Source organism: Paracidovorax cattleyae (assembly GCF_900104515.1).
Taxonomy (GTDB): Bacteria; Pseudomonadota; Gammaproteobacteria; order Burkholderiales; family Burkholderiaceae_C; genus Paracidovorax; species Paracidovorax cattleyae.
Genome location: NZ_FNJL01000008.1, coordinates 1 through 56,591, shown reverse-complemented (window position 1 = coordinate 56,591; position 56,591 = coordinate 1). Strand labels below are relative to the sequence as shown.

At 70.3% G+C, this 56,591-nt stretch carries 49 protein-coding genes (1 of these 49 running past the window's edge); 27 read left to right on the top strand and 22 right to left on the bottom strand.

Annotation, left to right across the window (positions count from 1 at the left end):
• Both BLR05_RS08110 and sctN read left to right on the top strand, forming a co-directional pair.
• Window positions 1-789: the 3' portion of a FliH/SctL family protein gene (locus BLR05_RS08110; RefSeq protein ID WP_092833563.1), read on the top strand. 39 nt of this gene lie to the left of the window's left edge; 789 of the gene's 828 nt are visible here — the last part of the coding sequence; its start codon lies off the left edge, out of view; it ends in the stop codon at window positions 787-789.
• Entirely contained in the window at window positions 782-2,110 is a 1,329-nt protein-coding gene (gene sctN, locus BLR05_RS08105) for a type III secretion system ATPase SctN (RefSeq protein WP_092833561.1), read from the top strand. Before BLR05_RS08110 ends, sctN begins: the two co-directional genes overlap by 8 nt.
• A 51-nt stretch (window positions 2,111-2,161) precedes the next feature.
• Here sctN and BLR05_RS08100 read toward each other — a convergent pair whose 3' ends face one another.
• The 4 genes from BLR05_RS08100 to BLR05_RS08085 all read right to left on the bottom strand — a co-directional run bounded on the left by BLR05_RS08100 (window position 2,162) and on the right by BLR05_RS08085 (window position 5,391).
• Window positions 2,162-2,518 carry a hypothetical protein gene (locus BLR05_RS08100; protein ID WP_244160065.1) on the bottom strand — a complete coding sequence of 119 codons (357 nt, stop codon included), beginning with the start codon at window positions 2,516-2,518 and terminating at the stop codon, window positions 2,162-2,164.
• Window positions 2,519-2,688: 170 nt separating this feature from the next.
• Complete coding sequence (locus tag BLR05_RS08095; protein ID WP_244160064.1) at window positions 2,689-4,092, bottom strand: hypothetical protein; 1,404 nt, start codon at window positions 4,090-4,092, stop codon at window positions 2,689-2,691.
• A 316-nt stretch (window positions 4,093-4,408) separates the two neighbouring features.
• A complete protein-coding gene (locus BLR05_RS08090; RefSeq protein ID WP_092833555.1) occupies window positions 4,409-4,906 on the bottom strand; it encodes a hypothetical protein in 498 nt (165 codons plus the stop codon).
• Window positions 4,903-5,391, bottom strand: coding sequence for a hypothetical protein (locus BLR05_RS08085; RefSeq protein ID WP_092833553.1), 489 nt, complete (start codon window positions 5,389-5,391; stop codon window positions 4,903-4,905). The genes BLR05_RS08090 and BLR05_RS08085 overlap by 4 nt, the downstream gene beginning before the upstream one ends.
• 303 nt (window positions 5,392-5,694) lie before the next feature.
• On the opposite strand from BLR05_RS08085, the gene BLR05_RS08080 reads away from it, so the two are divergent.
• Window positions 5,695-7,080 carry a leucine-rich repeat domain-containing protein gene (locus BLR05_RS08080; RefSeq protein WP_092833551.1) on the top strand — a complete coding sequence of 462 codons (1,386 nt, stop codon included), beginning with the start codon at window positions 5,695-5,697 and terminating at the stop codon, window positions 7,078-7,080.
• 134 nt (window positions 7,081-7,214) lie between these two features.
• Here the strand turns inward: BLR05_RS08080 and BLR05_RS08075 are convergent, their stop codons facing one another.
• From BLR05_RS08075 to BLR05_RS08065, 3 genes are all read right to left on the bottom strand, one after another.
• Window positions 7,215-9,242, bottom strand: a complete 2,028-nt coding sequence (locus tag BLR05_RS08075) for a pectate lyase (protein WP_092833549.1) — start codon at window positions 9,240-9,242, stop codon at window positions 7,215-7,217.
• A gap of 446 nt (window positions 9,243-9,688) precedes the next feature.
• The gene (gene sctT / locus BLR05_RS08070) at window positions 9,689-10,606 is read right to left on the bottom strand and encodes a type III secretion system export apparatus subunit SctT (protein ID WP_092833547.1); all 918 of its coding nucleotides are present in this window, start codon (window positions 10,604-10,606) and stop codon (window positions 9,689-9,691) included.
• 4 nt (window positions 10,607-10,610) lie between these two features.
• Window positions 10,611-11,153, bottom strand: coding sequence for a type III secretion protein (locus tag BLR05_RS08065; protein ID WP_092833545.1), 543 nt, complete (start codon window positions 11,151-11,153; stop codon window positions 10,611-10,613).
• 240 nt (window positions 11,154-11,393) lie between these two features.
• On the opposite strand from BLR05_RS08065, the gene sctU reads away from it, so the two are divergent.
• From sctU to BLR05_RS08025, 8 genes are all read left to right on the top strand, one after another.
• Window positions 11,394-12,452 (top strand): type III secretion system export apparatus subunit SctU, encoded by a 1,059-nt coding sequence (sctU, locus tag BLR05_RS08060; RefSeq protein ID WP_092833542.1) that lies wholly within the window; start codon window positions 11,394-11,396, stop codon window positions 12,450-12,452.
• 44 nt (window positions 12,453-12,496) lie between these two features.
• Window positions 12,497-14,560, top strand: a complete 2,064-nt coding sequence (sctV, locus tag BLR05_RS08055; protein WP_092833540.1) for a type III secretion system export apparatus subunit SctV — start codon at window positions 12,497-12,499, stop codon at window positions 14,558-14,560.
• A gap of 311 nt (window positions 14,561-14,871) precedes the next feature.
• Window positions 14,872-15,444 carry a type III secretion HpaP family protein gene (locus tag BLR05_RS08050; RefSeq protein WP_208605989.1) on the top strand — a complete coding sequence of 191 codons (573 nt, stop codon included), beginning with the start codon at window positions 14,872-14,874 and terminating at the stop codon, window positions 15,442-15,444.
• A complete protein-coding gene (sctQ, locus tag BLR05_RS08045; protein ID WP_092833536.1) occupies window positions 15,441-16,577 on the top strand; it encodes a type III secretion system cytoplasmic ring protein SctQ in 1,137 nt (378 codons plus the stop codon). Before BLR05_RS08050 ends, sctQ begins: the two co-directional genes overlap by 4 nt.
• Window positions 16,574-17,236 carry a type III secretion system export apparatus subunit SctR gene (sctR, locus tag BLR05_RS08040; RefSeq protein ID WP_092833534.1) on the top strand — a complete coding sequence of 221 codons (663 nt, stop codon included), beginning with the start codon at window positions 16,574-16,576 and terminating at the stop codon, window positions 17,234-17,236. The genes sctQ and sctR overlap by 4 nt, the downstream gene beginning before the upstream one ends.
• Before the next feature lie 16 nt (window positions 17,237-17,252).
• The gene (gene sctS, locus BLR05_RS08035) at window positions 17,253-17,516 is read left to right on the top strand and encodes a type III secretion system export apparatus subunit SctS (protein WP_092833532.1); all 264 of its coding nucleotides are present in this window, start codon (window positions 17,253-17,255) and stop codon (window positions 17,514-17,516) included.
• Window positions 17,513-18,487, top strand: a complete 975-nt coding sequence (locus tag BLR05_RS08030; RefSeq protein WP_092833530.1) for a hypothetical protein — start codon at window positions 17,513-17,515, stop codon at window positions 18,485-18,487. The genes sctS and BLR05_RS08030 overlap by 4 nt, the downstream gene beginning before the upstream one ends.
• Window positions 18,484-18,939 (top strand): type III secretion system chaperone family protein, encoded by a 456-nt coding sequence (locus BLR05_RS08025; protein WP_092833528.1) that lies wholly within the window; start codon window positions 18,484-18,486, stop codon window positions 18,937-18,939. Before BLR05_RS08030 ends, BLR05_RS08025 begins: the two co-directional genes overlap by 4 nt.
• Before the next feature lie 26 nt (window positions 18,940-18,965).
• On the opposite strand, the gene BLR05_RS08020 is transcribed toward BLR05_RS08025, so the two are convergent.
• Complete coding sequence (locus tag BLR05_RS08020; RefSeq protein WP_230681190.1) at window positions 18,966-19,682, bottom strand: winged helix-turn-helix transcriptional regulator; 717 nt, start codon at window positions 19,680-19,682, stop codon at window positions 18,966-18,968.
• 583 nt (window positions 19,683-20,265) lie between these two features.
• On the opposite strand from BLR05_RS08020, the gene BLR05_RS08015 reads away from it, so the two are divergent.
• Entirely contained in the window at window positions 20,266-21,672 is a 1,407-nt protein-coding gene (locus tag BLR05_RS08015) for a helix-turn-helix transcriptional regulator (protein ID WP_225979072.1), read from the top strand.
• Between the two features lie 45 nt (window positions 21,673-21,717).
• Here BLR05_RS08015 and BLR05_RS08010 read toward each other — a convergent pair whose 3' ends face one another.
• Together BLR05_RS08010 and trpE are read right to left on the bottom strand one after the other, a co-directional pair.
• Window positions 21,718-22,071, bottom strand: coding sequence for a chorismate mutase (locus tag BLR05_RS08010; RefSeq protein ID WP_092833526.1), 354 nt, complete (start codon window positions 22,069-22,071; stop codon window positions 21,718-21,720).
• Window positions 22,068-23,567: an anthranilate synthase component I gene (gene trpE / locus BLR05_RS08005; RefSeq protein ID WP_092833524.1), complete on the bottom strand. Its 1,500-nt coding sequence runs from the start codon at window positions 23,565-23,567 to the stop codon at window positions 22,068-22,070. Before trpE ends, BLR05_RS08010 begins: the two co-directional genes overlap by 4 nt.
• Before the next feature lie 321 nt (window positions 23,568-23,888).
• Between trpE and BLR05_RS08000 the strand changes: the two genes are divergently transcribed.
• The gene (locus BLR05_RS08000; RefSeq protein ID WP_092833522.1) at window positions 23,889-24,488 is read left to right on the top strand and encodes a chalcone isomerase family protein; all 600 of its coding nucleotides are present in this window, start codon (window positions 23,889-23,891) and stop codon (window positions 24,486-24,488) included.
• A 30-nt stretch (window positions 24,489-24,518) separates the two neighbouring features.
• On the opposite strand, the gene gph is transcribed toward BLR05_RS08000, so the two are convergent.
• A complete protein-coding gene (gene gph / locus BLR05_RS07995; RefSeq protein ID WP_092833796.1) occupies window positions 24,519-25,226 on the bottom strand; it encodes a phosphoglycolate phosphatase in 708 nt (235 codons plus the stop codon).
• 255 nt (window positions 25,227-25,481) lie between these two features.
• Between gph and BLR05_RS07990 the strand changes: the two genes are divergently transcribed.
• A complete protein-coding gene (locus tag BLR05_RS07990) occupies window positions 25,482-25,991 on the top strand; it encodes a hypothetical protein (protein ID WP_092833520.1) in 510 nt (169 codons plus the stop codon).
• A 71-nt stretch (window positions 25,992-26,062) separates the two neighbouring features.
• Here BLR05_RS07990 and rpe read toward each other — a convergent pair whose 3' ends face one another.
• Window positions 26,063-26,743, bottom strand: a complete 681-nt coding sequence (gene rpe / locus BLR05_RS07985) for a ribulose-phosphate 3-epimerase (protein WP_092833518.1) — start codon at window positions 26,741-26,743, stop codon at window positions 26,063-26,065.
• A 122-nt stretch (window positions 26,744-26,865) separates the two neighbouring features.
• Between rpe and apaG the strand changes: the two genes are divergently transcribed.
• The 4 genes from apaG (at window position 26,866) to BLR05_RS07965 (ending at window position 31,792) form a co-directional block, all read left to right on the top strand.
• The gene (gene apaG / locus BLR05_RS07980; RefSeq protein ID WP_092833516.1) at window positions 26,866-27,276 is read left to right on the top strand and encodes a Co2+/Mg2+ efflux protein ApaG; all 411 of its coding nucleotides are present in this window, start codon (window positions 26,866-26,868) and stop codon (window positions 27,274-27,276) included.
• Window positions 27,273-29,267, top strand: coding sequence for a site-specific recombinase (locus BLR05_RS07975; RefSeq protein WP_092833514.1), 1,995 nt, complete (start codon window positions 27,273-27,275; stop codon window positions 29,265-29,267). The genes apaG and BLR05_RS07975 overlap by 4 nt, the downstream gene beginning before the upstream one ends.
• Before the next feature lie 144 nt (window positions 29,268-29,411).
• Window positions 29,412-30,671 (top strand): cation:proton antiporter, encoded by a 1,260-nt coding sequence (locus BLR05_RS07970; protein ID WP_092833512.1) that lies wholly within the window; start codon window positions 29,412-29,414, stop codon window positions 30,669-30,671.
• On the top strand, window positions 30,668-31,792 hold the full coding sequence (locus tag BLR05_RS07965; RefSeq protein ID WP_092833510.1) for a YbdK family carboxylate-amine ligase: 1,125 nt from the start codon (window positions 30,668-30,670) through the stop codon (window positions 31,790-31,792). Before BLR05_RS07970 ends, BLR05_RS07965 begins: the two co-directional genes overlap by 4 nt.
• A 44-nt stretch (window positions 31,793-31,836) precedes the next feature.
• Here the strand turns inward: BLR05_RS07965 and BLR05_RS07960 are convergent, their stop codons facing one another.
• Both BLR05_RS07960 and xopK read right to left on the bottom strand, forming a co-directional pair.
• Window positions 31,837-32,880, bottom strand: coding sequence for an OmpA family protein (locus BLR05_RS07960; protein WP_225979070.1), 1,044 nt, complete (start codon window positions 32,878-32,880; stop codon window positions 31,837-31,839).
• Between the two features lie 92 nt (window positions 32,881-32,972).
• Window positions 32,973-35,510 (bottom strand): type III secretion system effector XopK, encoded by a 2,538-nt coding sequence (xopK, locus tag BLR05_RS07955; protein WP_225979068.1) that lies wholly within the window; start codon window positions 35,508-35,510, stop codon window positions 32,973-32,975.
• 203 nt (window positions 35,511-35,713) lie between these two features.
• Here xopK and thiL point away from each other — a divergent pair, with 203 nt between their 5' ends.
• The 5 genes from thiL (at window position 35,714) to BLR05_RS07930 (ending at window position 41,604) form a co-directional block, all read left to right on the top strand.
• A complete protein-coding gene (thiL, locus tag BLR05_RS07950) occupies window positions 35,714-36,694 on the top strand; it encodes a thiamine-phosphate kinase (protein ID WP_092833508.1) in 981 nt (326 codons plus the stop codon).
• Window positions 36,695-36,801: 107 nt separating this feature from the next.
• Complete coding sequence (locus tag BLR05_RS07945) at window positions 36,802-38,523, top strand: DUF4139 domain-containing protein (protein WP_244160063.1); 1,722 nt, start codon at window positions 36,802-36,804, stop codon at window positions 38,521-38,523.
• Window positions 38,520-39,065, top strand: a complete 546-nt coding sequence (locus BLR05_RS07940) for a phosphatidylglycerophosphatase A family protein (RefSeq protein ID WP_092833504.1) — start codon at window positions 38,520-38,522, stop codon at window positions 39,063-39,065. Before BLR05_RS07945 ends, BLR05_RS07940 begins: the two co-directional genes overlap by 4 nt.
• Window positions 39,059-39,532 (top strand): CinA family protein, encoded by a 474-nt coding sequence (locus tag BLR05_RS07935; protein ID WP_092833502.1) that lies wholly within the window; start codon window positions 39,059-39,061, stop codon window positions 39,530-39,532. Before BLR05_RS07940 ends, BLR05_RS07935 begins: the two co-directional genes overlap by 7 nt.
• A 275-nt stretch (window positions 39,533-39,807) precedes the next feature.
• Entirely contained in the window at window positions 39,808-41,604 is a 1,797-nt protein-coding gene (locus BLR05_RS07930; protein ID WP_092833500.1) for a methyl-accepting chemotaxis protein, read from the top strand.
• A gap of 3 nt (window positions 41,605-41,607) precedes the next feature.
• Here the strand turns inward: BLR05_RS07930 and BLR05_RS07925 are convergent, their stop codons facing one another.
• Window positions 41,608-43,122 carry a SulP family inorganic anion transporter gene (locus BLR05_RS07925; RefSeq protein ID WP_092833498.1) on the bottom strand — a complete coding sequence of 505 codons (1,515 nt, stop codon included), beginning with the start codon at window positions 43,120-43,122 and terminating at the stop codon, window positions 41,608-41,610.
• A complete protein-coding gene (locus BLR05_RS07920) occupies window positions 43,074-43,916 on the bottom strand; it encodes a YecA/YgfB family protein (RefSeq protein WP_092833496.1) in 843 nt (280 codons plus the stop codon). The genes BLR05_RS07925 and BLR05_RS07920 overlap by 49 nt, the downstream gene beginning before the upstream one ends.
• Before the next feature lie 198 nt (window positions 43,917-44,114).
• Between BLR05_RS07920 and BLR05_RS07915 the strand changes: the two genes are divergently transcribed.
• Window positions 44,115-44,984, top strand: a complete 870-nt coding sequence (locus tag BLR05_RS07915) for a BUD32 family EKC/KEOPS complex subunit (protein WP_092833494.1) — start codon at window positions 44,115-44,117, stop codon at window positions 44,982-44,984.
• A 10-nt stretch (window positions 44,985-44,994) separates the two neighbouring features.
• On the opposite strand, the gene BLR05_RS07910 is transcribed toward BLR05_RS07915, so the two are convergent.
• The 4 genes from BLR05_RS07910 to BLR05_RS07895 form a co-directional block, all read right to left on the bottom strand.
• Entirely contained in the window at window positions 44,995-46,419 is a 1,425-nt protein-coding gene (locus BLR05_RS07910) for an MFS transporter (RefSeq protein ID WP_092833492.1), read from the bottom strand.
• 82 nt (window positions 46,420-46,501) lie between these two features.
• On the bottom strand, window positions 46,502-48,388 hold the full coding sequence (locus tag BLR05_RS07905; RefSeq protein ID WP_092833790.1) for a bifunctional sugar phosphate isomerase/epimerase/4-hydroxyphenylpyruvate dioxygenase family protein: 1,887 nt from the start codon (window positions 48,386-48,388) through the stop codon (window positions 46,502-46,504).
• A 250-nt stretch (window positions 48,389-48,638) separates the two neighbouring features.
• On the bottom strand, window positions 48,639-49,472 hold the full coding sequence (locus BLR05_RS07900) for a shikimate dehydrogenase family protein (protein ID WP_092833490.1): 834 nt from the start codon (window positions 49,470-49,472) through the stop codon (window positions 48,639-48,641).
• A gap of 95 nt (window positions 49,473-49,567) precedes the next feature.
• Window positions 49,568-50,491 carry a shikimate dehydrogenase family protein gene (locus BLR05_RS07895; RefSeq protein ID WP_092833488.1) on the bottom strand — a complete coding sequence of 308 codons (924 nt, stop codon included), beginning with the start codon at window positions 50,489-50,491 and terminating at the stop codon, window positions 49,568-49,570.
• A gap of 196 nt (window positions 50,492-50,687) precedes the next feature.
• On the opposite strand from BLR05_RS07895, the gene BLR05_RS07890 reads away from it, so the two are divergent.
• Both BLR05_RS07890 and BLR05_RS07885 read left to right on the top strand, forming a co-directional pair.
• Window positions 50,688-51,473 carry an IclR family transcriptional regulator domain-containing protein gene (locus BLR05_RS07890; protein ID WP_092833486.1) on the top strand — a complete coding sequence of 262 codons (786 nt, stop codon included), beginning with the start codon at window positions 50,688-50,690 and terminating at the stop codon, window positions 51,471-51,473.
• 163 nt (window positions 51,474-51,636) lie between these two features.
• Window positions 51,637-53,568: an ABC transporter ATP-binding protein/permease gene (locus BLR05_RS07885; RefSeq protein WP_092833484.1), complete on the top strand. Its 1,932-nt coding sequence runs from the start codon at window positions 51,637-51,639 to the stop codon at window positions 53,566-53,568.
• Between the two features lie 19 nt (window positions 53,569-53,587).
• Here the strand turns inward: BLR05_RS07885 and BLR05_RS07880 are convergent, their stop codons facing one another.
• Both BLR05_RS07880 and BLR05_RS07875 read right to left on the bottom strand, forming a co-directional pair.
• Window positions 53,588-54,070 (bottom strand): putative toxin-antitoxin system toxin component, PIN family, encoded by a 483-nt coding sequence (locus BLR05_RS07880; RefSeq protein WP_092833481.1) that lies wholly within the window; start codon window positions 54,068-54,070, stop codon window positions 53,588-53,590.
• Entirely contained in the window at window positions 54,060-55,364 is a 1,305-nt protein-coding gene (locus tag BLR05_RS07875; protein ID WP_092833479.1) for a THUMP domain-containing class I SAM-dependent RNA methyltransferase, read from the bottom strand. The genes BLR05_RS07880 and BLR05_RS07875 overlap by 11 nt, the downstream gene beginning before the upstream one ends.
• 155 nt (window positions 55,365-55,519) lie before the next feature.
• Here BLR05_RS07875 and BLR05_RS07870 point away from each other — a divergent pair.
• On the top strand, window positions 55,520-56,591 hold a 1,072-nt coding region (locus tag BLR05_RS07870), incomplete at its 3' end, for a HAMP domain-containing protein (RefSeq protein ID WP_143015874.1).

The following is a 56,591-nucleotide window of genomic DNA, read 5'->3' as shown; positions in this document are numbered from 1 at the left end:
GCGCCGGCGGGCATTCTCCGGGCCTGCGAGTTCGACACCGCCACCACCGCCGTGTCCGTGCTGGAAGGAGCGCGCGAAGAAGGCGACCGCCTCGTCGCCCAGGCACGGCAGGATGCCGCCGACCTGCTGGAGGCAGCGGCCGAACAGGCGCAGGCGCGGCGCAACGCCGCGGCTGCGGACGCCGAGGCGCTGCTCGTACAGGCGCGCGACGACGCCCGGCGCCTCGTGGAGCAGGCCACCGCCGAGGCCTCCGAGGCCGCCGCCCGCCGCTGGCACGCGGAGTTCGCCGCACTGCAGGCCTCGCACGCAGCCGCCATGGGCGGCATGGAACAGCGCCTGGCGGCCGTCGTCGCCATGGCGGTGGAACGCATGGTGCTTGCGGAGCCGAGGCAGGCCCTGCTGCAACGGGCCGTGCTGACCCTGCGCGACACCCTGGGCGATGCCCGCACAGCGCGCCTGCGCGTCCATCCGGACGATGCGGACGCGGCGCGCGCTGCGCTGTCGGCGATCGGCGACGATCCCGACGCACCGCGCGTGCAGGTGGAAGCCGACGCCGGCCTCGCGCCCGGCAGCAGTGTTTTCGATGCCGACATCGGCCGCCTGGACACCAGCCTGCAGGTGCAGTTGGCGGGCCTGCGCAGCGCGCTGGAGCGCGCCGTCCGCGTGGCCGCAGAGGAGCCGGTCACCGTGGCCTATGCGAGCCGGCTGGGCGGGGACGACGGCCAACACGACGACAACGACGACTGCCAGGACGAAGACCGCCTGGCCCGGGAGGACGACGATGCATGACGTGAACGGAAGCTCGCGGATCGCCCGCTGGATGGAGCGCGAGATCGCGGCCGCCCCGCTGGTGCGCCGCAGCGGCAAGGTGGCGGAAGTGATCGGCACGCTCATGCGCGTGAACGGCCTGGATGCCAAGCTGGGCGAGCTGTGCCACGTACTGGACGAGCGCGGCGAACTGCTGCAGGCAGCCGAGGTGGTGGGCTTCGCCAATGGCCAGAGCATTCTCTCGCCCTTCGGCTCCATCCTCGGCGTGCGCGGCGGATCGGCCGTGGTGGGCCTGGGCGAAGTGCTCTCTGTGCCCGTCGGCCCCCGCCTGCTGGGCCGGGTGATCGACAGCCTGGGCCAGCCCATCGACGGCAAGGGACCTCTGGACTGCAGCGAGACGCGCCCCGTGTTCGCCCTGCCACCGACTCCCATGGAGCGCGAGATGATCGAGCACCCCCTGCCCACGGGCGTGAAGGCCATCGACGGGCTCATCACCCTGGGCGAGGGGCAGCGCATGGGCATCTTCGCGCCCGCCGGCGTGGGCAAGAGTACGCTGATGGGCATGCTCGCGCGCGGCACGCAGTGCGATGTCAGCGTGATCGCGCTGATTGGTGAGCGCGGCCGCGAAGTGCGCGAGTTCGTCGAGTTCATCCTCGGCGAGAAGGGCATGGCGCGCTCGGTGGTGGTTTGCGCCACCTCGGACCGATCCTCCAGCGAGCGGGCCAAGGCGGCCCACGTGGCCACCGCCGTGGCGGAGTACTACCGCGACCAGGGCCTGAAGGTGCTGCTGATGATGGACTCGCTCACCCGCTTCGCGCGGGCCCAGCGCGAGATCGGGCTGGCCGCGGGCGAACCGCCCGCGCGCCGGGGCTTTCCGCCCTCGGTGTTCGCCGAGATCCCGCGGTTGCTGGAGCGCGCCGGCATGGGCGCGCGCGGCTCCATCACGGCGCTCTACACCGTGCTCTACGAGGATGAAAGCGGCAACGACCCCATCTCGGAGGAAGTGCGAGGCATCCTCGACGGCCACATGATCCTCTCGCGCAAGATCGCGGCACGCAACCAGTATCCGGCCATCGACGTGCTGGGCAGCCTGTCGCGGGTGATGTCGCAGATCGTGCCGCGGGAGCACCAGCAGGCAGGCGGGCGCTTCCGCCAGCTCATGGCCAAGTACGAGGAGATCGAGCCGCTGGTGCAGATGGGCGAATACAAGCCCGGCAACGATCCGCTGGCCGACGAAGCCATGGACAGGCACGAGGAGATCCGCGCCTTCCTCAACCAGTCCACATCCGACCTCTGGGATTTCGGGCGATCCGTCGCCACGCTCTCGGACATCTCCGGCTGACAGGCCCACCCGGCCGCACACGGCCGGGGAAATCTCCCCGAAGGAAGCAGTTCAGGCGAAGAAGGTGGACGGCGCATGCGCGCCCGCCTCCACGCTGGAGGCCTGCGCACCCGGCCCGCCGTCGCCGGCGGCATCGGGCCGCAGCAGGAACGCGACCACCTCGTCGGTACGTTCGAGGAGCAGCGCGCGCAGCGCGGACTCCTCCAGGGCCAGGCGCAACGCCTTCCAGTTGGCGCGCAGCGGTGCCGTCCTCAGCGCCCGGCCCCCGCCGCCGAGAAACTCCACCACCTGGCGCAGGCGGCCAGGGGGCATGGCATCCAGCTCGCAGAACTGGAAGCGTTCCAGCAACTGGCGAGCGGGCGAAGCCGGCGCGCTGTCGCCGGGGTCGTGCGGGGATTCGGCCGCCATGGAAGCGCGTGCTGGCGCGGGCACCGCCGCCAGTGCCCGCGCCCCCCGAAGGGGCAGCCGCGCCCCGGCGGCCGGCACCGCGGTGGCGCGGAGCCTGCGGCTCCACCCGCCGCGGACACGGGCCGTGGGAGCTTTCGTCGGGGCGGGCATGGGACGGCCTGGCGCGAGGATCAGACGTTCTCCGCGCCCTGGGGAGCGGCGCGGCGATGGTCTTCTGCGGCACGCACGGCACCGTCGGCCTGCCAGGTGGCGGCGATGCTCTTGTAGTTGACCCCGGCCCAGGCCCCCAGCGCACCGTTGGTGAGCAGGGCGCTGGTCGCAGGCGGCATGTCCTTGGTCAGGAAGCCCACCAGTTCCCCGACCGAGATGGAACTGTCGATGATCGCGATCCGCGCCGCCACATGGTCCTGAAGGCGTCCGAAATCGTTGCTCTTGATGTGCGGAGCGAGCAACTGCTTCGCGCCCGCCTGCTGCGCCTCCTGCTCCGTCACGGAGAACCAGTCCGAGGCCTCCAGCACCGTGTTGATGGCGGCCTTCACGCCGATCATCTTGGCCGTGGCGCCCAGGACAGCGGGCAGGGACAAGCCCTCGACCGGCACGCCGCGCAGCACGTCGCGCACGTTCGACGTCGTCACTCCGGCCGGCAGGCCCAGGGGCGGCAAGGCGCTCCAGGCATAGGCGGCCGCCAGGTTGGCTCCGCCGTAGAAGAGCGATGCCCCGACCAAGTGGCTGCCGCTGACGCCGTGGCTTTCCTTGTCCAGCTTGATCATTCCGAATTTGGACTGGATGCCGTCGCGCATCAGCGAATAGGCAATCACCTTGGCCTCACTCGCGATGCTGGCGACCGCGAATGAGTTGTCGCCGTGCGCCGTGCCATAGGCCGCGAAGCCCACGTTCACCATGACCGAGGCCATCTGAAGGGAGACGACGCGGTCAGAATAATGCCGCTGCTCCTTGCGCAACTGCTCCTTTTCTTTCGGCGTCTTGCCCGCCCACTGTTCCGGACTGAGTGCATGGAAGCCGCGCGCCGCCTCGTCGGGATTGCGTTTCTCGCGCACCTGGCGCAGTGCCTGCAGCGACATGTTGACGACGCCCATGCCGATCTCGATGCCCAGCAGCGCTCCGGCCGGCGCATGGCGCAATCCGGCGATCAGCGCTTCCGCGGCCACTTCGCGCACCGCGGTGGTCATCCCCACGGCGATGCCCTGGTGCGTCAGGTGGCCCAGGGCCACCTTCGGAAGCCGGAAGGCCTGGCTGCCCAGGCTCCACGCCGCGGAGACGCCGGCGCGGGCCACGGAGACAGGGGCCAGCGCAGTGCGCCCCATCGCCTCGCCGCCGCTCTGGACGGCATGGCCGACGGCGGTCGCCCGGTGGCGCAGCGCAGTGGTCGCCATCTGCCGCCAGCTCTGCTGGGGCGGCATCGCGGCGCCGTCCTCGTTGCCGTCGCACCGGAAGGACTGCAGATTGCTTGCGGCAGTGCGGAAGGATTCACCAGGGCCGCCAGATCCGTCCGCGTCACGGTCCACCTGCAGGGCGGAATGGGTGAAGTCGATGTGGGACAACTCGTACGGCAAGGCGTCGGAGTAGTGGGATACATCCGTCCGGAACGAAGGATGGTCCGATCGCAGATCGTTGCGCTCCCACAGGGGCACCATCTCCCGCTGAGACGACATCCCCATCGACGTGCGCGGGGACCGCGATGCGTCCGGGCGGGAACACCCGCTGTCGTGGCGCACCGGCGGCCTACCCTCATTGCCGAGGCGCTGGCTGCCGGGGGCCGCCGGGGGCTGCCCGCCGGAGGCACCGGCACCGGCCTGCGATGTGGAGACCCGATCGGCGGAAACGGGGGTGGTCGAAGACCTGCTGGTCACAGAGCGGGGAACCATGGCATCACTCCTGGCGTTCGCCGGCGCCGCGCGCCGGCCGGGAAATGGAAGGGGAAGGGGAAGCCTCGGAAGGGCTGGGGGCCCGGAAGCCCTGGGAGATGGCGCCCATCTGGCGCACGCCGTTGGCGAGTGCCTGCGCATCGGTCGGGGGCCAGCGGCCCACGAGCACGGGGCCGGCGAGGCCTCGTGCGAACACGACGCCCGCCTTGACGAACAGGTGCATATTGGCGACCAGCGCGGCCTGCGCGCGGTCGGGGTCGGCCAGGTAGTCCGGGCCCAGGTCCACCGAGAGCAGCAGCGTCTCTTCGGCCGCATCGGGCGTCACGGCCACGGTGTGCCGCTCCAGTTCGAAACGGCCGGTGCGCGCGGCCTCCTGTGCCTGCCCGGCACCGGCGCCCAGCACCAGTGCGGCATCGCACACCAGGGCCCGCAGGGCCGGCGAGGCCTCGAATTCCTGCATGGGAGCAGGCGAATGGTTCGACAGATCGAGCGGGGCGTTCATGCGGCCTCCCTGCCCGTCAGGGCGGCCTGCGCCAGCGCCTGGGCACCGGTGGACACGGCCTCGCACAGCGATAGCATGCCGTCGAAATGCGCGGCCAAGATGCGGGCGTCGGCCATTCCGGGTTCCAGGTGCAGCAGCAGCACCGCGTCGCCGCTGTCGTCCATGCTGAAAGCCCACGGGGCCAGCAGGATCGCCTGCCCGTTCGCCACCAGCAGGGCCTCGCTCCACCGGGCGCTCGAGACGCCTTCGGGGCGGGGCACCAGCGCGGAGGCCAGCCAGCGGCCGTCATCGCGCTCCTGCAGCGACGCGATCGCGAGCAGGGTGTCGTTGACCATCACCATGCCCTGCTCGGCGAAAGCGCGCACGGAAGCATCGTCCGCCCCCATGTGCTGCAGGGCGGCTGCCAGGCAGGCGCGGCGCGCGGGGGATAAGGGGATCCGGGGCGGCACATGCGCCTGCGCGGATTCGGTTGTCTTGGTTGCCATACTCCTCCAGATTTCTAAAAGGTCCGCCATGTCCGGGGGACCGCCGGATCAGCGCGCATTCCACGCTGCTGAAGCACACATCGCCCTCGCGACTCGACTGCTTGAGTCCATCCTAGGAAGGCACGGGAATGCCTGCGCGCGGCGCGCGAAGCCGCATGCGTCACCACGAAGCCTCCCCGCCCGCTGCCGAACCGCCGGCCTGCCTCGCCAGGCTGGCGATCCCTTCGTGTCCGCGAAGGCCTGCGCGCCGCGGCCCCGCCTACCCTGGCTTCTTTCGCATCCGCCTTCGCAGGACGACTCACCATGAACGCCTTTTCCCACGCCCTTGCCGGCCCGGACGCCGGACCCGAGGAACACACCGTCCGCGACGTCCGAGGCCTGCTCGGGCTGTGCCGGGACGACATGCGGGACCTGCGCAGGCTCACCCTGCGCGGTGACTTCCGCGACGACGACCTGCGCCTGCTGCCCGCCTCCCTCCAGACCCTGGAGCTGGCCGACTGCACCGCGCTGACGGCGCGCGGCCTGTCATGGCTGCTCGCCCTGCCCCTGGCCACGCTGACCCTGCGGCGCATGGCCCTGGCGCCCGAATCCGCGCACACGCTGGCACGCCATGCCCGCCTGGCGACCCTGGAACTGGACCACGTGCCGCTGGAAGCGGACGGCGCGCGGGCACTGGCAGCTTCGGGCGCGCTCGCCACGTTGCGGCTGGACCATTGCGGCCTCACGCCGGAAGCACTCGCGGCCGTGTCGGCCCTTCCACGGCTTTCGCACCTGCAGGCCCGCGGCAACGGGCTGGGCCCCGAAGCCGCTCCCGCGCTCCTGCGCCTGCGCAACCTGGCGGAGCTGGACCTGGACGGAAACCGCCTGGGGGCCGATGGCGCCGCCGTGATCGCGCGCATGCAGGGGCTGCGGGCCCTGTCGCTGAGCCACAACGCGCTGGGCGACGACGGCGCGCGGGCCCTGGCGGCACTGCCCGGCCTGCAGACGCTTTCGGCCCAGGCCAACCAGATCGGAGCGGCAGGGGCCGAAGCCCTGGCGCATGCTGCCGGATTGCGCTTCCTGGACCTGCACCGCAACCGCCTGGTCGATGCGGGGGTCCGCGCCCTGGCCACGGCCACCCGGTGGCTCCAGCTCGGCCTCTCAGGCAACGGCATCGGCGCGGAAGGGGCGGCCGTCCTGGCGGGCCTGCCCGCGCTCGCCACCCTGTCCATCGCCCACAACCCCCTGGGTGATGCCGGCGCAGGCGCCCTGGCAGCTTCGGCCTCGCTGCGCTTTCTCGATGCGGGGGACTGCCGCATCGGCGATGCCGGTGCCTCGGCGCTCTCGCGCTGCCCCCAGCTCGCGTCGCTGGTGCTCAACAACACCTCGGCGGAGGGCGTACGCATCGGCGAGCGCGGCGCGCTCGCACTGGCTGCCAGCCCGTCCCTGGAGGAGATCGACCTGGAAGGCCATGCCGTGGGATCGGCGGGGGCCCGCGCATTCGCCGCCAATCCGCGGCTGCGCCGGCTCGGGCTGGCGCGCAACCAGGTGGGCAACGCGGGGGCCCACGCGCTCGCCGCCAGCGCCAGCCTGGCCAGCCTGGACCTGTGGGACAACCGCGTCACGGACAAAGCCCTCCACAACCCCTGCGCGCCCTGGCTGCGGCGCCGCGGCACGGCGCCGCGCTGGGTGAGCCGCGCGGCCGGCTGACCGCCGGGGGGCGCCCGGCGCCCCCGCTCCGGACAAGGAAAGGAAAAAAGGCCCTGGCATGCCGCTCGCGCGCATGGCCAGGGCCTCGCCCGGATCCACCGGCAGGCGGCCTGTGCCGCACGCCGGCGTCCGCGTCAGCCGGTGTAGCTCTTGGTTCCGCGGTGCTGCGCCCCTTCGACCTGCGCGGCCTGGGGAGCGATCACGTCATAGGGTGTGTCCGCCACCGTGTTGCCGGCCAGGTGGATCTTCGCCTGCGCGGCATCGGAACGCACCACGGCCTCCTTGCCGTTCGTGAACGACGAACGGGTCACCGAGATATCGATCGGAAAGTCCTTGCCGCCATTGGTCCGCACGGCCTTGCCGAAGGTGTCCGCGGTGAAGTTGTCCAGCTTGAACGAACCACCGGCATTGAGCTGGAAGATCTTGTCGCTGGCATTGAAGGCGGAGCTGTTGGTGACCTCCACATTCCCTGGCCTCTTCATCGTGAAGGCATCCTCCCCGACATCCGCCCACTTGATGCGGTCGAGCTTCGCATCCCCCATGGCATGGATGCCGTCCGCCCCGGACAGCTCCAGGTTGGCGATGGACGAGCCCGATTCCATGCGGATCAGTGGCTTCTGGTCCTCCGCCTGGCCGCCATCGCCCAGGGCGGGCCCAGCCTTGATCCGCGCGCCGTTGAAATCCACCTGCACGCCGGCCGGGATCACACGGGTGGTGTTGTAGATGCCCACGCCATCGGCGCCCACCGCATCGGGCTTGAGCGCCTCCTGCAGTTGTTTGGCCTGCGCGCTGCTCAGGGGCCTGGAGGGATCCGTGGAGCTGATCACCGGAGCGCCACCGTGGCCGGACGGCCCCGCCGCACCGACCGTGCCTTCGACACCCCTGTCGGCGGCACCCGCGCCACCCGCGCTACCGGTGTCCGACTCGGTCGAGGCGGGCTGGGGGGCAGCGGTGCCCGACGGCTGGGGTGCCGGGGTCGGAGCGGGAGCCGGCGCGGCGGCCGGAGCCGGCGCGGCCTGGCCACCCTGCGGTGCCTGGCCACCCTGCGGTGCCTGGCCACCCTGCGGTGCCTGGCCGCCCGGTGCGTCGCCTGCAGCCGGCGATCCATCACCGCCGCCGCCACCCTGGTCATCGCCATCGCTGCCGGGCTTCTTGCCGGTCAGCACTTCGATCAGCTTCAACAGCAACTCGAGAATCTGCTTGAGCTGCTCCTGGCCCTTCTCGCCCTTGAGCATGTTGTCCACGCCGCTGGTGTTGCCCTTCGCGAAGTCGTCGAGCAGTTGCTTGATCTGGTCAGCGGGGCTGCCGGCGCCGTCGGCATCCTGCGCGCCGCCCGCATCCGGCGAGCCGCCACCGGCGGGAGTGCCACCACCGGCACCTTGCGCATCGCCGGCACCGCCAGCGCCCTGGGGACCGCCGGCACCACCGCCCTGGGCGTCGTTGCCCTTGAGACTTATTTCCAGCAGCTGGATGAACTGCTTGATCACTTGCATGAGCTTGTCGAGCGAATCGCCGCCCTTGTCGCCGGCGCCATCCTTGTTCGACAGGTTGTCCAGGCCCTGGGAATCGCCCTTGAGCAGGCGCTCGATCAGCTGCTTGACCAAGTCGCCGACGCTGCCATCAGCACCGTCGGCTCCACCCGCTTCACTGGCATCGCCCGCGCCGCCGGCCTCTTCGGCACTGCCTGCGCCGCTGGCGTCACCGCCCTGGGAGAGCGAGTCCAGGTTCTTCATGAAGTCCTTGGCGAAGTCGTTGAAGCTGCCGTTCTCCTTGCCGTCATCGAGCTTGTCCAGCGTCTTGGCATCCGTGCCCAGGGCACCCGCCAGCTTCTGGGCGAAATCGTTGGCCTTCTGGTCGTTGAGCGACTTGTCCAGCGCTTCGCCCAGGCCCTTGAACAGCTCGGCGAAGCGCTGCAGCGCGCCTTCCGGGCCCGAGCCGCCCCGGCTGCCACCGGAGCCGGAGGTGGAATCGGCACCGCCGGGCGCCTTGTCGCCGTCCTTGTTGCCGAGCTTGTCCTGCAGTGCCTTGAGCACCTGCTCGATGATCAGCATCATGATCTGCTGCAGGGGGTTGTCTGCGCCTCTGCTGTCCGATGCCCCGGACGAATCGCTGGAAAATCCCAGCGAGGAGGTTTGCATCTGCGTCTGGAGAGAAATGGCCATGGATGAACTCCTGTGAAGTGAATCAAAAAAGCGGCGGACGCCGATGCAGCGGTCCGGAAAAGCAATCGCTTCCCGAACCGCCGCAGAGCGATGGCCGGCGTGCCTGCCTCCCGCTTCCCGCCGCGCGCGTTCCGCCGCGCGCACGCAGCGCGCCAACACTCCGAACGAGGAAGGAGCGACGGCGCGCTGCGTGCACGGAAGCCGGAACCCCCACGGCAGGCATCAGGAGATCGCACTGGCACGTTAAGGGCCGGACCCTGCAGTCCGGGGACGCCACGCGAAGGCGGCGCAGCGGATGCGAACCGGCTCGCGGCGGCATGCGCGCGGCGGGCGGCAGCGGGCATGGTCGGCGGGAATGCACACGGCGGACGGGGCGGGCGAGGGGATGAGGCGCGGGGCCGGCGCCCCGAAGGACGCACCGGCCGGGAAAAGACGGTGGAGCAGGCTTAGCGGCCCGCGGAGGCGCTCGCGGCCCGGTGAGGTGTCGTGGCGGGCGCGGAGGACGGGGCCGCGCCGGGAGCGCCGGGGGCACCGGAATCCACCGGGTCGCGTGGACCGAAGGCGCGCTCCAGGCGCTGCGCCACCGGCCGCAGGGTGAGCTGCTCGCGCACCTGGTGGAAGAACACCCCCACCAGCAGCACCAGCAGGAGCATGGTCGCAGCGCCCTTGAGGGGCTGCGACAGGCTGCCCGGCTCGAGCTTCTCCGCCGCCTTGCTGAGCAGCCCCATGCCCAGGTCGATCAGCATCAGCGTCATCAGCACCGGCCCCGCGATCTTGAGCACCGTCTGCGCATACCCTGCGACCTCGTCGGGGAAGAACCGCTCCGCCAGCACCGGCCAGCTGGGCATCATTCCGGTGAGCGGCCACCAGTCGTAGCTGTCGAACAGCAGCCCCACGAACACCATCATCCCGCCCAGCATGTAGAAGCCGACGATCGCCAGCTGCATGAGCAGGTTGCCCACCGGCGTGCTCTGCTGCCCGCTGAGCGGATTGGTCTGCTGGATGTTGTTGTAGCCCGCCTGGTTGTCGATCAGCATGCCCACGCCTTCGGCCGCCCAGAACACCACGGACACGGCGAAGCCGATCAGCATGCCGATCAGCGCCTCCTTCACCACCAGGGCGATGAAGACCAGCGGGCTGGCGGAGCCGAGCAGACCGGAGGGCTGGCCCCAGGCCACGAAGGCCCCGAGCAGCAGCACCGTGCCGTTGCGCACGCGCCCCAGCAGCAATTGGTCGTTGGTCGCCGGCAGCACCAGCATGGCCGCATAGAAGCGCGCGCAGCACAGCGCGAGCAATCCCAGCATGCCGTGCAGGTCCCCGCCCAGCCGGGCCAGCGCATATCCATTCTGCAAATACTCTTCCATCGCGTCAGGCCTCCACCGCCCTCGATGCCCCGGATCGCGCGCCGGTGCGCCGCCCCTGCCGCGCAGCGGCCAGCATGCGGGCCACCGCGGTTTCCTCGGCCTCCTCGTCCTGCGCGTCTTCCTGCGCGCGCTCGGCGGCCGCAATGGCCTGCTCCAGGCGCTCACGCGTGGCTTCCAGCTGCCGCTGCGCACGGCGCACGGCCGCGTCGCGCAACCGGACCTGCTCGCGGGCCGCATCCACGCGCCCCCGGGCCTGCGCCGTATGGCGTTCGGCCTCCGCGCTCTGGCCCTGCGCCTCGGACACCAGCATCTGCAGGGTGATCGCATCGTTGGCCAGGAAGCAGCTACCCGCCGACGTGGCCGACGCCAGCCGCTCGCGGTGCGCGCGCTCCGCATCGCGGGCATGCGACTCCTCGGCCTGCGCCTGCGCCAATGCCTCCTCTTCGCCCTTCAGCGCCTGGATGCCTTCCTGCAGGGCCGCCTCGGCCTGCTCCGTGCGGCGTGCCTTGAGGCGCACCAGCGTGCGCAGGCCCTTGATCGTGCTCACGAGTTCTCCATCGGCCGATCCACCCCGGCCTGCTGGCCAGCAGCCTGGGGCATGGCAGCCTCCGCAGCGCCCGCCACCCCGAAGGCGCGCACCGGAATGCGAAACCCCGGGGCACCTTCCCCCGCGCGCCGCAGCCGCTTCGCGCGGGGCAGCACCGCTTCGCCCGGTGCGGGGCCACGCCGCCGCCGGGCACCTAGATTGGCGCATGCCGCGCATTCCGCGCCGGATCGATGGCCCACCATGTCGGAAAAAACCGAAGAGCCCACAGCCAAGAAACTCAAGGATGCCCGCAAGAAGGGCCAGACCACCAAGAGCCAGGATCTGGTGGCCGGTGCCGTCCTGGGTGCGGCCCTGCTCGTACTCACGGGTGCGGGCCCCCTGCTCTACGACCGCGTGCGGCGCATCGTCACCACGGCGCTGGAACAGGGCATGCGCGTGCATGGCACGCAGGAGCTGCTGGCGCTGCTGTCCTCCATGGCGCTCGACGGCATGGTGGTGGCCTTCGGCATGGTCATCGTCTCGGTGCTGGTGGCCGTGCTGGCCCTGCTGCCGCAGGTCGGCTTCATGATCACCTTCGAGCCCCTCACGCCCAAGTTCGAGAGCCTGAACCCGGCCGAGGGGCTCAAGAAGATGTTCAACGCCAGGTCGCTCGTCGAATTCGCCAAGTCCGTCTTCAAGGCCTTCCTCTTCGGCGCCGTGCTGTGGCACATCGTGACGGGGCTGATACCCCTGCTCGTGGGCTCCGTCTATCTCACGCCCGAGGCCAGCGGACAGATCGCCTGGAGCGCGCTGCTGCACCTCTTTTCCTTCGCATTCCTCGTGTTCCTGGTGATCGGCCCCCTCGACTTCGGGCTGCAGCACTGGCTCTTCATCCGGGACCAGCGCATGAGCAAGGACGACGTGAAGCGCGAGAACAAGGACAGCGAAGGCGATCCGCACCTCAAGGGCCACCTCAAATCGCTGCGCGAGGAAATGGCGACCTCGCCGCCGCAGGACCGCGTGCCGGGCGCCACGGTGGTCGTCACCAACCCCACCCACTACGCCGTGGCACTGCGCTACGAAGCCGGCGCGACCCCGCTGCCCATCGTCGTGGCCAAGGGCATGGACGAACAGGCAGCCGTCATCCGCGGACTGGCCGCGATGCACCACATCCCGCTCATCGCCAACCCGCCGCTCGCGCGGGCGCTGCACAAGCTGCCGCTCGACCAGCCCATTCCCGAAGAACTGTTCGAGGCCGTCTCCGTCGTGCTGCGCTGGGTGGCCGAACTCGACCGGCTCGGCGGCGGCAGCCCGCGCTGACACCCTGCTTCCCATCCCGTGCCCCGCTCTCCGAGGACCATTCCATGGCCAAACGATTCGACTCCACCCTGGTCAACGACCTGACGATGGCCGGCTTTCTCGTCGGCGTGATCGCGCTGATGATTCTGCCGCTGCCCACGCTGCTGATCGACTCGCTGCTCGCGATCAACCTCAGCATCAGCGTGCTGCTGCTGATGACCACCCTGTTCATACCGGACGCGGTGTCGCTCTCCACCTTCCCCTCGCTGCTGCTGTTCACCACCCTGTTCCGGCTGTCGCTCAACATCGCCTCGACCAAGGCGATCCTGCTGCACGCCGACGCCGGCCACCTGATCGAGAGCTTCGGCCAACTGGTGGTGGGCGGCAACCTGGTGGTGGGCATCGTGGTGTTCCTGGTGATCACCATCGTGCAGTTCATCGTGATCGCCAAGGGCTCGGAGCGTGTCGCCGAAGTCGGTGCGCGCTTCACGCTCGATGCGCTGCCCGGCAAGCAGATGAGCATCGACGCCGACCTGCGCGCCGGCCTGCTCACTGCCGACGAGGCCAAGGCCAAGCGCGCCCGGCTCAGCATGGAAAGCATGCTGCACGGCGGCATGGACGGCGCGATGAAGTTCGTGAAAGGCGACGCCGTCGCGGGCCTCATCATCACGCTGGTCAACATCCTCGCGGGCATCGTGGTGGGCATCATGTACCACAGCATGACCGCCGGGGAGGCGGCCAACCGCTTCGCCGTGCTGTCCATCGGCGATGCCATGGTCTCGCAGATTCCCGCGCTCTTCATCTGTATGGCCGCCGGCATCCTGACCACCCGCGTGGCCGACGAGCACCGCAAGAAGCCCACCTCCCTGGGCGAGGACATGACGGAGCAGCTCACGCGCAATACCCGCTCCATGTACCTTGCGGGCGCCCTCACCATGGGCTTCGCTGCCATCCCGGGCTTTCCCGCCATTCCCTTTTGCCTGCTGGCTGCGGGGCTCGTGGGCGGCGGCCACTGGCTCTCGCGCAGCCGCAAGTCCGCCAGCCCCGGCAGCGCCAAGACCCATTCCAAGCCGATCGCCGCCCTGCTGCGCGAAGGCGGCAAGGGCGAGGGCACCGCCATCCAGCACCGCGCTCCCGAGTTCGCCAAGCCGCTGTCGATCCGTCTGTCCGACCCGCTCGCGCGCCTGCTGAACGCCGAGCGGCTCGACCAGGCCCTGAACAAGGAGCGCGAAGGACTGCAGACACGCCTGGGGCTGCCCTTCCCCGGTGCGGCGATGTGGGTCTGGGACGGGCTCGAGGACCTGCGCTTCGACATCCTCATCAACGACGTGCCCGTGGCCCAGCCCCGGTTGCCCGGCGACATGCTCCTGCTGCTCGATCCGCAGTCCCCACTGGCCGCGCAGGCCCGGCGGCATGGACCGCTGCTGGGCATGGAGGAGTCGCTCTGGGTGCCCCAGGCGGCCATACCGCCCAGCCAGCGCGCGGGGGCCTGCCTGGAAATCGAGCAGGTGATCGCCCGGGAAGTGGTCGAGATGCTCCAGCGCCATGCGCATCTCTTCATGGGCGTGCAGGAAGTGCAGTGGATCATCGAGCGCGCCACGCCGGAATATCCGGGGCTGGTGGCCGAGGTGCAGAAGGTCATGCCGCTGCAGCGCATGGCCGAGGTCCTGCGCCGCCTGCTCGAAGAGCAGGTGCCGATCCGCAACATCCGCAGCATCTTCGAGAGCCTCATCACCTGGGCCCCCAAGGAAAAGGACCTGCTGCTGCTCACCGAATACGTGCGCTCCGACCTGGGCCGCTACCTCGCGCACGAGGCCGGTGGCGGCCAGCGGCACATTTCGGCCATCCTGCTCGCGCCGGAAATCGAACAGGCGATCCGCGGCTGCATCAAGCCCACGCCCGCCGGCAACTACCTCGCCATGTCGCCCGACGACGCGCGCGACATCACCGACCGCATCGCGGCCGTCGCCCGCTCGTCGCCCGCCACCGGCGTGGCGCTGGTCACGTCCATGGACATCCGCCGCTACGTCAAGAAGATGATCGAAGGACGCATCGACTGGCTGCGCGTGTACTCCTTCCAGGAGCTGGGCAGCCTGATCGAGTTGCGGCCCATCGGCCGCGTCGCCTAGCCTGCGCCATGGGCCGAGACCTCTCTCAGCTCCGCCCGGGCCCGTCCGGCAGCCGCAGCCTGGCTCCGGAGGCAGCGTGGCGCGGGCCATCCGCCCTGCCGCATGCGGCCGGCGCCGCCCACCGGTTCCAGCGCCACCTGCTGGGCGACACAGCCGACAGCCTGCCGGAATCTGGCGGCTTCCTGCAGATGCCCGGACGGCATGCGCCCGCAGGCCCGGCCGCGCCAGACGCACCCACCTCGGCCCCGCCACCGCCCCTCCGCGCCTGCAGCCCCGACGAGGGCGGACTGCCGTGGCCCGCCCCGGAAACCATGGCGGAGAGACCGGCCCGGTCCAGCCAGTGGGCGGCAGAAGACGGCCCGGCGGCCAGCCAAGCCGCCGTGCCGGACAGCGCCACTCCGTCCCCCGACACCGCGGACTCCGCGCCGGACGCCCCTGCCGCCCCCTCCGACACCCCGTCCCCACCGCTTCCGGTTCCCGCCCCGGCGCAGCAGCCCCGGCAGGCGCGCCAGGACGGCGACACCTCCCGGCAGCAGCAGGACCCCGGCGCGGAGCATCCCGGCCCCGCTTCGCCGGCAGGCGCCGCGGCAGCCGAGGCCCCCGCCTGGCTGCAGGACACCGTGCAGCGCATCGCATGGCTGTGCGCCCAGGCGGATCCGGCGTTCCAGTCCTGGTCAGTCACAGTGCCGATGGACCCCGCCGTGCTGCCGGAGAGCGAGGTCGCCCTCACCCTTTCGCCTTACGCGATGAGCCTTCGGTTCCGCACCCGGTCCAGCGAATCGGCACGGCTAATCTCCCTGCATCGCGATCCACTGCGTGCGCAGCTCGAGGCATTGGGCCCCGGGCAGTGCGGCATCGACATCGATCTGGAAACACCGCCGTGAACGCACTTGCGCCCCGCTCCGCCATCACCGCCACCGCCGAACTGGCCGACCGCCTGCCGACCGTGGCCGCCGGCGAGGCGCATCTGGCGCGCATCGCCTTCGACCGCCGCTTCGCCCGCTGGGCGGCACGGCTCTGCGGGCAACCGCAAGGGCGCGTGGCGGCCGCCGCGCCCGGCGGCCGCCACGATGCAGTGGCCCTGGATTTCTCGTGCGTTCACGGACACCTGCAAGTCTCCGTGCCGCTGTCGGCCTGGCCGGCGCTGGGGATGGCGGCCCGCCTGACCGATGCCGCCCTGGCACGCGAGGTGGCGGAAACCCTGCTCGCGGCCCCCCTCGCCGCCGCGGCGCCGGTGCTGCCCGGGCTCGCCCTGGCAGGCGTGGCAGTGCGCAGCGCCCATCAGGCGCCCATGGAATGGACCCATGGCAGCCTGCGCATCGGCCTGCACGCCATCGACGGCGCCGTGGCCGCCCGGCTGCGCGCCATCCTGGCCGAATCCTTGCCGGCCGATGGTGCGACCCTGGGCGCGCTGAGGCTGCCGGGCACCGTCCGCCTCGCCACCCGCCGGCTCGAGCCCTCGGACCTCGCCACCCTCGCCCCGGGCGACGTCGTCCTGTGCGGCGCACTCTCCGCGGGCCGGCGGCGCCCTTGCCATCTTTCCTTCGGACTGGGAACCACCATGCACATACCCGCAGAACTCGATCTGGACGACTCCGAACTCGCACTCCACGCCGCGCCGCAAACCGATGCCTTCGCGGATCTGCCGGACGCCGGCGGGGAACCGGACACGGCCTGGGCCACCGCAGAGGCCGCGGACACCGCGCAAGCCTCCGGCAGCGAAGGCGGCCCCGCGGCCACGCCGCTGCCCCTGGCCAACATCGGCGGCATCCTTGTTCCCGTCTCCATCGAGATCGACACCGCGCACATCCGGCTGGACGAACTCGCCGCGCTCGACGCCGGCGCTATCGTGCCGCTCGCCGTCCCCGCCCGGGACGCCGCCGTCCGCCTGGTCTGCCACGGCCAGGTCGTGGGCACGGGCCGCCTGGTCGTCATCGGAGAGAACCTCGGCGTGCGCATCGCGCACGTGGCGGCAGCCGGCGCAGCGGCATCGCCCACGGCAGCGGACGCGCCATGACGCCGATTTCGGGACTCGATCCCATCTCGCTGGCGCTGGCGCTGATGCTGCTGGCGGTGCTGCCGTTCGCCGCCATGATCGTCACTTCCTACACCAAGGTGGTGGTGGTCCTGGGCCTGCTGCGCAACGCGCTCGGCGTGCAGCAGGTCCCGCCCAACATGGTGCTCAACGGCATCGCCATCATCATTTCGGTGTATGTGATGGCGCCGGTCGCCATGGAGGCGTCGGACCGCATGCAGATGCTGCCGCCTTCCGCGCAGAGCTCCAACACCCAGCAGATGCTCGCCGCCGCCTCCGCCGCGCGCGAACCGTTCCGCAAGTTCCTGGACAAGCATGCCGACGCCGCCGAGAAGGCGTTCTTCCTCAAGTCGGCGCAGGCGCTCTGGCCCGAGGAGCGCGCCCGGTCGCTGCAGGCCGACGACCTCGTTGTGCTGGCACCCGCCTTCCTGCTCACCGAGCTCACGGCAGCCTTCCGCATCGGCTTCCTGCTCTACCTGGCCTTCATCATCGTCGAGCTGGTCATCGCCAACGTCCTGCTGGCCATGGGCCTGTCCCAGGTCTCCCCTACCAACGTCGCCATTCCCTTCAAGCTGCTGCTGTTCGTCGTGCTCGACGGATGGTCGCAGGTGATGCACGGACTGGTCATGACCTACCGCTGAACCCGCACGGCTCGCCATGAACCACGACAACATCGTCCAGCTCACCTCCGAGGCACTCATGCTGTGCCTGCTGCTGTCGCTGCCGGCCGTAGCCGTCGCGGCGATCGTCGGCCTGCTCGTGGCGCTGGTGCAGGCCGTCACGTCGCTGCAGGACCAGGCGATCTCGCAGGGCATCAAGCTCATCTGCGTGACGGTCACCGTCGCCGTGAGCGCGCCCTGGGTGGGCAGCACCGTGCTGCAGTTTTCACAGCGGCTTCTCACGGCCGTCTTCACGCCATGATGCAGAACCTGTTCTCGGTATTCCGGCTGAAGCAGCTTCGCACGCGCCAGCTTCAGCAACAGCAGCTGATCAAGCGGGAAAACCTGCGCGAGCAGTTGCACGAAGAGAATGTGCGCGACCGGCAGCGCGCCGTGCTGCAGGGGCGCTATGGCGACTACGTCTTCAAGACACTGGGGCGCCCCCCGCCCCCACCGCCGCCCCGGCACAGCCACCTGCCGGGCCAGGGCAGCGAGCACGCGCCCACCGAGGAGCGCACGCCGCTGGACTTCCTGGCCGACTTCGAACAGGCGAAGGAAACCGGCGAATCCGCGCGCGGCGAGCACAAGGGCCAGGAAGAGGAAAGCAGCCGGGACGTGCACGAGCGCGGCCGGGAAAGCCTCGCCGAGCACCGCCGCGACCTGGAGGAGCAGGAGCAATATTCCCAGGACATCTTCCTGCAGCCCGGCAGCAATACGGCGCAGCAGGACACGCGCGATGGCGAATCCGGCTCCGGCGGGCAGTCCGGAGGCCACCACCAGGGCGGCGACGGCCGGGGCCAAGGCGGCCAGGCGCAGGCGGGCGGCAGCGCGGCGAAGCTGCACATGCAGGCCATGCTGGCGGACCTGGAGGTGGGAATGTCCAGCGACGATCCCGTGGTGCAGGCCGACACGCTGGTGGCCGCGCTCGGCTCGATCGTCTGGGCAGCGCACGGCGCCGGGCACCCGGTGCAGGCCATGCTGCTGGCACGGATCGCCGCGCACCTGCTCCGCCAGAATGGCAACAAACCGCTCACCACGGTCGCCGAGGTCCGCGAGGCGCTGCTGCGTGCCGGCCTGGATGTCGCAGGCAAGCCGTCCGACCGCTTCGCGCTGCTGCCCCTGCAGCTCCTGAACTACAGCAGGCCCCGCACCACCTCGCAGCTCCGGCTCACGACGGAACGGCTGGCCGGCGGTCCGGCATGGCTGCTGCCGCGCATGCCCGAACGACCATGAGCTTCCAGCAGTACGAACAACTCGTCACCGATCTCTGCGGAATCATCGACCTGCCCGATTCCCAGGCCGTGCTGGACCGGGGCTGGGTGGAAGTCGAAGGCTTCGAGGTCCAGCTCGCGCATTACGAGAACGATGTGGGCGCGATGTACCTGAACTTCCATTTCGGAATCGTCACGGCCGGCCGGACGCTGGCCGTCTATCGCCTCCTGCTGGAGGCCAACCTCACGGTCTATGCACAGGACCAGGCGCAAGCCGGAATCAATCCGGACACCGGCGGCATCATCCTCATCGTGCGCGTGCCGATGACGCCTGACATCACGGGCACCTGGCTGGCCGAGACGCTCACGCACTATGCCGAGCACGGCCGCTACTGGGGCGACAACATCCTGACCTCCACCGACGAGGCCTTCCTGGGCATCTGCTCGGGCGACTACCTCTGGATCAAGGTGTGAGCCCGCGGCGCCGCGGCGCAGGCTGCTCAGCTGCCCAGGGGAGGCATGGAATGCATGGCCGGCACGGACACCGGCAGGGACAGGGCCGCCGGCACTGCGGGCCACACACGGGACACCTGCATGCTGGGCGGCTGCGCAACCTGGCCGACGGGCTCCGTGGTGGCCGACATGAGGCGGTAGCCCCGGCCATACGCAGCCTGGACATGCAGGCTGCAGCCGCACTGGCGCAATTTCACGCGCAGCTTGTAGATGTGCTGCTCCAGCGTGCGCTTGTTGGATTCGACGGACCGTCCCCAGACCCGGGCCACGATCGTGGGCGACGAGACCACCTGATTGGGCCGGGAGAACAGCAGCCAGGCGAGTTCGCACTCGCGGTGGGTGAGCTCGACCACCGTGCCGCGGTGGACGAAGCACTGGCGGGCCGGGTCCAGCTCGCAGCCATCCACCGTGATCGACCGCGCGGTTTCCAGAGCGTAGGCCTCGACGTGCCCGCGCAGCCGCGCCTTCAATTCGTCATGCCCGACGCGAGAGAGGTTGATGTAATCCACCGCACCGCATGCCAGGGCCGTGCCGAAGCCCGCCTGCAGCTCCGATCCGGCCACCAGCACGGGCACGTGGGCGGATATGCAACTGCGGATCAGGCCCAGGTCCTCGGCGAGTGTGCCGCCGCAATCTTCGAGGATGACCGCATCGGGCGGGTGCCTGCGGGCCTGCATCCGGAAGGCAGCGATGCTGACCTGCAAGATGGCCTGAATACCTCCCCGATTCAACAAATCCACAAGGAATTGATTCATCGCCGAACGGCGCGACAGCAATGCGACTCGCATGAATTTCCCCATACGCAAACGTTTTCGTTGATCTAGTCACGACCATGACAGCCGTGTGTCCTCCACCGGGACATTCACAATTTTTTGCACTTTCTTGCAAATGTCTGTGCGTGAGTGGCGACAGGCGCAAGCTTAGTTCATTCCACCGGGGGTATGGTCATTTATCGTCTGTAATACGTCGATAGAAATATGCAATTTCATGCAGTAATTTGTATCAGAAGTCCACATGGGGTTGTTTTTTGTTAGTTCTGAAAACTCAGCCCTGTCAAGTCTTGGATTGCATATTTAATTTCCGCCACCAATAACTTTCCTATATCGATCGTGTGCGGGCCGTCCACACCCCGTATGCGCGGAGATGGTGCTCAGTTCGGTCTGGCATGTCCGGAGTGCGCAAATTTGAGGATTTGGAAAACCTAGGTGAGATTTGTCCGTGGCGCGGTTCCTAGCATCGGTCCTCATACAAACCACATGGGGCGCGGCGGGGACCGCGACAATCAACATGCTCCTTTCTCTGCTTTCCCTCTCCTGCCATCGCATCGGCCACGGCGCGCAGGCACTCACCCAAATGCTCCAGAACCTGCAGGTCAAGGACGCTGCGGCGATGGGGCGCCGGCGGCTGGAGCGCGGGCAGTCCCGCGATGCGAGCCCCATGGAGGAAGGCGCCCTGCTCGGGCGCACCCTGCTGCTGATCGGACAGGAGGAACTCGCGAGCGACGTCTTCCACCAGCAGCTCAAGGCCTACGACGCGGTGTCGCGCAGCATGGTGCGCTGGCATTCCGCGCTGGACCAGGCCTGGATGTTCCAGCACCTGCGCAAGCCCGCCCGGGCGGCCGCCTGCTGGGCCCTCGTGGCCAATGACCACGACGCTCCCGCCCCGCTGCGCGTGGAAGCCTGCTGCGGACTCGCGCTGTCGCTGCAGGCCCAGGGCCAGCACGCCTCGGCGCTGGTGGCGGCCCAGCGCGCGCAGGCGCTGTGCGAATCCGGTGAATCCTCCTCCCTGGCGCTCCACGCCTCGGCCATCCGGCTGGAAGTTCTTTCGCGGGTGGAGTTGCTGCACAGCGAAGAGCTGTCGGACCATGCCTTCGCCGAAGCGGCCCAGGAGCTGGGCCGTGAGCGCCTCTCCGGCGAGGCCCTCGCCTCCGAACTGCGCACCCTGGGTTCCTGCCCCGACACGCCCGCTCTGCTGCGCGCCCGCCTCGAATACCTGGCCGGCATGCATGCCGCCCATGCGTCAGGCCGCCAGGAAGCCGTCGCCGCCTTCGGGCGCTGGCTGCGCCAGCACGGCCTCTCGGGCATCGACGCGGAGGCACGCGTCGAGGGCTGCCTCGCCCTGCTGGCCGGCCGCGTCGTCCCCGCGGCCCGCGAAGCGATCATGCCGCTGGCCGGCGGCGAGCGCGAGATCGAACACCACCCCCTGGCGTCGGACATCCAGTACTGCCTCTCGAAGATCCACATGAGCGAGGGCCGCCTCGGGGAATCGCTGCGGCAGTACAAGCGCCATGTGGCGCAGGCCATGCGCGTGGTGCACCACGCTGCCCTGCAGCGGATGGACGCGCCCGCGGGCAACGCCCCGCAGGACACCGTGGGCCTGCGCCTGCCTCCGCGCTATCGCGCTGCCTACCGCTACATCATCGAGAACCTGCACGACCCCAACCTCTCGGTGCGCGAGATCGCCGGCCGGCTCGGGGTCACCGAGCGCGCGCTGCAGCTCGCGTTCCGCAACCACCTGGGCATGACCCCCGCGGAACTGATCCGGCGCGAACGCGTGCGGCGCATCGAAGGGGAGATGGAAGAAGCCAGCGCCACGGGCGGCCGGGTCCACATGCTGGACGTCGCCTCCCGCTGGGGCATCAGCAACCGCTCCACCCTCGCGAACGCCTTCAAGCTGTCGTCGATGCGCCACTGAGCGCCGCACCCCCGGCCCGGGCGCGCAGGCGCGGGGAACGCGCGGTCAGGCCCGCCTGCCGTCCGCCCCATTGCCGGCCTTCTCGCCCGCGGCGGCCATCCGGTCGAACTCGCGGTGCTCGTAGGCGATGTAGGCTTCCATCATGCTGCGGTAGATCGCCTCGATCACGTCGGGCTCTCCCCCCTCGGCCAGCGCGCGCTCGCGCACCCGCCGCACGATGAACTCGATGCGCTCCTCGTCGCGCACCTGCGAGGCCTCGCGCTTGTTGCGCGCCGCCTGGGTCATGTAGCCGCCCCGCTCCACCAGCAGCGGCACGAGGATGTCGTCGAGCGCATCGATGCGCTGGCGCACCTCCGCCATGCTGCTGCAACTGCGGGTCTTCTCGATGGCGCGAGTCATTCCAATCCCTCTTCGACGAGTTCGGCCGCGCGCAGCAGGGCACGGGCCTTGTGCTCGGTTTCTCTCCATTCCAGCTCGGGAACCGAGTCGGCCACCACGCCGGCGGCAGCCTGCACGTAGAGTGTTCCGTCCTTCACGATGCCGGTGCGGATGGCGATGGCCACGTCCATGTCGCCCGCATAGCTGAGGTAGCCGCAGGCGCCGCCGTACAGCCCCCGCTTGGTGGGCTCGAGCCGGTCGATGAGTTCCATCGCATGCACCTTCGGCGCGCCGGTGAGCGTGCCCGCGGGGAAAGTCGCCTTGAGCACGTCCATGCTCGTCATGCCTTCGTTCAACAAGCCTTCCACATTGCTCACGATGTGCATCACGTGGCTGTAGCGCTCCACCACGAAGGCTTCCGTCACCTTCACCGAGCCGGTGCGGGCGATGCGCCCGATGTCATTGCGCGCCAGGTCGATGAGCATCACGTGCTCGGCGCGCTCCTTGGGGTCGTTCACCAGCTCGACCTCGGCCGCCTTGTCCTTCTCGGGCGTGGCGCCGCGCGGGCGCGTGCCGGCCAGCGGACGGATGGTGACCTTCTGGCCCTCGTCCGTGCGCTCCTGGCGCACCAGGATCTCCGGGCTCGCCCCCACCACGTGGCAGTCGCCGAAGTGGTAGTAGTACATGTAGGGCGAGGGGTTGAGCGAGCGCAGCGCGCGGTAAAGCGACAGCGGCGACTCGGTGTAGCGCTTGTGGATGCGCTGGCCCACCTGCACCTGCATGAAATCGCCCGCGGCGATGAGTTCCTTGGCCCGCTCGACGGCCGCCAGGTAGTCGGCCTTGGCGAAGTCGCGCTGGGGCGGGTGGCTCTCCGTCGGCTTGACCAGGGGCGCGGCCACCGAGTACTTGAGCTGGTCCTTCAGCTCGCGCAGGCGCTTCTTGCCGCGCGCGTAGGCCTCGGGCTGCGCCGGGTCGGCATAGACGATCAGGTAGAGCTTGCCCGAGAGGTTGTCGATGACGGCCACCTCCTCGCACTGCAGCAGCAGGATGTCCGGCATGCCCAGCGTATCGGGCGGGCAGCCCGCCTCCAGCTTCTTCTCGATGTAACGCACCGCGTCATAGCCGAAATAGCCCGCCAGGCCGCCGCAGAAGCGCGGCAGGCCGGGCCGCAGCGCCACCTTGAAGCGCTGCTGGTAGGCGGCGATGAAGTCCAGGGGATTGCCACGGTCGGTTTCCACCACCTTGCCGTCGGTCACCACCTCGGTGCGCGCCTGGTCGCCGAAGCCGCTGGCGCGCAGCAGCGTGCGCGCCGGCAGGCCGATGAAGCTGTAACGCCCGAAGCGCTCGCCGCCCACCACGGATTCCAGCAGGAAGCTGTGGCGGCCGCCGTCGCGGGCATGGGCCAGCTTGAGGTAGAGGGACAGGGGAGTTTCCAGGTCCGCGAAAGCCTCCGCGATCAGCGGAATGCGGTTGTAGCCTTCGCCGGCCAGGCTTTTGAATTCGAGTTCGGTGATCACGGGAGATCGCTCCAGATCGGCCGGCCCGCCGCGGGCGGTCGTTGCGCCCGCGGCCGGTGCCGCGCCAGGTTCATTGCGTTCGGCCCCGCAGGGGCCACGGAGACACGCCGGGATCGCGGGGCCCGGGTGCGGTCAGCGGTTCGGTGCGGCAGGCTTGCGCCAGGGCCAGGCTCCCCGGCCGCTGCGACCTGTGATGACCACATGGTGAATGAACATGGGCGCAAAGTGTAGCAAAGCGGCCTGCGCGAAAACCCTGTTGCGCCGCCTCCCGCAGCGCATGGAGAATAAAAAGAACGATCGTGCTTTTTTTATGGAGTCGCCATGACACTTCGGCAACGCAGCCTTGCCTGCGTACTCGCCGGGCTCATTGCCTGCGCCGCCGCGCCCGCGGGCGCGCAAACCGCCCTCAGCGTGGCCGGCGTGGCCTTCGAGCCGCGGGTCGTGCTGGCGGACGTCCCGCTGGCGCTCAACGGCGCGGGCGTGCGCTACAAGGCCGTGTTCAAGGTCTATGCGGCGGGGCTGTACCTGGAACGCCAGGCCGGCACGCTGCAGGACGTGGTGGCGCTGCCCGGCCCCAAGCGGCTGTCCATCACCATGCTGCGCGACATCGATTCGACGGAACTGGGCAAGCTCTTCGCGCGCGGCATCGAGGACAACCTCGACAAGGCGGCGTTCTCCCGCCTTGCGCCGGGCGTGCTGCGCATGGGCGAGATCTTCGCCGCGCACCGCCGCCTGTCGGCCGGCGACCGCTTCATCGTGGACTGGCTGCCCGGCACCGGCACGGTCATCACCGTCAAGGGCGTCCCGCAGGGCGAGCCCTTCCGGGAGCCCGAATTCTTCGGCGCACTGATGGGCATCTGGCTCGGGCCGCAGCCGGCGGACTGGAAGCTCAAGGACTCGCTGCTGGGCAAGGCCGGCTGACCACCGGGCCCGCCGCGGCGCTGTACTGCGTCAGCCTGCGCACAGCTCCTGCAGGTTGTCCACGTGCGCGTCCGCGTCCACCTGCCGGGCGGGCTGGCCGTGGTTGTAGCCGTAGGTCACCAGCACCACGGGGCAGCCGGCGGCGCGGGCCGCGCGCGCATCGTTGACGGAGTCCCCGATGGCCAGGGTCCGGGCGGGTGCCGTTCCCAGCGCCTCGCAGGCCTTGAGCAGCGGGAGCGGATCGGGCTTCTTGCGCTCGAAGGCGTCGCCGCCGAAGACATGCTCGAAAAAGCCGTCCAGCCCCTTGGCGCGCAGCAGCGGCACGGCGAAGGCCGTGGGCTTGTTGGTGACGCAGGCCAGCCGCAGCCCTGCCGCGCGCAGGGCCTGAAGCCCCTCGGCCACGCCCCCGTAGACGCGCGAATGGCCACCGTTGATGGCCAGGTAGTGGCGCCCATAGGACTCCCACGCCTGCGGGTAGTGCGCCTCCACCGCGGCGGCGCGCAGCGGCGGCTCCATCGGTGGCAGCACGTGGTCCAGCACCGCGCGCAGCAGGTGCTCCGTGCCCTTGCCCACCATGCGCTCGATGTCCTCCGCGGCGATGCCCGGCAGGGACAGGTCGCCCAGCATGCGTCGCAGCGCCTCCGCGAAGTCGCCCAGGGTGTCCACCATGGTGCCGTCCAGGTCCACGATCGCCGCATCGGCCCGCGCCACCAGCGCCGCCGGGGAACATTCCACCATGCCCATCCTCCAAAGTGCTGCCAAGCCCGCCGCGGCGGTGCGTGAAAAACGGTCCCTGCCGGCGGCTCGCGCCTGCGGGGCTGCCGGGAGTGTAGGCCGTGCGCCAACAGCCACAGCGATTGTCTGGTCCGTCCGACACGGCACGCACGACGCAGCGGCTACGCTGGCCCGACCGTTTTCGCCACATGGCGCGGAAACTGTGCCCCCACGCCGTCCGTCCGCGGCCGGCACCACCGACACATGGAGGTTCCTGATATGCCGAATCGCTTTGCCATCGCACCCCGCATCCTGTCCGCCGCCTGTGTGATCGCGGCCTGCGCAGCCGCCCAGGCCGCCCCCGCGGACGCCGCCGGCGCCCGTGAGCGCTACCAGCAGGACCGCCAGGCCTGCATGAGCGGCGCCACCGCCCAGAGCCGCGACACCTGCCTGAAGGAAGCCGGCGCAGCGCTGCAGGCCGCTCGCTCCGGCCAGCTCGACGCCCAGGACGCCGCCGCGAATGGCTATACCCGCAACGCACTCCAGCGCTGCGAAGCGTTCAAGGACCCGCAGGACCGCGACGCCTGCGTGGCACGCGTGCGCTCCGGCACGCAGGACGGCTCCGTGGCCGGCGGCGGCATCCTGATGGAAGCCACCACCCAGGTCCCGGCGCCCCGCCCGGGCGGCGGTCCCGGCGCCGAAGGCCGTCCGCATCCCCATGGCAAGCCCCATCCGCATCCGATGCCGGGCGCGCCCAAGGCCCCGCCGGCACCCATGCCCCAGCAGTAGGAAGCACAGCCACCATGCCGGACCGCCCTCGCAGCCCGGCATGCCGCCCGCCCGTGCGGGGCCGATCCGTGTCAGCCCAGCTGGGTACGCATCGCGTCGATGACGGCGCGGTAGTCGGGCTTGCCGAAGATCGCGCTGCCCGCCACGAAGGTATCGGCGCCGGCATCCGCCACGCGGCGGATGTTGTCCACCTTCACGCCGCCATCCACCTCCAGGCGGATGTCCTTGCCGCAGGCGTCGATGCGCCGGCGCAGGGCCTCGATCTTGCGCAGCGCCGAATCGATGAAACTCTGGCCGCCGAATCCCGGGTTCACGCTCATCACGAGGATCAGGTCGATGTCGTCGATCACCCAGTCCAGCACGTCCAGCGGCGCCGCCGGATTGAACACGAGGCCGGCCTTGATGCCCCTGGAGGTGATCGCCTGGATGCTCCGGTGCACGTGCGCGGAGGCGTCCGGATGGAAGCTGATGTAGTCCGCGCCCGCTTCCGCGAAGGCCGCGGCCAGGGCGTCCACGGGCTGCACCATCAGGTGCACGTCGATCGGCGCGGGCCGCCCGTCGGGCTTGACGGCATGGGGCTTGAGCGCCTGGCACACCATCGGACCGAAGGTCAGGTTGGGCACGTAATGGTTGTCCATCACGTCGAAGTGCACCCAGTCGGCGCCGGACGCGATGACATTCTTCACTTCTTCGCCCAGGCGGGCGAAATCGGCGGACAGGATCGATGGGGCGATGCGGAATTGGCGGGTCATGCCCGGATTGTCGCAGCAGAGGCACCGCGGCATGCCTTCCGCAGCCCTCCAGCGCCGGACCACTCCCCCTGCCGACGGAACGGCCGAGCCACCCGGCCCCGGAAACCCTAATAATCGCGCCCATGCCGAAGTACCAGTTCCGGGCCGAAGTCCAGCCCGAATACCTTCCCGACCAGTCCGCGCCCGAAGAGGGCGTCTATAGTTTCGCCTATACGGTCACCGTGACCAACACCGGCGACGTGCCAGCGCAGCTCATCGCGCGGCACTGGACGATCAGCGACGCGCGCGGCCACACAGAGGAGGTCAAGGGCCTGGGCGTGGTCGGCCAGCAACCGCTGCTGCGCCCCGGGGAGGCGTTCCAGTACACCAGCGGCTGCCGCCTGCGCACTCCCAGCGGCAGCATGCACGGCAGCTACTTCTGCGTGGCCGAGGACGGGGAGCGCTTCGACTGCGCCATTCCCCTGTTCGTGCTGGAAGCCCTTTCCGGCGGCCCCGCCGGAAGCACCCCCCTGTCGGGCCGGGTGCTGCATTGACCCGGCGGCCGACTGCCCCGCAGCCCGGGACGCTGCTGGCCGACCTGGACCCGTCCGCCCCGCTGGCGCGGCGGCACCTCTGGCTCATCGAATGCCTGGCCTGGGTGCGCGGCGACTGCCGCTCCCCCGAGGAAGCCGTCGCCCGCCTGGCGCGCCTCGTGGAAGCCGCGGAGGGCGATGCCGGCGCACGGGCCCGGCTGCAGGCCTGGTGGAATGCCCTGGTCCGCACGGTGGACATCACCACGCTGCTGGCCGATTTCGGATTCGCACCGCGCACCGCACTCGCGAGCGAGGTGGCGGAACGGCTGCGCTACAAGCTGCTGCCCGGCAGCCCGGAGACGATCGACGCCTCCGAGCTGTTCATGCTGGCGCTGCCCCACGAGGTCGACGCCCGGTGGCTCGCCTTGCTGGACGAGGCACTGCTCTCGCGCCTGCTGGCCGTGCTGGCGCCGGCCGGGGATGGCGGCGGCGCCACGCGCTGGCAGCACTCGCTGCTGGACGCCATCACCTACTGCGCGGGCCAGATCCTGTCCACCGGCTTCGCACCCGAACTGCGGCTGCGCATGAGCGACTCCGCCCGCGACGCGCAGCCGTTCCACGCGCTGATCCGCGATGTGGAGAGCCTGCGGGTCGAGGTCCTGCACCAGCTGCGCACCACCGACCGGCTGGACGAGGCGGTGCTGCGCCTGCGCGAGCGCCTGGAAGCCTGCCGCGCCGCCGCGGCCACGGTGTACTCGCATTTCGAGGACAACGGTATTTCGGTGGGCCTGGTGTTCCGCCTGCGGCAGTTGCGCGAACGCGTCCTGCGGGTGCGCGACCTGCTGGACTGCCTGCTGTCGCCCGAGCCGGCCGCCAGCGCCGCCCGCCTCATGGCGCGGCTCGTGACCGTGGGCCGGGAGCGGCGCAGCCTGCGTGCGCTGATCGCCTCGAACTCCTCGCTGCTCGCGGCCAAGGTGGCCGAGCGCAGCGCGGAGACCGGCGAGCACTACATCACCCGCACCGGCGCCGAATACCGCGCGATGGTGGCGAAGGCGGCAGGCGGCGGATTCGTCATGGCGTTCACCACGCTCATGAAGTTCGGCATCGTCGCGCTGGCCCTGTCCTCCTTCTGGAGTGACTTCTGGGCCGGCATGAACTATGCGGTGAGCTTCGTGCTAGTCATGCTGCTGCACTGCACGGTCGCCACCAAGCAGCCGGCAATGACCGCACCGGCCATGGCCGCGAAGCTCAAGGAACTGCAGACCACCGAGGCCGTGGAGTCCTTCGTGGACGAGGTCACCCACCTGGTGCGCTCGCAGGTGGCCGCCATCCTGGGCAACGTGCTCGTGGTCTTTCCCACCGTCGCGGGCCTGACGCTCGCCATCGCCTGGGCGACCGGCAGTCCGGCCATCGACCGGGCGGAAGCGCGGCACGTGCTGCAGTCGCTGCAGTTGACGGGGCCTTCGCTGCTGTATGCGGCCTTTACCGGGGTGCTGCTGTTCGCCTCCAGCATCATTGCGGGGTGGGCCGAGAACTGGTTCGTGCTGCACCGGCTCGACTCGGCCCTGCGCTACAACCCGCGCATCACCGGCCTGCTGGGCCGCGAGCGCGCCGTGCGCTGGGCCCGGTTCTGGCGTGAGAACCTCTCGGGCTTCGCGGCGAACGTGTCGCTGGGCTTCATGCTCGGGCTCGTGCCGGCGTTCGCCGCATTCTTCGGCCTGGGGCTGGACGTGCGCCACGTCACGCTCTCGACGGGACAGCTGGGCGCCGCGCTCACCGCGCTGGGCACCTCCGCCCTGCACCAGCCCACCTTCTGGTCGGCGGCCGCGACGCTGCCCTTCATCGGCGCGCTCAACGTGACGGTAAGCTTCTACCTCGCCTTCCGGCTCGCGCTGCGCGCCCACAACGTCACCCGCGTGGACCGCACCCGGCTCACCACGGCGCTGCGCGCGCGCCTGCGGCACGCCCCGCTGCAGTTCTTCGTGCCCCGGCGCATGGCCCAGCGGGCCTGAGACCAGGGCCGCCCGGGGTACCCCTTTTCCGGAAGTGCCCGTCCTACAGAGCCCTTCCGGATCAGCAGGTACATTCGGTCGGCCCCGGCCGGGGGACGCGCGGCCTCCCCGCGCGGTTCGGGCGGGAATGCGAGGACTAGAACAATGGATGAAATCATGGGCTTCTGGGCGCAATGGCTGCGCCCATCGGCCGGGCTCCCGACGGTGCAGTGGTCGCTGCTGCTGGCCGTCGCTGCGGTCTCCGGCTATCTCTTCCAGCGCCACATCGGCCTGCCCAAGGTGGTGGGCTACACGCTCGTCGGCACCATCGCCGGGCTGCTGGGCTTCAGCGGCGCCGTCTGGCCCCTGCAGGGCATCAGCCTGTTCCTGCTGGAGCTGGGCATCGCCATCGTGCTGTTCGAGGCGGGCGGGCGCATCCCCCTGCGCTGGTTCCGGCACAACCCGATGGTGCTCGTGCAGAGCATCATCGAATCGGCGCTGGCCTATTTCGCGGTGTACTACGCCATGCTCTGGCTGGACGTGCCCCAGCGCGCCGCGGGCCCGCTGGCGCTGGTGGCCATGGCGGCATCGCCCGCCGTGCTCACGCGCGTGGTGGCGGACACCCGCGCGGCCGGCCCGGTGACGGACCGCGCCATCGTGCTGGCCACGCTCTCCACCCTCTACGCGCTCACCCTGGGCAGCGCCACCGCGGAACTGATCAACCGGCCCGCCGCGCGCATCATGGACACCGTATACCCCGTCATGGTGGTGCTGGGCGTCTCGGTCATCGTCGGCGCTGTGCTTGCGCTGATCCTGCGCATGGCCCTGCGCTTCATGAGCCCGACGAGCGAGAACACCGCCTTCCTGCTGCTCACGCTGATCGCCGCCGGCACCGCCGTGGCCGCGCACATGGGCGGCTCCGCGCCGCTCGCCGCGCTGCTGGCGGGCATGCTGCTCAAGCAGCTCAATCCACGCCCCTGGGCCTGGCCCCGCCAGCTCGGCACTGCCGCCTCCCTGCTCACCATGCTGATGTTCGTGCTGGTGTCCACCGTCGCCGCGCAGGCCGACTGGAGCGGCCCCGTGGCCGGGCTGGTGCTGGCCCTCATCGTGGCGCGCCTGGCGGCCAAGGCCCTGGGCGTGGCCCTGGGCAACGTGGGCAGCGGCGCCAGCTGGCGCCAGGCCCTGTGGGTGGGCTGCGCGATGACGCCGATGTCGTCGATCGCGCTGCTGATCGCCTCGCAGTTCGTGGTGGCGTCGGCGTCCACGGGGCAGCTCATCGCGCGCGTCGCGCTGCCCACCATCCTGCTCATGGAAGTGCTGGGCGCCGTGATCGCCACGGTGGCCATCTACCGCGCCGGAGAGAGTTCGAAACCCTGGGCGCCCCAGACACGCGCCGCCAACGCAGAGCGGGAGCAGCAGCCATGAGCCTCGAGGCCTTCCACCATTCCGAGCCGCTGACGCTCGGCGTCGAGCTCGAGCTGCAGCTCGTCAACACGCACAACTACGACCTCGCGCCCTACGCCGAGGACATGCTGCGCCTCATGGCGAAGCAGCCGCTGCCCGGCAGCGTGGTGCCCGAGATGACCAACAGCATGATCGAGATCTCGACGGGCATCTGCCATTCGGGCAGCGAAGTGCTGGGCCAGCTCTCGCAGATCCGCGACGCGCTGGTCAGGAGCGCCGACAAGCTCAACATCGCCGTGGCCGGCGGGGGCACGCACCCCTTCCAGCAATGGCACGAGCGCCGCATCTACGACAAGCCCCGCTTCCAGGAGCTGTCGCAGCTCTACGGCTACCTCTCCAAGCAGTTCACGATCTTCGGCCAGCACGTGCACATCGGCTGCCCCAGCGCCGACGAGGCGCTGCTCATGCTGCACCGCATGTCGCGCTACATCCCGCACTTCATCGCGATGTCGGCCTCCAGTCCCTACGTGCAGGGGCAGGACACGGCCTTCGATTCGGCGCGGCTCAATTCGGTGTTCGCGTTCCCGCTGTCGGGCCGCGCTCCCATGGTGCTGACCTGGAAGGACTTCGAGGCCTACTTCGACAAGATGACCCGCACCGGCGTCGTCAAGAGCATGAAGGACTTCTACTGGGACATCCGGCCCAAGCCCGAGTTCGGCACGATCGAGATCCGCGTGTTCGACACGCCGCTCACCATCGAGCGCGCCGCCGCGCTGTCGGCCTTCGTGCAGTCGCTGGGGGCCTGGTTCCTGGCCGAGCAGCCCTTCACGCCCAGCGAGGACGACTACCTCGTCTATACCTACAACCGCTTCCAGGCGTGCCGCTTCGGCATGCAGGCGGTGTACGTCGATCCGGCCACCGGAGAGCACATGCCGCTGCGCGACCACATCCTGCAGACCATCGACCACATCGCGCGCCACGCCACAGTCACCGGCGCCTCCGGCGCGCTGCACCTGCTGCGCAGCGAGGCTGCGGCCGGCCAGAACGACGCACGCTGGCTGCGCGACCGCCAGCGCGACGAACAGTTGCTGGGCGAGGTGAGCCGCCAGGCCGCGCTGCGCTTCCGGGGCGAACCGGCATAGTGCGGCGGGACGCCGGCCTCCGCGGCCGGCCGCCCGGGCCGGCCTCAGGGCTGCCTGACCAGTTCCACCCGCCGGTTCTTCGCCTTGCCCTCGTCCGTCGCGTTGTCCGCCACCGGGTCCGCGGCACCGAAGCCGGCGGACGAGAGGCGGGACGCGTCGATGCCCTGGGCCGCGACGGCGGCCTTGGCCCGACCCTCCGACAGGGTCTTGTTGTGGGCCGCGTCGCCCGTGTTGTCGGTGTAGCCGTTGACGGCGAGCTTCAGCGATGCGTCCTGCCTGAGCAGTTGCACCACCTGCTCGATCTGCGGCTGCGAATCGGGCAGGATGTCGGTCTTGTCGGTGGCGAAGTTGACGTGCAGCGCCACCTTGCCGGTCTTGTCGATCTGCGCCTTCAGTTCGCTGGCGGGCAGCAGGCCGGCGGTGACCTGCAGGGGCTTGGTCTCGGCGATGAGCAGGCCGCCGCCGAACTCGTAGTTGCACAGGTGGATCCAGATGTCGCGGTCCGCCCGGTGGATGACGAACACCTGCACGGCGTTGTTCCAGATGTCGCCCAGGCCGCTGTTGTAGCGCGTGATCATGTCGCGCGGCCATTCCTTCATCTTCTCCGTCACGGCTTGCGGCAGCTTGCCCTCGAAGATCTTCCGGCCGCCCAGCGAGGTGACCACGGACTCGATGTTGCGCGACAGCTCCAGGTCCGAGAACGTCTTGCCCTGGGCGGCAGCGATGTGCGCGGACCAGACACGGCCCTCCACGGGCTGCAGGCGGTCGCCCGTCCAGAACGGCACCTGGTCGAAGTCGATCACGTCGGGCTTGGTGCCGGTGACGTAGCCGGTCGGCAGCGCGATGTACGGGAAGGCTCCCAGAGGTGCGGTGGAGACCGGCAGGCTGGCCGCATCGAAGGGCCTGGACGCCGCCGGCAGCGGGGAGGCCGCACCCGCATCGGCGGGTGGCGTGGCCGCGGACGGCGCGGAGGCGGCCGGCGGAGCGGCAGGTGCACTGGCGGCCTGGGGCGCCGCTTCCTGTTTTTTGCAGGCGCCCAGGCCTATGGCGAGGGACAGAACCAGTGTTGCCGCTGATGCTTTGTGCACGGATGACCTCCTTGGCCGGGAAAAGGGCCGGCCAGTTTAGCGAGGCGTCCCTGCGCTGCCTTCCCCACCATGGGGGGGGAGTCGCGCAACGCTCAACGGGCTGGGGCAGCCTGCGATTCGGCGGCCTTCTCGCGGACGCGGGCGGCCTGCATTTCCGTGGCCAGCAGGGTGCCCCGCACCGTGGTGGCATGGGTGCGCGCGTGCCCCAGGCAATAGCGCGCGAATTCCCGGGCCGTGTCATGCGCGGGATGGGCCGTGCCGGTTTCGCACAGCAGGAAATCCTGCCGCAGCGACTGCAGGAGCAGCGAAGAGCCGGGCGCGGACGCGGCTTGGCCGCTCAGGCTGGCGTGCAGCGCCGTCAGCCGCGCGAGCCGGGCTTCGTCGTCGGCACGGGCCTTGCGGAGTTCCGCAGCGAGGTGGGCGGGGGTCATGGGCGGCCTGGCGTTCCTTGCGGCCCTGCGGCGGCGGGCGGCGGGTGGCTCCGTCACGGCGGCCACCTGGGCTGCGTCCGAGTGGGCCAGCGCGTCCTCCAGGGCCTGCAGGGGCTGTCGCGCGGCCAGTTTGGCCTCCAGGTAGTCCTTCTGGAGTTCGACCACGCTGCGCATGTAGCCCACCTGCGCCTGTCCCGAACCGGGGGTTTCGAGCCACTGGGTGAGTGCGGTGCGGTTGAGCCGGTCCGTCCGGGCCGTATAGGCCTGACGGGCCTGCTGGCGGGCCTCGCGGGGCCTGTGGCCCGTCAGCAGGGACTTGCTGTAGGCCACGCCCCCCCGCCACAGGGCTTTGGCCTCGCGTCCCGTGGAGTGCCTGCGGGACGAAGCCGCAGGGGGCGTGTCGTCGGTGGAGCGGCCCTTGTCCCGGTAATGCCGGTTCATCTGTTCGGCCGCCTGCTGCAGGAACCCGCCCAGGGCCCGCTCCTGGCCGTCCGTGGCGGCGTAGAGCGCGCTGCGCAGCAGGAAGCCGAGAGGCTCGGCATCTTCCGCGGATGCGGATACGGTGTCGGCAGGAGCGGCCGGCCCCCCCTCGATCCCGGGCTGGATTTCCGGTTCGGGGCCGATCTCCGGCCGGATGGCGGACGGGGCCGGCCCGAGGGCGGACCTGGCGGAGTGGAACGCCCCATCGGGCTCCGCCGAGAGCGCGGCTTCGTCCGGCGCCGGCTCCAGTTCCAATTCCAGGTAAGAGCGGGCGGAATGGAAATCCGCGGACAGCTCGGAACGGGCCGAATGGAACCGGGGCGGCGCCGCCGCCCGCAGCAGGTCGGCCATGGCGAGGAAGGCGCGGTCGATGCCGGGGGCATCGGTGCGCTCGTAGTTCCGGTAGCGCTTGACCTTGCCGTGCGTCAGGAAGAACTGGTGGGAACCCACGCCCATCGTCACGGCGCCCAGCAGTCCCGCGCCGATCAGCGTCGCCAGGCCCACCGGCCCGGCGACGCTGGCGCCGGCGATCGCCGCGATGCCCAGGCCCACCTTGGCGGCCGTGCTCGCCGTGTAGGTCACGCCGCCGAGGACGAAGCCCTTGTTCCAGTTGTTGAAGCCGTTCACGAACCGCTTGCGCTGATCGAACTTGGCCGTCAGGAAGTCGTGGTAGCGCTGCGCGTCGACGCCCAGGCGCCGGGTGTCCACGCCTGCGAGGAAGGCGCTCACCCGGGAGAAGTCGGCGCGGAAGCGCTTTTTCTCGACATGCGACTGGTGCAGGAACACCCCGCCCACCACCGAGGCCATGACACTCGCAGCCGGCCCCAGGACATAGCCTCCGGCGATGCTGGCCGCAGAGGCAGCGCCCGCGGCTGCCGCGCTGTGCGCGACCAGGCCCGCGGCATTCGCGCTGCCGGCACCGATCGCCAGCCCGGTGTGCACCGAGGTTTCCACCGCCGTCTTCGCGAAGACGAGACTGGCCGACGTGAGGGTCGCCGCGGCCACGCGGCCGTCGTGGCGGTTAAGGTGCTGCTGGTAGGCCAGATCGTCGATGGCCTGGCCGATGGCGTGCGACTGGACATGGCCTGCCACGGGCGCCCGGCCCCGCGCCAGGAGCGGGGCCAGCACCTCGCGCTGCTGCACCAGGTGTTCCTTCTGCTCACGCAGCTCCCTGCGCTGCTCGGCAACCTCGCGCAGCTCGCGGTAGCCGGCATGGATCGCCACCGCCGACAGCGGCAGCATGGCGCCTGCCAGCCCCAGGGTGGCGGCCAGGTCGCTGACGCCGCCGGGCGTGCCCTCTTCGGCGAATGCATGCATCCTGCCGTGGTGTTCCGCGGCTTCGGCAGCGGCGCCGTGGCCGTGGGCTCCTTCGGCGCCGCTGCCGTGCTCTCCCGCGGCCGGGGGCTCATGCGCGGAAGGATGGCCCTGCGCGCCCTCTGCGGGACCGCTGCCTTCCGCGCCTTCGCCGCCATGGCCGTGCAGCCCTTCCGTGGCGAACTCGTTCGCCTTTTCCGCCACGCCGTGCAGCGGATCGGTGAAATACTTGGCCGCCGCCACGAAGTACGACCCGACCTCTTCCGCATCGATGATCGCCAGGGACGTGAGTTCGGGATGGTTCTGCGGTTCGGCGGCGTGTCCGGCGCGGCTGCGGGCCTCGCGCACGGACTCCAGGCCCAGCGGCCACCCCGCCGAGGTCGACCTCGCAGGACGTGCGGGCACCGGGGGGCGGGATGTTCCAGGGCGGTCAGGCACGGCACCAGACGGACGAAGCGCATGCAGATGGGTTTTCATGGACGGGGCTGGAAGAAGGGGCGGGGGAACCGCATCATCGCCCGCCGGCAAGCCGTGGGGATGCCTGGCCGGGAACGTCTGCATGGAATTGCGAAGTCCGCCGCGGCAATGGCTGCGCGTATGCTCGGCGCATGGGTGAATTCGACCTGATCGCACGCTACTTCCGCCGCCCCGTGCGCCGCGCCGCGCTCGGCGTGGGCGACGATTGCGCGTTGCTCGCGCCCGCCGCCGGCATGCACCTGGCCGTCTCCAGCGACATGCTGGTGGAGGGCCGGCATTTCTTTCCCGACGTCTATCCCGCGCACCTGGGCCACAAGGCGCTGGCCGTGAACCTGTCGGACCTCGCCGCCTGCGGTGCCCGGCCGCTGGCGTTCACGCTGGCGCTGGCGCTGCCGCGGGCCGACGAGGCCTGGCTGCAGGGGTTCTCGGACGGGCTGCTGGCCCTGGCCGACGAACACGGCTGCGAACTGGTGGGCGGGGACACCACGCAGGGCCCGCTCAACATCTGCATCACGGTGTTCGGCGAAGTGCCCGCCGGCCAGGCGCTGCTGCGCAGCGGCGCGCGGCCGGGCGATGACCTGTGGGTGAGCGGCCACCTGGGCGATGCACGCCTGGCCCTGGATGCGCTGCTGGGCGAGATGCCCGTGCAATTGCCGCCGCCGGTGCTGGCGCAGGCGCGCGCGCGACTGGAGCGCCCCACGCCGCGGGTGGCCCTGGGGCAGGCATTGCGCGGCGTGGCCAGCAGCGCCATCGACGTGAGCGACGGGCTCGTGGGCGACCTGGGCCACATCCTGCAGGCGTCGGGCGTCGGTGCGCGCATCGACACCACGCTCGCCCCGCAGCTCATGGCGGCCTGTGCCGGGCATGCCCCCGAACATCTGCCATACGGCTGGGAAAACCTGCTGCGCTGCGTGCTGGCCGGAGGCGATGACTACGAACTGCTGTTCACCGCGCCACCGTGCCGGCGTGCGCAGATCGAGGCCGCGGCCCGCCAGGCAGGAACGCGCGCCACCTGCATCGGCGCCATCGAGGCCGAGCCCGGCCTGCGGCTGCTCGATGCCGAGGGCCGTCCCATGGCGGCGCAGTATCTGGCCTTCGACCACTTCCGCTGAGCGCCTGCGGTGGAGGCGCTGCTAGCATTGCCCTCCCCAGTCCTACCGAGAGAAAAGGAGCGCGGATGTCCTCTGCATGCCCGGGCGCGGCCTGTTCCACGCATTCCATGCAGCCCATGCCACCCACGCCGCTGCAGCGGCATGCCGGCGCGCGCCGCGCCGCCGCCTGCGCGGTGCTCGCCGCAGCGGCCGGCATGGCGTGCGCGCAGGAGCGCCCTGCCGTGGTGGCATCGCGCATCACGCAGGTGACGGTGGCGCCGGGCATCGCCACGATCGAGCGCAGCGCGCGCATCGCCGCGGGCGCGCGCAGTGCCACCTTCGCCTGCCTGCCCGCCAGCCTGGACCCGGACAGCCTGCAGATCAGCGCGGACGCCGGGGTGCGCGTGGGCGAATTCAAGGCCACCACCGAAGACCGCGATGTGGCGGCCGGCTGCGCGAGCCCGCTGGACGAACGCGTCCGCGCACTCGAGGACCAGATCGCGGGCGTGCAGGCCGAGATCGCGGCGCTGCGGCGCACGGACCGTTACCTGGACCACCTGGCCGGCGGCAACGCCGACGGCGCACCGCGGGAAGGCCAGGGCAGCCCCACGTCGGCCACGCCCACCGTGGCGCCGTCCGTGCCCGCCGCCCAGATCCCGGCCACGGCGGAGGCCCTGCGCAAGACATCGGCCGAAACACTCGTGCGCCTGCAGCCCCTGCAGCGCCGGCAGGAAGCCCTGGAGCGCGACCTGAAGCCGCTGCGCGCCGAGCGCGACCGCACGGCGGGCGGGCCGCGTCCCAGGGTGGTTTCCGTGGCCGTGAACCTCGCCAGCGACCGGGACGCCGGCCTGCGCCTGTCCTACCAGGTGCGCGGCCCCGGCTGGCAGCCCGCCTACCGCGCGCGGCTGGACATCGCCACGGGCGCGGTGGTGCTCGAGCGGCTGGCCGTCGTCGCGCAGCGCAGCGGCGAAGACTGGAACGACGTGCGGCTCGCGCTGACCACCCAGGCCCCCGCACGGGCCACGGCAGGGCCGCGGCCAGGCACCTGGACGGTGGACGTGGCGGCACCGCCGGAAACACAGAACCGTCTCTCCCGGCTGCCCTCGCCGGCAGCGCCGGCCGCCCCCGTGCCAGCGCCCATGGCGGAATCCGCCGACGCCGCGGAAGAACCCCTGCCCCGCTTCGACGTCACGGCCCTGGCCGGCAGCTATGCGACGCGCTTCGAGGTGCCGCAGCGCCTGAGCCTGCCGGCAAGCGGGCAGCGCACCACGCTGCTGCTGGGCACGCACGACGCCAGCGCCCGCCTCGTCACCCGCACCGTGCCCGCGCAGCGCGAAACCGCCTACCTGGTGGCGGAGATCGCGCCGCCCGCCGGCCCGTGGCCGGCAGGGACCGTCGGCCTGTACCGCGATGGCGCCTTCGTGGGCCAGGGCCGGCTGGACTTCTCCGCGGCCACGGACTCGGGCGGCCCCGGCGGGCGCACGGTGCCGCTGTGGTTCGGTCCGGACGACCTCGTGCGCGTGCATGCCGAGGCGCCCCGCGAGACCACCGGCACCGCCGGCTTCACGGGCGCCACCGTGGAGCGCCGTACCCGGCTCGCCTACCGCATCGAGAACCGCCACACCACCCCGATCACGCTCCAGGTGATCGACACCGCCCCCGTGCCGCGCAATGCGAAGATCGAGGTCGAGTCCCGCTACGCGCCGCCACTGCTCACCACCGCCTGGGAAGGCACGGCCGGCGTGGTGGCCTGGCAGCAGACCGTGGCGCCCGGAGCCGAAGCGCGCTTCACGGCGGAACACGCGCTGCGCCATGGCAAGGACGTCGAATTGAACGAGAGCCGCCGATGAACGCCCTGCCCCCCCTGCCCGCGGCCGGCCCGGCCCCTACCGCCCCCCGCAGGGCCAGTGCGGCTTTCATGCGGTCCCATCCGGCTCACTGGATCGCCCTGGGGTTCGGCGCGGGCCTCTCGCCGCGCGCGCCCGGCACCGTGGGCACGGCCTGGGCGTGGCTGGCCTACCTGGTGCTGCAGCACTGGCTGTCCCCCCTGCAGATCGGCGGCCTCATCCTGGCCGGCACGCTCGTGGGCTGGTGGGCCTGCACCACCACGGCCCGGCACCTGGGCGTGGCAGACCCGGGATGCGTGGTATGGGACGAGATCGTGGCGTTCTGGTGCGTGCTCTGGCTGGCGATGCCCATGGGGTTCTGGGGACAGTGCGCGGCATTCGCGCTGTTCCGCTGTTTCGATGCCGCCAAGCCCGGGCCCGTGGCCTGGGCGGACCAGTTGTTCAAGGGCTTCGGCTGGCGCGGCGGCTGGGGCATTCTCTTCGACGACTTCGTGGCCGCCTCCTGCACGCTGTTCATGATCGCGCTCTGGAGGGTGCTGTGGTGAGCACCGACATCGCCTTCCTCGCACAGGCGCTCGCGGAACGCGGCTGGATGATGGCCACGGCCGAAAGCTGCACCGGCGGCATGATCGCCGGCGCATGCACCGACCTGGCCGGATCAAGCCAGTGGTTCGAGCGCGGCTTCGTCACCTACTCCAACACCGCCAAGACCGAATTGCTGGGCGTTCCGGCCGCGCTCATCGACACGCACGGCGCCGTGAGCGAGCCCGTGGCGCGCGCCATGGCGGAAGGCGCCTTGCGCCACTCCCGCGCGCACGCTGCGCTGTCCGTGACCGGCGTGGCCGGCCCCGGGGGCGGCAGTGTGGCCAAGCCCGTGGGCACTGTCTGGTTCGGCTGGCACGTGCACGGCACGACGCACAGCGAAATGCGGCAATTCCCCGGCGACCGGGCCGCCGTGCGCTCGGCCGCCCGCGACCACGCGATCGCGGGGCTCGCCAGGCTGCTGCGCTGACCGTGCGGGGCCGGCCCCCCTGCGCACCGGCGCGGCCCGCTTTTCCGCAGCCCCTTTCCCTCGTTCGGCACCGCATCCGGCCATGCCGCGAGAAAACGCATTTACCCAACATGTGTGAAGGAAACATGTTCAGCCCATCAGCAAATGATGAATGCGACGCATGTCCATAGGAAGAAGTAGCAAAATTCCTGAATTCCAAAAAATGATGAGCAAATATTTCAGATTCGCTCCAGACTGGGAGCACAAAGACGACTAATTCCCACCGGAGGTTTCCCATGGCCGCCAACGCCCGCTCCCTCACCGTGTCCCAGCGCCTGCTCATCGCGTTCGGCCTGGTGATCGCCATCTTCATCGCCGTGGCCGCCACAGCGCTGGTCAGCAGCCGAAGCCTCGCGGAGGCCGAGTCGTGGAACGAGCACACCTACCAGGTGCTCGACCGCTCCAACACCCTGCTCAACAGCATGGTCAACATGGAGACCGGCGCCCGCGGCTTCCTGCTCAGCGGGGATGAAAAGTTCCTGGAGCCCTGGAACAGCGGTGGCCAGGAATTCAACAAGACGCTTCCCGACATCAAGGCCCTCACGGCCGACAACCCCGTACAGCAGCGGCGCCTGGATGCCATGAAGGCCCGGGAGACCGAATTCGCGTCCGTGCTCTCGGACCTGATCAAGGCGCGCCGTGACGTCACGGCGGGCGGCATGAACATGCAGGACTTCATCGCGCAGTTCGGCCAGGGCAAGGACAAGGCCGTCATGGACGGCTTCCGGGCGCTGCAGAAGGAACTGGACCAGGCGGAGTCCAGCCTGCTGGCCGAGCGCAAGGCAAGAGCCGACCGGCTGCGCAGCTTCAATACCGGCGTGATCCTGATCGGCTCCACCCTGGCCGTGGCAACGGCCGTCGCGCTGGGGCTGTGGGTTACCCGCTCCATCACGCGCCAGCTGGGCGGCGAGCCCAACTACGCGACCGGCATCGTGCGGCAGATCGCGCAGGGCAACCTCGCGGTGGATGTGGAAACCCGCAACGGCGACCAAACCAGCCTGCTGGCCGGCATGAAGGACATGCGCGACCAGCTCGCCCGCGTGGTCGGGCAGGTGCGGCAGAGCAGCGACTCCATCGCCACGGGCAGCACGCAGATCGCCACCGGCAATGCCGACCTGAGCCAGCGCACCGAGGAACAGGCATCCAACCTGCAGCAGACGGCCGCCTCCATGGAGCAGTTGACGGCCACCGTGAAGAACAACGGCGAAACCGCCCGGCAAGCCACGCAGCTGGCGAATTCCGCCAGCGAGGTCGCCGAGCGCGGCGGCACGGTGATGGGACAGGTGGTGAACACCATGGGGGCCATCACCGACTCCAGCCGGAGGATCTCGGACATCATCGGCGTCATCGACGGCATCGCCTTCCAGACCAATATCCTCGCGCTCAATGCCGCGGTCGAGGCGGCCCGCGCCGGCGAGCAGGGCCGCGGCTTCGCGGTGGTGGCGAGCGAAGTGCGCAGCCTTGCGCAGCGCAGCGCCGACGCCGCCAAGGAGATCAAGGCACTCATTTCCACGAGCGTGGAGAAGGTGGAAGCCGGCAGCCAGCAGGTCGAGGAAGCCGGCCGGACCATGGCCGACATCGTCAGCCAAGTCAAGCGCGTGAGCGACCTGATCAACGAAATCAGTGCCGCCACCCAGGAACAGACCCAGGGCATCGGCCAGGTGAGCGATGCAGTAAGCCAGCTCGACCAAGTGACGCAGCAGAACGCCGCGCTGGTCGAGGAAAGCGCCGCGGCCGCGGACAGCCTCCGGGCCCAGGCCGGCAGGCTCGTGGATGCCGTGAGCCAGTTCCGCCTGCACCACGACCAGGGCCTGCAGGCACCGGCACCGGTCGCGGTGGCCGCTCCGCGCGCCGTCGCGGCACCGGCGGCGAGCCCCCTGCCTGCCGCCAGGCCGGCCCCGGCACGGATGCCTGCCGCGCCACATGCTGCGGCCATGGCGGCCCGCCGGCCCGCGCCTGCTCCTGCAAAGGCCCCCGCGCCTTCGCTGGCCCTGGCGGGCAGCTCGAGCCAGGACGACTGGACGAGCTTCTGACGGTCAGGGTCCGCCTACGCGCTCCACGAGGCCGGCGCTGGCCTCGTTCATCCCCACCACCTCCACAGAGCAGCCGTGGTGCTGCAGCCGCTGCACCACCTTGTCCAGCGCGGCCACGGCGGTCACGTCCCAGAAATGGGCACGCGAGACGTCGATGCGCACCGGCCGGCCTTCGGCGGCCAGGATGTCGAAGGCGTCGATAAACGCATCGGCCGAAGCGAAAAACACCTGGCCCGCCACGCGCCAGGTGCGCAGGCCGGTGGCACCGTCGTCCTCGGCGCGGACGTCGAGCAGGCGCGCCACCTTGAAGGCGAAGAACACGCCGCTCAGCACCACCCCCACGGCCACGCCGGCCGCCAGGTTGTGGGTGCCCAGTGTCACTGCCACGGTGGCGAGCATCACGGCGCTGGAGGTCCGGGGGTGGCGCACCAGGGTGCGCAGCGAGGCCCAGTCGAAGGTGGCGGCCGACACCATCACCATGATGGCCACCAGCGCAATCACCGGCACGCGCGAAACCCAGTCCTTGAGCGCCACCATCAGCACGAGCAGGAACACGCCCGCGAACAGGGTGGACAGGCGCCCGCGGCCCCCGTACTTCACGTTGCCCACCGCCTGGCCGATCATTCCGCAGCCCGCGATGCCGCCGCTCAGGCTGGCGGCGATGTTCGCCAGCCCCAGTCCGGCGCATTCGCGGTTCTTGTCGCAGGGCGTGTCAGTCATCTCGTCCACCACCGCGGCGGTCAGCACGGATTCGAGCAACCCCACGAAGGCGATGGCGAGCGCCGGCAGCGCGATGATACGCAGCGTCTCCAGCGTGAACGGTACGCCGGGCAGCGCGAAGGCGGGCAACGCGTCCGGAAGCCTGCCGAGATCGGCCACCGTGGGCAGTGGCAGGCCCGCTGCGGAGGCCAGCGCCGTGAGCGCCACCACGCAGACCAGCGGCGACGGAATGGCGGTGAGCGCCCGCCAGTCCAGCCACGCCCCCAGGCGCGGCAGGCCATAGATGATGGCCAGACCCAGCGCCAGCATGCCCCAGGTGCCCGGGCCGGCCCCCTGCAGGTGCGGCAGCTGGGCCGAGAAAATCAGGATGGCCAGCGCGTTCACGAAGCCCGTACGCACCGAACTGGAAACGAAGCGCACCAGCACCCCCATGCGCAGCAGGCCGAAGGCCACCTGCACCGCGCCGGCCAGCAGCCCCGCGGCGAACAGGTAGCCCACGCCATGGGAGTGCACCAGCGGTGCAGCCACCAGCGCCACAGACCCGGCCGCTGCCGACACCATGGCCGGGCGCCCGCCAGCGAAGGCGATCACGATGCTGATGACAAACGAGGCGAACAGCCCCACGGACGGATCCACGCCCGCCACGAACGAAAACGCGATCACCTCGGGAATCAGCGCGAACGTGGCAACGGCGCCGGCCAGCAGTTCACGCGGAATGCTGGGCGCCCACTCCGCGCGCAGGCGGGACCTCAGCTTCCGCAGCACTTCTTGTATTTCTTGCCGCTGCCGCAGCTGCACGGATCGTTGCGGCCCGGCGTGTCCGCGCGGCGCACCGATTCGACGCGCGGGCCCATGCTCTTCCAGAGCTGGCGCAGGTCATAGACTGCCCAGATCGCCTCGCCGAACACCTCCAGCCGGTCCTCGCTCACGCTGGGCGGGCCATCCTCGGCATACATGTTGTGTTCGGGACGGCCTGTGTCGTCCTCGGTCAGCGCGACGATGTGGTCGAGCGCGCCGTCCAGCCACTGCGCGGCCTCCTTGTCGCGCGGCGCTGCCCACTCCTCGGGCCAGTTCTCCACGGCGAACATGAAGCCCAGCGCCCAGACCTGCCCGAACGAAGGCACGTCCTGGCCGGCCATCTCGGCGCGCTCCTCCTCGGGCAGGCAGGCGATCGCGCCGCGCATGTCCATCACCTCGGGCTGGAAGGCCCGGTCATCCTCCAGCGACTCCACCGTGTCCTCGAGCTGGCGCGCCACCTCGTCCCAGCGGCGCATCCACAGCTCCACGAAACGGGCCTGCTGCGCATCGTCCTGGAAGGCCGGCAGCCGCGGCAGCGCCCCCCCTTCGGCCACCATGTCCATCGGGCCTCCGTCGTCCAGCAGCATGGGCAGGTACTCGGCCGGCGCAATCGCGCGACGCGTGCAGACGAGCGCCGTGAGAAAGCCGTCGCAGAACTCCCATTGCGGGATTTCCTCGGCGCGCGAGCGCAGGTCGTCGAGCAGCGCGTCCAGCTCGTCGAGGTCGTCGTTGCTGAGCGCGGGAACGGCGCCGGAGGCATCGGCATCGGCGGCGGGGGCGTGGGGATCGGTCATCGGGGGAGCTCCTGGCCGGCGCGCACGCGCGGGCAGGCCGTGTTTTGAAGAAGATGGCGAAAAAGGCGGACAGCGTCGGGGCGGCCCATCGCTCTATGATGCCGCCGCGGCGGACAGGATTGCCCGCCTTCCGCATTCCAAGGCGGCGAGTGTAGCCGCGCCCCCTGACGCCCCCCCTGTTTCCCCCCCACCCAGTCCATGCCCGCCCTTCCGCCCGGTCCCGCGCCCGATCCGGTGCTCCCGCCCTCGCCTGCCCGGCCGGCGCCCCACGCCGCGCCCACCGATTGGGACGCCTTTCTGCGCGAGCGGCTGCCTTTGCAGGTGCATGCGGTGGAGAGCCACATCGCCGCGGACGGTACGCGGGTATGGCTCAAGCGCGCCGCACCGGTGCGCGGGCCCGGCCGCCACCGGGCCATGGCACTGCTCGCCGGCATGCTGGGCCTGCCCGTGCTGCAGCCGGTGCCCACGCCGGGCGGAGCCGAGGGCATCGCCACCGAGGTGCGGCGCCTGCGCGCTTTCTCTGCCCTGGGGCTGCGTGTGCCCGAGGTGCTGGCCTTCAGTTCCGACGGACTGCTCACCCGGGATCTGGGACGGCCGGAGGTGGATACGCATTCCCTGGGCAACGAGATCGAACACCACGTCGAGGAAGGCCCGGAGACCGTGCTCGCGCTCTGGCGACAGGGCCTGGCGGCGATCGCGCAGGTGCATGCGCACGGCACCTGCCTCAGCCAGGCTTTCGCGCGCAACCTGGTGCGCTGCCCGGATGGCGTGGTGGGCTACCTGGACTTCGAGGACGATCCGGCCGCCACCCTGCCGCTGCCCGTCTGCCAGGTGCGCGACTTGCTGTGCTATGCCCACTCCACCGCGCTCTACCTGCGCGCGCCGGATGCACTGGCCCCGGCGCGCGCCGAAACCGCCGCATGGACGGCCGCCCATGGCCCGGAATTCCGGCAGACCATGGACCGGGCGCTGCGCCGCCTCGCCTGGCTGCGCCGCCTGCCCCAGGACCGCCGCTGGGGCCGCGACGTGCAGCGCGTGCGCGCCGCCTACGATCTGCTCGCGCCCTAGCGCGGGACGGTCACCCCCGCCGCGGTACGCCCAGGGACGGCTCGGCGGCCGAACCCTCCATGGCCTGCGCGCGCAGCCGCTCGTATTCCTGCGGGCTCACCGGCCTGGCATCGGGCTCGCCCAGGTCACGCATCGGCACGCGGAAGGTCTCCCGCGCACTGAACGCGGCCACGGCGGAAATGACAGTGATGCCGAACGCGATGGCGCCCACGGTGAGCCAGATGTTGGCGGACCCGGGCGGCGCGACGGCCGTGAACAGTGCAGGCAGCATGGCAGTGATGGCCGTGCCCACGTTCTGCGAGATGGCCATGGCCGAAACCCGGGTGCGCGTGGGGAACAGCTCGGGGTAGAACGAGGGGAACACGGCGTTGTAGCCCTGGTAGACCAGGCCCCACATCACCAGCGACATGCAGATGGCCAGCGGCACGTTGCGGATGCTGATGGCATAGAGGTAGCCGAAGGCCATCAGGCCGGACAGCAGCGCCCCGGCAATGATGGGCGGTCGGCGGCCGATGCGGTCGGACAGGCCGCCGACCATGGGGATCACCAGCACGGCCAGGATGTTGCCCAGCACCGGGATCCACAGATAGACGTCCTTGGCGAAGCCGATGCCGTAGGCCGGCTGCACCGCATAGGCAGCGCCGAAGATGGTGGCGACCACCGGGATCACGTTCATGAGCGCCATGCACACGACGCGCAGCATGTCGGGCAGGTTGTACTTGAAGGCATCGACGACAGGCGAGCGAGTGCGCTGCTTCTGCGCGGCCTTGTCGGTGAAGGCCGGGGTTTCAGCGACTTCACGGCGGATGATCCACCCGGCGATGATGACGAGGAAGCTCAGCAGGAACGGGATGCGCCAGCCCCAGCTGTTGAACTGCTCGGCGGGCATGTAGTGCGCAAGCGGAAGGAACACCGCGGCGGCCAGGATCTGCCCGGCCTGCACGCCCTGCAGCGTGAAGCTGGCGAAGAAGCCGCGCCGGCCGAAGGGCGCATGCTCCAGGATCATCGAGCTGGCGCCCGAGATCTCGCCGGCCACGGCGAAGCCCTGGATCAGGCGCATCAGCACCAGCAGCGCGGGCGCCCACAGGCCGATCTGGTCATAGGTGGGCAGCAGGCCCACGGCGATGGTGGAAAAGCCCATCAGGAACATGCACCACACGAGCACCTGCTTGCGGCCGTGCGTGTCGCCCACGTGGCCCAGCACGAAGGCGCCGATGGGGCGCGCCACGTAGCCCACGCCGTAGGTGGCCAGCGACGCGATGATCGCGATGGCCGGGTCGCCCTTGGGGAAGAATATCTGCGGAAAGATCAGCGCGGCCGCGGTGGCGTAGATGAAGAAGTCGTAGTACTCCAGCGCGGAGCCGATCCAGCCGCTGGCGGCGGCTTTCTTCGACTGGTGCCTGCCTTGCGGCGAAGAGGCGGGGGGATGGGCCATGGTCGTGTCTCCTGTGTATATGGTGTTGGCGAAGGAATCGGGTACGGTGCAGTGGGTCGGTCGTCCGGACAGCCGCGCGCCTTCACTGCTGCGCCAGCGAGGCCGCGCGCGCCGCGGCATTGGCCGCGCCCCAGCCGTCGTAGCCGCCCGTGCGCTGGGCGATCTCGAAGAAAACGCCCCCCGGCAGGCTCTCGGTGTAGGCATGCAGGTAGTCGCCGCCGGGCGATCGGTCGAATAGCACCCCGGCGGCGCGCAGGCGCTCGGGCAGGCCGGGCGGCAGGTCCAGCCGGGCCTGCAGGTCGTCGTAGTAGTTGTACGAAACCGGCACGAAGGCGACGCCCCGCGCCCGCAGGGCGGCTACCGCCGCGAAGATGTCGTCGCAGCCGAAGGTGATGTGGTGCACGGCACCTGCGCCGGTCACGCCCAGCTGGCGTGCCGTGGCCGTGTGCTGGCCGAGCGGCACGTTGAGCACCAGGCGCACGCTGCGGTCGGCATTGGCCACGCCCTGGCTGCGCACCAGGCCGAAGGGGTCGGCCAGGTCCAGGCTTTCCATCCGGTCCAGCCCCAGCACGGCGCGCGTGAACAGGGCCCAGGTGTCGCGCTGGTCCTGGCCCAGGCCCAGCGTCAGGTGGTCCACGCACCGCAGGCCGGGGTCCGGGCCTTCCGCATCCTGTGCGGCACTCTCCAGCATGAAATCGGACTCGAAGAGGCCCGACACGCCCAGCGCGGCCGGCACGAAATGGACCAGGTTGCCGCCCGGCGCCACGGTGGCGGGCACGCGCTGCTCGTGGGGGCCCAGCGGGCTGTCGTAGGGCTGCGAACGCATCGCCTTGGCCCGGCCCAGCGCGCCGATGGCGTCGTCGCAGCGCAGGCCCAGGGCGCAGACCGAGGTGCCGTGCTGGGCGAAGCGGCTGCGCGCGAAAGAATCGGGCTGGGCATTGACGATCAGGTGGATCCCGCCCTGGCGGTACAGCGTGGCAGCCTTGGAGCGGTGCCGGCCCGCCCGCACGAAACCCAGGCTGCGCAGCGCGCCGTCCAGTGCACCGGCCGAGGCCTCGTCGGCCGCGAATTCGATGAACGACACGCCCTGCAAGGTGGGCGCGGGCGGCGGATTGAACAACTCCACGCGCAGGGGCTGCACAGGCAGCGCGGACAGGCGCTGGCGCGCCTCGCTCTCCAGGTACAGCAGCGAGCGCATGGCGTCCACGGCCGTGCGGCGGTTGGGCGTTTCGCGGAACAGGTCGTTGAATATCTCCAGCGACAGCGGCCCGGTGTAGCCGGCGCGCAGCAGCTGCTCGAAGAAGCCGATCACGTCGAAATCGCCCTGGCCCGGAAACACCCGGTGGTGGCGCGCCCACTGCAGCACGTCCAGCGACATCAGCGGCGCATCGGCCATCTGCACGAAGAAGATGCGGTCGCCGGGAATGCCGGCGATGGGATCCGGGTCATCGCGCAGCGACAGGGTATGGAAGCTGTCCAGGATCAGGCCCAGGTGCGGATGGTCGGCGCGGCGCACGATGTCCCAGGCCTGGCCGAAGCGGGCGGTGTGGCGGCCCCAGGCCAGTGCCTCGTAGCCCACGCGCAGGTTGCGCCGGGCGGCGCGCTCGGCCAGGGCATGCAGCTGTGCGGCGGCCAGCTCCGGGTCGCCGATCGACTGCGGCAGCGTGTTGGAGCAGCACAGCACCAGCGGCGCGCCCAGCTCCTGCATCAGGTCGAACTTGCGCTCGGCGCGGTCCAGGGCGCGGGCGAAGGCGGCATCGGGCAGGCCTTCCATGTCGCGCAGGGGCTGGTAGAGGTCGATCGACAGGCCCAGGTCCGCCGCGATGCGGCGCAAGTCGGCCGCCGATCCCTTGAAGTGGATGAAGTCGGGCTCGAACAGTTCGATGCCATCGAAGCCGGCGGCAGCGATGGCTTCGAGCTTCTGGCGCAGGGTGCCGCTGAGCGAGACGGTGGCGATGGAACGGTGCATGGAAAAGGCCGGCATGGCGGAAGACAGGGAACCCGGCGCTCAGGAACGGGAGGGGCGACGCCGCCGCGGGCCGGAACCGGAAGGGATGGCAGCGCGACGGAAAACCATGGCACGACTGTAGAAGCGCCCCCCCACCGCCACAATCGTTCGCCGCGTCCAGGCGATCGATCATCGAACACCTTCGTTCGTCATTCGCGCGAAATACGGGATTGACCTAGGTCATGCCTTGGGCTGCGTGCCCTCGCGGATCTCAGTACGCCAGGCGGGCCACGGCGCGCAGTTCCTCTGGCGTGGCATGGCCGAAACCGAAGAACTCCAGGTACGCGGGGATCATCTCGAACAGCATGTCGGTCCCCACCTGCACCGCGCAGCCGCGTGCGCGGGCCGCCTCCAGCAGGGGCGTGTACTCGGCCTTCATGACCACCTCGCCCACGAAGGTGGAGGGTGCGATGCGCTCCACGTCGAACGGCAGCGGATCGCCCTCGCGCATGCCCAGCGGCGTGGCGTTGACCACCACGTCGAAGCCGGCCGGGTCGTTGGAGCCGGTCCGCACGGCGAGCCGGGGATAGTGCGCCCGCAGCCGGGCCGCCAGCGACTCTGCGGAGCCGGGGTTCATGTCGAACAGCATCATGTCCGCCGCGCCCGCCGCGGCGGCGGACGCCGCGATGGCCGAACCCACGCCGCCCGCGCCGGAGACCAGCACGCGCGCGCCGGCGAAGGGGCGGCCCTTGCGCTCCACGCCGCGCACGAAGCCGGCCCCGTCGAACTGATCGCCCAGCAGCGTGCCATCGGGCCGCAGCAGCACGGCGTTGCATGCGCCGGCGATGCGCGCCGTGGGCGTCACCTCGTCCACCAGGCCCATGGTCGCGACTTTGTGCGGCATGGTGATGAGCGCGCCGCGCAGGTTGGTGAAGCGGAAGATCTGGCGCAGCGAGGCGGCGTAGTCGTCGGCCCGCACCCCCATCGGCACCACCACGGCGTCGATGCCACGGCTCTCGAACCAGGGGTTGTAGATCATCGGGGCCTTGAAGGTCTCCGTGGGATGGCCGATGTGGGCGATGAGCGTGGTTTTGCCGGAAATCATGGTGCGACGGGCGGTGGTGAGCGAAGGAATGGAGAAGACGCTCCCCGTGGCCCGTGGGGCCGCCGGGGAGGCAGGCGGGTGCTGCGGCGAAGCCGTCAGGCCGCGGCGGCGCCCGGGTAGCGCAGGGGACGGGAAATCTCGTCCTGCATGGCCGGCGGATAGATGAGCGCGCGCAGGAAGTCCGCGTCCTCGCACAGGGCCTCGGCCACCCCGGCGTGGCCGAAGTAGCGGAAGTAGTGCGGCATCTGCTGGATCAGCATCTCGAAGCCGGCCTGCGCATGCAGGCCGCGGGCGCGTGCGGCGCGCACGAGCGGCGTGGGCTGGTTGCGCAGCAGGATGTCGAAAAGCGCGGCATGGGGCTCCATGCGCTGCACGTCCACGGGGCTGGCGTCGCCGTCGGACAGGCCGAGCGGCGTGGCGTTGATGACCAGGTCATAGCCTTCCGGTGCATTGCTGTCCACTGCCACCGTGGTGGTGTCGAAGAAGGCGTCGAGCTGCGCGGCCACGCCCGCGGCCTTGCCCGATGCGGTGTCGTGGAAGGCGATGTGGCTGGCGCGGTTGTCCGCGTCGCCTTCGGCCAGGGCCAGGCCGATGGCCGCGGCGCTGACGCCCGCCCCCAGGACCAGCACCCGCCGGCCGCGGAACGGAATGCCGTAGTGGTCCAGCGCATCCAGCAGGCCGTCGCCGTCGAACAGGTCGCCTTCCAGTTGCCCGTCGTCGGTGCGGCGCACCACGTTGACGGAGCCCGCCACGCGACCGCACAGCCCGCAGCTGTCCAGCAGATCGACGACCCTGGGCTTGTGCGGCGGTGCGATGACCATGCCCCGCAGATTGCGCGCCAGGAATGCGGAGCGGAAATACAGGGCGAAATCCCGTACCGGCACCTGCACCGGCACCATCACCGCATCCATGCCGAAACGGGCGAATACCGCGTTGAACATGCGCGGCAATCGCACGTTGCGGACCGGGTCGCCCGGCAGCAAATACACCTGCGTGTCACCGGTGATGGGGGGGCTCATGGCTTGGCTCCGTTGTGCGGCCGGACCGGGTGGCCGCGTTACCCGGGTTTATAGCCGGGCTGGCATGCCGGCGGCGTTACCGTGCCCGCTTTTGTTCGATGAACGCACAATACCGCACGACAATCGATCAGAACCAGGGTTTTCGCCAAGCCGGAGGTGGGAGGCACGCTCCGGCCACACAGGCACACTCCACGGCATGCGTGAAGATCAACCCACAGGCCCGGCAGGGCTGGACAAGCGCGACTGGATCGCCGGCCTGGAGCGCGGCGTGAGCATCATCGAGGCGTTCGACGACGCCAATCCGCGCCTGACCGCCAGCCAGGCCGGGCAGCTCACCGGCATGACGCGCACCGCCGCGCGCCGCTACCTGCTCACATTGCAGCACATGGGCTACGTGGCTAGTGACGGCAAGCTGTTCTGGCTCACGCCGCGCGTGTTGCGGCTGGGACGCTGCTACCTCGAATCGGCCCGGCTGCCCCGCGTGGTGCAGCCGTTCCTGCAGCGGGTGGCGGCCGGCACCAGCGAGATCGCCTACCTCAGCGTGATGGATGGCGACGAAGTGGTCTATATCGCCCGCAACGGCCCCAACCGCAGCATGAGCACCGGCTACGTGCTGGGCGCGCGCGTACCCGCGCAGGTCACCGCGGCGGGCATGCTGATGCTGGCGCTGCGCAGCGACGAGGCGCTGGCCGAATGGCTGGAAAGCCGCCCGCTGCAGGTCTTCACGCCCTACACCATCGCCAGCATGGACCGCATGAAGCTCGAACTCGCCCGCATCCGCGCCCAGGGCTGGGCCCTGTCGGAGCAGCAGCTGGACCTGAACTCCCGCGGCATTGCCGTGCCGCTGCGAGACCGCCATGGCGTGCTGGTGGGCGCGCTCAACATCACCATGCCCATGGGCCACGAAAGCTCGGACGACGCGGTCGCGCGCGTGCTGCCCGTGCTGCGTGAAACCGCCCAGGCGATGCGCAACCTGATCTGAGCGCGCCGCCGCGGCGCACGCACGCGCCGCGCGGCCGCGAGCGGTACCTGGACAGGTCGGGGGCGTTTCCGTAACGCCCCGTGGGCGGCGTCCGACAGGACCCCGCCGGGCCCCCCGCATATCGTGCAGTCAAGCGCTCCCGCCCCGTTCCGCACCGCCGCACATGCCCTCTTCCGCCACCGCCGCCGCGCCGCTGCCCACGGCAGCCGATCCCGATCCGCAGGCTGCGGCCGGCACCCGCGCACCGGCCCTGTCCCTGGCCGCCTGGCGGCAATTCATGGCCGTCGCCAAGCCCTACTGGCAGGGCGACCGCAAGTTCGCGGCCTGGTCGCTGATGGGCCTGCTGATCCTGCTCATGCTGCTGGAGACGCACCTGGCCGTGCGCCTCATCGACCGCACGGGGGAGATGACCTCCGCGCTGGCCGCGCAGGACAGCGACCGCTTCTGGAGCGCGGTCCGCACCTGCCTCATCGTCCTGGCCTTCGCCGTGCCGGTCTATGCCTTCTACTACTACATGCGCGACGCGTTCGCGAACCATTGGCGCCGGTGGCTCACCCACCGCTTCCTCGACGGCTACCTCGGGCGCCGCCGCTACTACGAGCTGAATGCGGAAGGCACGGTGGACAACCCCGACCAGCGCATCAGCGAAGACATCAACAGCTTCACCGGCCGCTCCACGCATTTCCTGCTGATCTTCATCGGCGCCATGATGCAGCTGGTGGCGTTCAGCGCCGTGCTGTGGTCCATATCCCAGGCGCTGGTCGCGTTCCTGGCCGTCTATGCGCTCGTGGGCACGGTAGTGGCACTCTACGTGTTCGGTGCGCCGCTCATCCGGCTCAATTTCTGGCAGCTGCGGCGCGAGGCGGACTTCCGCTTCGGGCTGATGCGCCTGCGGGAGAACGCCGAGTCCATCGCCTTCTACCGCGGCGAGGCCCAGGAGCGCGCCCAGCTCGACCGCAGCTTCCAGGCCGTGTTCCACAACTACGCCCGCCTCATCAAGCGCCAGCGCTCGCTGAACCTCTTCCAGCGCGCCTTCAGCCAGCTCACCGTGGTCATTCCCAGCATCATCCTGGCCGATGCGGTGCTGTCGGGCGACATGGAAGTGGGCCGCGCCATCCAGGCCGGCGGCGCGTTCGCGGCAGTGCTGGCCTCGGTCTCGCTGATCGTGGACAACTTCGAAAGCCTGAGCCGCTTCGTCGCGGGCATCGGCCGGCTCGACACCCTGCGCCAGGCCCTGCTGGAAGAGCCCGCGAAGCACAGGACACCCGAGCCCCTGGAGCCGGAAGCCGCCGCCGCCGCACGCCGGCATCGCCGCGCACAACGCCGCGAGCAGCGCCGTGCGCGCCGGCGGGGAGTCACCCCATCCGCCGTCGCACCGACGGCCGCGCCGGTGGCCGCGCTGTCGCCGCAGGTGTGTGGCGTGATCGAGGCCCGCGAAGGCGAGCGGTTCGCCGTCGAAGGGCTGGACCTCTACACGCCCCGCTTCTCGCGCCTGCTGGTGCGCGATCTTTCCCTGGACCTGCAGCCCAGCGACGCGCTGCTCATCACCGGCGCCAGCGGCTGCGGCAAGAGTTCGCTGCTGCGCGCCCTGGCCGGCCTGTGGCGCGATGGCCAGGGCGTGGTGCACCACCCGCCCATGGACAGCGTGTTCTTCCTGCCGCAACGGCCCTACATGCAGCCGGGCACGCTGCGCAGCCAGATGATCTACCCCGCCCGCGACACCGGCCTTGCGGACGCGCAGCTGCTGGAGGTGCTGGATGCCGTGCAGTTGCCCGACCTTGCCAGCCGCGTGGGCGGGCTGGATGCCGTGCGCGACTGGGAAAAGGAGCTGTCCATCGGCGAACAGCAGCGCCTCGCCTTCGCGCGGGTGCTGGTGCGGCAGCCCCGCACCGTCATCCTCGACGAGGCCACCAGTGCGCTGGACAGCGCCAACGAGGCCGCCCTCTACGAGCGCGTGCGCGCGAGCGGAGCGTCGATCATCAGCATCGCGCACCGTCCTGCCGTGCTGGCCCACCACACCCACGTGCTGGTGCTCACGGGCGATGGCGGCTGGTCCCTGCACCCTGCGGAGGGCTTCCAGTTCGACGAGGGCTGAAGACGCATCCGTGCCGCGCTCAGGCGGCTTCGGGCTGCGCGGCCTCCAGCACCAGGGCGGTGGCCACGTGCGCATCCATGTTCAGCAGCCGCTTGCGCATGCAGAGAACGGCCTTGTCCTTCGACAACAGGATTGCGCGGTGGGCTGCCGCCAGGTCGATGAACTTCTGGTCGTCCGCATCCTTGCAGGCATAGGCTACGCGCGGCGCGATCTCCACCAGGCGGGCCTGGGCATCGAACGCCGCGAGCACCTGCGCTGCGTCCACCCGGTAGAAGTCCATGCGCTCCACGATGTGCGCGTAGGCCAGCACGCGCTCGAGTTCGTCGCGCATCACCTGCGTGGCGATCCACGCCAGCCGGCCCTGGGCCAGCAATTGCCGCAACGGCCCCGTGCGCGGGTCGGAAAAGATCAGCAGGTCCAGGGCCACGTTGGTGTCCACCACCACGCAGCGCACCGGCTCGTCCTCCGCGGCCTGCTCGGGCAGGCGCAGTTCAACCGGCATGGTCTCCACCCCTGTCCTGCGCATCCGCCGGCTGCGGCGCTGCGCCCTGCACCCGCTGGCGCACGGCCCCCTGCACCATATCGAAGCGGAACAGCCGGCATTCGATCGGGCCGTTCCACATCGGCACGCGGCGCGATTCCTTGAGCCGCATCTTGCCGGGCAGCTTCAGGTCGGGCGTGAGCATCCAGGCCTGCCAGCCCGCGTAATGCTTCTTCCAGTGCGCGGCCAGCTGGAGGAAGAAATCCCCGCCGTCCTCCGTCTGCGCGGTCTCCCGGCCGGCGCGCTCGACCACGCCCATGCGCTCCCGCGCATCGCGTCCGGCCGTACCGGCGGCGGCGATGCGCTCGCCGTAGGGCGGGTTGAGCAGCATCACGCCGGGCCGGTCGCCGGGAGGCATGCGCTGCAGCGCGTCGCCGCCGCGCAACTGCACCGCCTGGGCGACGCCCGCGCGCTCGGCATTGCGCTGCGCGAAATCCACCATGCGGTGCGATACATCGCTGCCGAAGACCGGTGCAGCGGCCGGCACGATGCCATCCTGCGCCTCCTCGCGCAGCGCATTCCAGACGTGCGCCTGGAAGGGCAGCAGTTTCTCGAAGGCGAAGCGCCGGCGCAGGCCGGAAGGAATGCGGCAGGCCATCTGCGCGGCCTCGATGGCGATCGTGCCGCTGCCGCAGCAGGGGTCGTACAGCGGCAGGGGTGCATCACCCAGCGGGTCCCAGCCGCTGGCGGCGATCATGGCCGCGGCAAGCGTCTCCTTGAGCGGCGCATCCCCCTTGTCCTCCCGCCAGCCGCGCTTGAACAGCGGCTCGCCCGAGGTATCGATATAGACCGTGGCCTGGTCCGTGGTGAGGTGCAGGTGGATGCGCACGTCCGGCTGCTGCGTGTCCACGTCGGGACGCACGCCGCCGGCCTTCGCTCGGAAACGGTCGGCCACCGCATCCTTCACGCGCAGCGCCGCGAAGTTCAGGCTCTGGAGCGGACTGTGCTGGGCGGTGACATCGACGCGGAAGCTCTGGCGCGGCGTGAACCAGATCTCCCAGGCAATCCCGGACGCGATGGCGTAGAGATCGTTCTCGGAGCGGTACATCCGCTCTGCCAGGTGCACCAGCACCCGTTGCGCGAGGCGGCTGTGCAGGTTCAGCTTCAGCGCCTCGCGCCACGACGCCCGGGCCAGCACGCCGCCGCGGCCCGTCAGCAGGTCGTGCCCGGTCAGGCCGGTGATGCCGTGGACCTCGTCGGCCAGGAAGCCTTCCACGCCGGCGGCGCAAGGCAGAAAGATTTGCAGTGAATTCATAAGGCAGGCGAGAGGATACGCCCTGCCACCAATGCAAACGCCGGTGTTTATTTTTCCGGCTGACAGAACAAATGTTTCATTCTGTTGATAAAGTTCAACAAACGACGATAACGAGGCGATCCCCCTTCCCACAGGCCTTCTTTCGGAGTCCGTCGATGTTCCATAGCCTTCGCGCCCGCCTCATCGGGATCTGCATTGCCATCACCGCGCTGTCACTCATTGCCCTGGCGCTCGCCACCTTCTTCGTCGTGAGGGGCAACACGCTCTCCGGGCTGGACGAACGCATCGGGCAACTCACGCGCCTGCATGCCAGCGAGCTGGCCGAATGGGTCAAGGAAAAGCAGCGCATCACATCCTCCCTGAAAACGGCCGTCGGCCAGGCCGAGCCGGTGCCCTTCCTGCTCGCGGCCAAGCAGGCCGGCGCCTTCGACGACACCTACTTCGTCTATGCCGACAAGCGCAACATCTTCGCGCACCCCATGCCGGAAGGCTACGACGGTACCGCGCGTCCCTGGTACAAGCAGGCCGTCCAGGCCGGCGGGCCGGCCCTCACGCCCGCCTACGTGGACGCGAGCACGGGCAAGCTCACCATCAGCTTCGTCGAGCCCGTCGGTCCCGCCGGACAGCCCACCGCCGTCATCGGCACCGACATGCACCTGGACACCGTGACCCGCAAGGTCAACGCAATCCACCCCATGGAGAAGAGCTTCGCCTTCCTGCTGGATGGACAGGGCAACATCCTCGCCCATGCCAAGGCGGAACTGGCACTGAAGCCCGTCACGGCCATCTCCTCCGCCCTGGACGGGGCGCAGCTCGCACGGCTCGCATCGGATGGCGGGCGTGCCGACGTCTCCATCGACGGCGCCCCCAACATGTTCTACGCCGCGAAGGTGGAGGGCACGCCCTGGATCCTGGCCATCGCCATCGACCGCTCCGAAGCCACCCGCCCCGTGCGCGAGCTGCTCAACGTCGCCGTCGTCATCACCGTGCTGTGCGTCATCGTCGCCGTCGCCCTGCTCACCTACGCCGTCAGCCGCCAGCTGCGCCGCCTCGCCGTCGTGCGCGATGCCCTGGAGGACATCGCCTCCGGCGAGGGCGACCTCACCCGCCGCCTCGACACCCACGGCAGCGACGAGCTCACCCAGATCGCCCGCGCCTTCAACCACTTCGTGGACAAGATCGCCGCCGTCCTCGTGCGCATCCGCGCATCGGCCGAATCCGTGCGCC

Excerpts from the sequence above, each read along its gene's own strand:
- BLR05_RS07920 (WP_092833496.1), bottom strand. The coding sequence starts at position 43,916 with ATGACCGATCCCCACGCCCCCGCCGCCGATGCCGATGCCTCCGGCGCC.
- apaG (WP_092833516.1), top strand. The coding sequence starts at position 26,866 with ATGCCGAAGTACCAGTTCCGGGCCGAAGTCCAGCCCGAATACCTTCCC.
- BLR05_RS08080 (WP_092833551.1), top strand. The coding sequence starts at position 5,695 with ATGAACGCCTTTTCCCACGCCCTTGCCGGCCCGGACGCCGGACCCGAG.
- sctU (WP_092833542.1), top strand. The coding sequence starts at position 11,394 with ATGTCGGAAAAAACCGAAGAGCCCACAGCCAAGAAACTCAAGGATGCC.
- BLR05_RS07970 (WP_092833512.1), top strand. The coding sequence starts at position 29,412 with ATGGATGAAATCATGGGCTTCTGGGCGCAATGGCTGCGCCCATCGGCC.
- BLR05_RS07910 (WP_092833492.1), bottom strand. The coding sequence starts at position 46,419 with ATGGCCCATCCCCCCGCCTCTTCGCCGCAAGGCAGGCACCAGTCGAAG.
- thiL (WP_092833508.1), top strand. The coding sequence starts at position 35,714 with ATGGGTGAATTCGACCTGATCGCACGCTACTTCCGCCGCCCCGTGCGC.
- BLR05_RS08000 (WP_092833522.1), top strand. The coding sequence starts at position 23,889 with ATGACACTTCGGCAACGCAGCCTTGCCTGCGTACTCGCCGGGCTCATT.
- BLR05_RS07945 (WP_244160063.1), top strand. The coding sequence starts at position 36,802 with ATGCAGCCCATGCCACCCACGCCGCTGCAGCGGCATGCCGGCGCGCGC.
- BLR05_RS07890 (WP_092833486.1), top strand. The coding sequence starts at position 50,688 with ATGCGTGAAGATCAACCCACAGGCCCGGCAGGGCTGGACAAGCGCGAC.
- sctT (WP_092833547.1), bottom strand. The coding sequence starts at position 10,606 with ATGGAAGAGTATTTGCAGAATGGATATGCGCTGGCCCGGCTGGGCGGG.
- sctN (WP_092833561.1), top strand. The coding sequence starts at position 782 with ATGCATGACGTGAACGGAAGCTCGCGGATCGCCCGCTGGATGGAGCGC.
- sctV (WP_092833540.1), top strand. The coding sequence starts at position 12,497 with ATGGCCAAACGATTCGACTCCACCCTGGTCAACGACCTGACGATGGCC.
- BLR05_RS07965 (WP_092833510.1), top strand. The coding sequence starts at position 30,668 with ATGAGCCTCGAGGCCTTCCACCATTCCGAGCCGCTGACGCTCGGCGTC.
- BLR05_RS07880 (WP_092833481.1), bottom strand. The coding sequence starts at position 54,070 with ATGCCGGTTGAACTGCGCCTGCCCGAGCAGGCCGCGGAGGACGAGCCG.
- BLR05_RS07875 (WP_092833479.1), bottom strand. The coding sequence starts at position 55,364 with ATGAATTCACTGCAAATCTTTCTGCCTTGCGCCGCCGGCGTGGAAGGC.
- sctR (WP_092833534.1), top strand. The coding sequence starts at position 16,574 with ATGACGCCGATTTCGGGACTCGATCCCATCTCGCTGGCGCTGGCGCTG.
- rpe (WP_092833518.1), bottom strand. The coding sequence starts at position 26,743 with ATGACCCGCCAATTCCGCATCGCCCCATCGATCCTGTCCGCCGATTTC.
- BLR05_RS07990 (WP_092833520.1), top strand. The coding sequence starts at position 25,482 with ATGCCGAATCGCTTTGCCATCGCACCCCGCATCCTGTCCGCCGCCTGT.
- gph (WP_092833796.1), bottom strand. The coding sequence starts at position 25,226 with ATGGTGGAATGTTCCCCGGCGGCGCTGGTGGCGCGGGCCGATGCGGCG.
- BLR05_RS07895 (WP_092833488.1), bottom strand. The coding sequence starts at position 50,491 with ATGAGCCCCCCCATCACCGGTGACACGCAGGTGTATTTGCTGCCGGGC.
- BLR05_RS07930 (WP_092833500.1), top strand. The coding sequence starts at position 39,808 with ATGGCCGCCAACGCCCGCTCCCTCACCGTGTCCCAGCGCCTGCTCATC.
- BLR05_RS07900 (WP_092833490.1), bottom strand. The coding sequence starts at position 49,472 with ATGATTTCCGGCAAAACCACGCTCATCGCCCACATCGGCCATCCCACG.
- BLR05_RS08025 (WP_092833528.1), top strand. The coding sequence starts at position 18,484 with ATGAGCTTCCAGCAGTACGAACAACTCGTCACCGATCTCTGCGGAATC.
- BLR05_RS08015 (WP_225979072.1), top strand. The coding sequence starts at position 20,266 with ATGCTCCTTTCTCTGCTTTCCCTCTCCTGCCATCGCATCGGCCACGGC.
- BLR05_RS07915 (WP_092833494.1), top strand. The coding sequence starts at position 44,115 with ATGCCCGCCCTTCCGCCCGGTCCCGCGCCCGATCCGGTGCTCCCGCCC.
- BLR05_RS08075 (WP_092833549.1), bottom strand. The coding sequence starts at position 9,242 with ATGGCCATTTCTCTCCAGACGCAGATGCAAACCTCCTCGCTGGGATTT.
- BLR05_RS08085 (WP_092833553.1), bottom strand. The coding sequence starts at position 5,391 with ATGGCAACCAAGACAACCGAATCCGCGCAGGCGCATGTGCCGCCCCGG.
- BLR05_RS07940 (WP_092833504.1), top strand. The coding sequence starts at position 38,520 with ATGAACGCCCTGCCCCCCCTGCCCGCGGCCGGCCCGGCCCCTACCGCC.
- BLR05_RS07905 (WP_092833790.1), bottom strand. The coding sequence starts at position 48,388 with ATGCACCGTTCCATCGCCACCGTCTCGCTCAGCGGCACCCTGCGCCAG.
- BLR05_RS07885 (WP_092833484.1), top strand. The coding sequence starts at position 51,637 with ATGCCCTCTTCCGCCACCGCCGCCGCGCCGCTGCCCACGGCAGCCGAT.
- BLR05_RS08030 (WP_092833530.1), top strand. The coding sequence starts at position 17,513 with ATGATGCAGAACCTGTTCTCGGTATTCCGGCTGAAGCAGCTTCGCACG.
- sctS (WP_092833532.1), top strand. The coding sequence starts at position 17,253 with ATGAACCACGACAACATCGTCCAGCTCACCTCCGAGGCACTCATGCTG.
- BLR05_RS08090 (WP_092833555.1), bottom strand. The coding sequence starts at position 4,906 with ATGAACGCCCCGCTCGATCTGTCGAACCATTCGCCTGCTCCCATGCAG.
- BLR05_RS08050 (WP_208605989.1), top strand. The coding sequence starts at position 14,872 with ATGGCGGAGAGACCGGCCCGGTCCAGCCAGTGGGCGGCAGAAGACGGC.
- BLR05_RS08010 (WP_092833526.1), bottom strand. The coding sequence starts at position 22,071 with ATGACTCGCGCCATCGAGAAGACCCGCAGTTGCAGCAGCATGGCGGAG.
- BLR05_RS08100 (WP_244160065.1), bottom strand. The coding sequence starts at position 2,518 with ATGGCGGCCGAATCCCCGCACGACCCCGGCGACAGCGCGCCGGCTTCG.